The following is a 53,635-nucleotide window of genomic DNA, read 5'->3' on the forward strand; positions in this document are numbered from 1 at the left end:
GGCGCAAGCGGGCGCGAACGTCGTCATTGCCGGACGAAGCCCCATCAAGGGCGCGGCGGCCGTGGCCGAGATCGAGCGACGCGTCGCGCACGCGTCGGTGTCGTTCGAGTTGATGGACCTGGCCAGCCTCGGATCCGTACAGCGATGCGCTGAGCGGTTGAAGCAGTCGCTCGATGCCGTCGACCTGTTGATCAACAACGCCGCGGTGATGACCCCGCCGCATCGGCGCATCACCGCCGACGGCTTCGAACTGCAGTTCGGGACAAACCACCTGGGCCACTTCGCGTTGACGGCTCACCTGCTGCCCCTGCTCATGAACAGCGGAAAAGCACGGGTGGTCAGCCTGTCGAGTGTCGCGGCTCGGGATGCCCGCATCCACTTCGACGACCTTCAGTTCCAGAGCGGGTACCAGCCGATGGCCGCCTATGGCCAATCCAAACTGGCGTGCCTGATGTTTGCCCTGGAGATGCAGCGATTGAGTGACGAACTGGGTTGGGGCATCAAAGGCATCGCCGCCCACCCTGGCATTTCACGCACCGAGCTTCTGGTCAATGGTGCCGGTCGCTGGAGCGCTGCGGGCGTGGTGCGCCGCTTCGCCTGGTTCCTGTTTCAACCGGCGGCGCAAGGCGCGCTGCCCACGCTGTACGCGGCCACGGCAGCCGAGGCGCGCGGTGGTGGCTACTACGGGCCCGACCGACTCTCGGAGACGCGCGGCCACCCCGCACCCGCCAGAACCCCGCACGCCGCGCTGGATGTAGCGGCTTGCCGACGCCTCTGGTCCGAGTCGGAATGGATGACGGGGGTCTGCTTTCCCAGCTTGAAGGCGCAGCCCTCAGGCACGGCACGAAGCTGGCTCGCCGAGGCCCTGGAAGACCGCCTCACCGTTCCCGGTCCCCTCGACTTCCTTAGCCCCCCGTGAGCCGGGTCCCGCAAAAGTCCCGCAACAAAGAAAAACGGGCCAGCCCTTGTGGAGCTGACCCGTTGTTCTAGAACGATGTTCTGGCGCGGCTGGCAGGATTCGAACCCACGACCCCTTGGTTCGTAGCCAAGTACTCTATCCAACTGAGCTACAGCCGCGAAGCCTCGCAGTATAGCAGGCTTTTTTGGTAGGCCGTGTTGGGCTTGAACCAACGACCAAAGGATTATGAGTCCTCTGCTCTGACCAACTGAGCTAACGGCCCGAGCGCGCGATTGTAGGCGGGCCCCTTCGCGGCCATCTACTTCGTGTGGCTTAGAGCGTTGCTCACCAGCTTGGCCGTCACGTCCACGATCTGGATCATGCGGTCATAGGGCATGCGCTGCGGCCCGATCACACCCAGCGTGCCGACCACCTGCCCGTCCACTTCGTACGGCGCCGTCACGACCGACAGGTCCTCGAACGGCACCACCTGGCTCTCACCACCGATGTAGATGCGCACGCCGTCGGCCTGGTTCGAGACATCGAGCAGGCGCATGAGCTGGGTCTTCTGCTCGAACAGATCGAACAGCCGGCGCAGGTTGCCGAGGTCGCTGCTGAACTCGCTCACCGACAACAGGTTGCGCTCCCCCGCGACCACCACCTCGTCCTGCGGGGCCGGTTGCGCGCCGATGTCCACGGCCTGCTTCATCAGGTCGGCGATCTCGCCGCGCAGCGCGTCCAGTTCGTTGGTCAGGCGCTCGCGCACGGCCTCGATGGTGAGGCCGGCGTAGTGCGTGTTGAGGAAGTTGGCCGCTTCCACGAGTTGCGACTGCGAGAAGTTGGCCTGGGTCTGGACGATGCGGTTCTGCACCTCGCCATCGGGCGAGACGATGATCACCAGCACGCGGCGCTCGGACAGGCTCAGGAACTCGATGTGCCGAAACACCGAGCTGCGGCGCGGCGCCATGACGACGCCCACGAATTGCGACAGGCTGGAGAGCAGGTGCGCGGCCTGGCTGATCACGCGCTGCGGCGATTCCACCCCCGGCGCGCCGAACTCGGCGACACGGGGCATCTCTTCCCGGCGCACGGTGAGCATGGTGTCGACGAAGAGCCGGTAGCCCCGCGCGGTGGGGATGCGGCCGGCCGAGGTGTGCGGACTGGCGATCAGGCCCAGCTCCTCCAGGTCGCTCATCACGTTGCGGATGGTCGCGGGCGACAGGTCCAGGCCGGCGGCCCGGGCCAGCGTGCGTGAGCCCACCGGTTGCCCGTCGGCGATGTAGCGCTCCACCAGCGCCTTGAGCAGCAACTTCGCGCGATCGTCCATCATCGGATCATTCTAAGGAAAGCCCTGGCAAGCCGTCTCCACCCTGGCCGCAGCCCGCGTGGACCGCAACACCGTGTGATGTAATTTGCGAATGAATGCCCCGCTGGATCCCCGCGCCACGACACCCGCCGCGAAACGCCCTCTGCGCTTCGCCCACGTGGCCATTGTGGGCAAGTACCAGGCGCCGGGCGCCAGGCACGTGGTCGACGAGATCGCCCAGTTCCTGCACGCACAAGGCTGCGAGGTGTCGCTGGAGGAGCAGACCGCGCAGAACACCGGTCTGACCGACTACCCCTCGCTCGACGTTCCCGGCATCGGCCGCCACGCCCAACTGGCGCTGGTCATTGGTGGCGACGGGACCCTGCTGGGCATCGGCCGGCAGATGGCGCGCCAGGGCGTGCCGCTGGTGGGCATCAACCAGGGGCGGCTGGGCTTCATCACCGACATCGCCTTTGACGATTACCGCGAAGCCCTGTGCCCCATCCTGCGCGGCGAGTACCAGGAAGAAGCCCGCGCTCTGATGGCCGCCAGCGTCTGGCGCGATGGGCAGTGCGTGTACGAAGCCACGGCGCTCAACGACGTGGTCGTCAACCGCGGCGCGGTGGCCAGCATGATCGAGCTGCGCGTGGAGGTGGACGGCCGCTTCGTGGCCAACCAGCGCGCCGACGGCCTGATCATCGCGACTCCCACCGGCTCCACCGCCTACGCGCTGTCGGCCGGCGGGCCGCTGCTGCACCCCAGCATCGGTGGCTGGGTGATGGTGCCGATCGCGCCGCACACGCTGTCCAACCGCCCGGTGGTGCTGCCCGCGCACTGCGAGATCGCCCTGGAGCTCGTCAACGGCCGTGACGCCAGCGCGAACTTCGACATGCAGACCTTCACGAGCCTGTTGCACGGCGACCGTATCGTCGTGCGGCGCTCGGAACACGCGCTGCGGCTGTTGCACCCGGTGGGCTGGAACTACTTCGACACACTGCGCCGCAAGCTGCACTGGAACGAGGGCGCCTGAGCCCTCAACACCCGCACGTCCACACCCGCCATGAGCCTTCGACGCATCGTCCTGCGCGACTTCGTCATCGTCACCTCGCTGGACCTGGAGCTGGCCGGCGGCTTCGGCGTGCTCACGGGCGAAACCGGCGCCGGCAAGTCCATCCTGATCGACGCGCTGCAACTGGCGCTGGGCGCGCGCGGCGATGCGGGCGTGGTGCGCGAGGGCGCGCCGCGCTGCGAGATCGCCGCCGAGTTCGATCGGCCCGAGGCGCTGCGCCCCTGGCTCGACGAGCAGGGCTTCGCCGACGACGAGGCGCTGCTGCTGCGCCGCACGATCGACACCGAGGGTCGCAGCCGCGCCTGGATCAATGGCAGCGCGGCCACGCTCACGCAGTTGCGCGCCGCGGCCGATGCGCTGGTCGACATCCATGGCCAGCATGCCTGGCAAAGCCTCACGCGGCCGGAGGCGGTGCGCGACCTGCTCGACGCCTACGCGGGCGTGGACACCACCGCCCTGGGTTCCGCATGGTCCGCCTGGCGGCAAGCCGCCGCCACCTTGCGCGAAGCGCGCGAGCGCCAGGACGCCGCGCGCCAGGACAGCGAGCGCCTGGCCTGGCAGATCGCCGAGGTCGACAAGCTCGGCCCGCGAGCGGGCGAATGGGACGAGCTCAACACCCGCCACGGCCGCCTGGCCAACGCCCAGGCCCTGATCGACGCCGCCGGGACCGCCGTACAGGCCCTGGACGAGCAGGACGACAGCGCGGCCAGCCTGCTCAGCCGCGCGGTGGCCGCGCTGCAAGCGCAGGTGCACGTGGAGCCGGCCTTCGCGCAGACCATCGAAACGCTGGACAGCGCGCTGGCCCAGGTGCAGGACGCCGTGCACGAGCTGCACCAGCACCAGCGCCACGTGGAGATCGACCCCTCGGCCCTGGCCGCGCTGGACGAACGGCTGGCGCAGTGGCTGTCCCTCTCTCGCCGCTACCGCACCACGCCCGAGGAACTGCCCGCGCTGCACGCGCAGTGGGTCCGCGATCTCCAGCAGATCAACGACACGCTCGACCTCGCCGCGCTCGAACAGCGCGAGGCTGGCGCCCGCGCGGCCTTCGATCAGGCCGCGCGCGCCGTCAGCCGCCAGCGCCAGAAGGCGGCGCCGCGCCTGGGCCAGGCCGTGACCGAGGCCATGCAGACCCTGGGCATGCAGGGCGGTCGCTTCGAGGTGGCCCTGCCCCCGCTGGCCGAGCCCCAGTCGCACGGGCTGGAGCAGGTGGAGTTCCGCGTCGCCGGCCACGCCGGCAGCACGCCCAGGCCGGTGGCCAAGGTCGCCTCGGGCGGCGAACTCTCCCGCATCGCCCTGGCCATCTCGGTGGTCACCAGCCGCCTGGGCCAGGCGCCCACGCTGATCTTCGACGAGGTGGACGCGGGCATCGGTGGCGCTGTGGCGCACACGGTGGGCCAGATGTTGCGCCAGCTCGGCCAGGACCGCCAGGTGCTGGCGGTGACGCACCTGGCCCAGGTGGCGGCTTGCGCCGACCACCACCTGCTGGTGGCCAAGCAGCGCCAGGGCCAGCAGACTTACAGCACCGTTCAGGCCATCGACACCGAGTCGCGTGTGCGCGAACTGGCCCGCATGCTCGGTGGCAACGAACGCTCCGAAATCTCGCTCGCGCACGCGCGCGAACTCCTGTCGGCCTGATGGACAACGCCCCCGCCTCCACCGAGCTCGTCGTCATCACGGGCATGTCCGGCTCGGGCAAGTCGGTGGCGCTCAACGCATTGGAAGACCTGGGCTTCTATTGCGTGGACAACCTGCCGCCCGAGCTGCTCGAAGCCTTCATCGACCTGGACCGCCACGACCGCCTGCGCAAGGTTGCCATCGCCATGGACGTGCGCAGCGCCAAATCGCTGCCCGGCCTGCCACGCCGCCTGGCCGCGCTGCGCTCGCGCGACGTGCAACTCACCACGCTCTTCCTCGACTCCACCACCGACACCCTGGTGCGGCGCTTTTCCGAAACGCGCCGGCTGCACCCGCTCTCACTGGAGGAAACCGACGACCAGCGCCGCGCGCTGACCGACGCCATCGAGTACGAGCGCGAGCTGCTGGCCGAGCTGCGCGAGCAGGCCCTGGTGCTGGACACCAGCCTCACGCGCGCCGCCCAGTTGCGCAGCCAGGTCAAGGAGCTCGTGGGCGCGACGCGCACGCCCATGACCCTGGTGTTCGAGTCCTTCGCGTTCAAGCGCGGCATCCCCATGGACGCCGACTTCGTGTTCGACGTGCGCATGCTGCCCAACCCGCACTACGAGCCACTGCTCAAGCCGCTGACCGGACGCGACGCACTGGTGGCGCGTTTCCTGGAAGCCAGCCCCGATGTGCTGGCCATGGAAGAGCAGATCCGCGGCTTCCTTCAGCACTGGCTGCCCCACATGGAGCGCGACCACCGCAGCTACGTGACGGTGGCCATCGGATGCACCGGCGGCCAGCACCGGTCCGTGTTCCTGGTGGAACGCCTGGCCGCGTTTTTCGGCGGAGAGTGGGTGGCGCGGGTGCGTCACCGCGAAGCCGACTACTGGTCGAGAAGCTGAGCCGCCCAGTCGCCGGACAACAGACTTCGCACGGGCGCCGGCAGGCCCACCGACGGCAGTGCCGACAGGCTCACCCACTCGCCGGCCCAGTCCGGCGGCACGCTGTCCACCGCCACCCAATGCGGCAACAACTGCAACTCGCGGTGCGTGAGCGCATGGGACACGGCCTCGGTGGCGGTCCAGCGCGACGGCCAGTCGGCGGGCGACACGACCTGCATCGCCTCCTCACTCGTGAACACCGCAGGCGCGTGCAGCCCCGCCCAGATGCCCGGCGCGGGTCTGCGCTGCAGCCACACCTGATCGCCGCGCACGGCGAACAGCAGCCACCAGCGCTCGAAGCGCCGCTGCGCGCGGCGGGCCTTCACCGGGTAGCGCGCGATGTCCTGACGCTGCAGGGCCACGCAGAGGTCGCTGGCGGGACAGGCCTCGCAGCGCGGCCGCGTGCGTGTGCACACGGTGGCGCCGAGGTCCATCAGGCCCTGCGTATAGGCACGCATGTCGTCGTGCCCGAGGTCTGCCGGCAGAAGGCGCTGCGCCAGATCCCACAGCACGCGCTGGCTCGACGCCTGACCCACGTCACCGTCGAAGGCCAGCAGCCGTGCCAGCACGCGCTTGACGTTGCCGTCGACGATGGACACGCGCTCGCCGAAGCAGAACGCGGCGATGGCCGCTGCCGTGGACGCGCCGATGCCGGGAAGGGTTTCGAGCGCTTTTGCGCTGGCGGGAAAGCGCCCGCCATGGTCGGCCATCACTGTCTGCGCGCAGCGGTGCAGGTTGCGCGCGCGGCTGTAGTAGCCCAGCCCGCTCCACAGGGCCATCACCTCGTCGATGGGTGCCGCCGCCAGCGCAGCCACGTCGGGGAAGCGCTCAAGGAAGCGGGTGTAGTACGCCAGCACGGTCGACACCTGCGTTTGCTGCAGCATGATCTCGGACAGCCAGACGCGGTAGGGGTCGCGGGTTCCCTGCCACGGCAGGCCGTGCCGTCCCGCGTGGCGTTGCCAATCGATGAGGCGCGGCGCGAAATCCGCGGGCACGGCCGTCAATGGACCACCCTCCGTGCTGCGCACTGCGGGGCTGAGCGCCTTGGGAGCGGCCCGGCGGCGCTCATGCCGCCATGGCTTCGGCGTGTTCTTCGTCCGGCGCCGCGAGCAGGTGGGCGGTGAGTTCCTCGAACTTGAGCTCAAGCTGGTTGAGCGCGGCCTGCTGCACCTGCAGTTCGCGAATGCGCTCGTCGAGCCCGCTGGCGGCCTGCTGGATGCGCGAAACCGCCTCGATGCGGCGCGTGAAGTTGCGGCGCCGCTCACGCAGTTGCGCGTCGAGCTGGGCCGCGGCCGACTTGTTCCAGAGTTCGACTTCGTTCACCGCGGTTTCGTAGGCCACGCGCAGGCGGCTCATGAGCGCGCGCGCCAGACGCTCAGCGAACTCGGGCTGCGCCAGGCGCAGGGCATTGCCCAGGCTCAGGTACTGCAGGTGGCTTTTTTCGATCAGGTCGAGGTCCTTGCGATAGAGCGCGAGCTGCGGCGACGACGGCGCCTGCAGCGAAAAGCCATATTCGGCGTTGAGGTTCTTGAAGCTGCCCTCGAGCATGGACTGGATCTCGTTGGCCATCTCATCGGCCCGGGTCAGGTCCTCGCGCAGCCGATTGAAGGTGCTGTCGTAGGCGCGGCGCACGCCGAGCTTGATGCCGGGGCTCTTGAGCTGGCGCGCCAGCGTGGAAACCTCCGCCTTCAGGTGCGAAGGACTCAGCAGCGCGAACAGGTCCTTGAGCAGGCGCAGGTGCACCGAGCGCACCGCCTGGATCTTGGCGCCGCTGGCGTCGAAGTCGGCCTGCTCCTGCTCGATGCGCAGGCGCATCTGCTTGATCACGCCCGCGTTCTTGCCGCGCAGGCCGTCGAGCTCCTGGATCTGCTCGACCAGGTCGCGCAGGCGCGAGTGCACCATGCGGCCGGCTTCGCCACGCAGGGCTTCGACCCCCGCGGCGACGGCCGCGCCCAGGATGCGTCGGCGCTGGCCCAGCAAGCCTTCGCTCAATGCGCGCTCCAGATCGAGCAATTGGCTGGCCTTGAGCAGTTCGTCGTCGCGGTTGACCTTGGCGAGCAGGCCCTTCTGGGCCGACACCGCCAACACCTGCGACTGCGGCACGCCCAGGATCTCGGCCGAATCGGCGCGCTGCGCGGCGATCTGCAACTGCACCTGCTCGGGGGAGCTCAGCGCATCCCACATGGTGTCGATCTTGTTGAGCACCACGAGGCGCGAGGCCTGCCCGTCGCCCAGCGTGGCCAGGTGCTGGCGCCAGATGCCAAGGTCGGACTTGGTCACGCCGGTGTCGGCCGCCAGGATGAACACCACCGCGTGCGCCTGGGGCAGCAGGCTCACGGTGAGCTCGGGTTCGGCGCCAATGGCGTTGAGGCCGGGGGTATCGAGAATGACCAGACCCTGTTTGAGCAAAGGGTGCGCCATGTTGATGAGCGCGTGGCGCCAGCGCGGCACCTCGATCAGGCCATCGGGGCCGGGCAGCGGGTTGTCCTCGGGCACCTCGTCGTGCCAGAAACCCAGGGCGCGCGCCTCATCCACGGGCACATGACGCACCTCGGACACCTTCTGGATGGCCATGGCAAGCTGCTTCGGGTCGTTCACGTCGAGGTCGACGCGCTCCCACTTGGCGGGCGCGTTGCGCCAGTCGAGCAGTGACTGAGGCTGCAGGCGCGTCTCGATGGGCAGCAGGCGCAGGCAGGGCGGCAGGTCCGCGTCATAGGCCAGCTCGGTGGGACACATGGTGGTGCGCCCGGCACTGGCGGGCATGATGCGCCGGCCGTAGCCCGCGAAGAACACCGCGTTGATGAGTTCGGATTTGCCGCGCGAGAACTCGGCCACGAAGGCGACCGTGATCTTGTCGTTCTTGATCTGGGCGTGGAGTTGGTCGAGCCGTTCGCGGATGCCCGGCTCCATCAGATCATGGTCGGCCAGCCATTCGGACAGGAGCTTCAGGCGCAGCGCGAACTGCTTGCGCCAGGCGCCGTGTTGATCGAAGGCTTGAATGAAATTCATGCGGCAGTGTCTTTCGGGCGATCGACCAATATAGCACCCGTCCCCCAGAGAGGCCGCCCATCGCGGACGCATGGTCAGCGGGCCTGGCAGAGCGGACAGAAGTAGGTCGAACGTTGCCCCTGCCGGATGGAGCGGATCGCCGTGGCGCACTGGCGACAAGGCTGGCCGGCACGGTCGTAGACCATGGCGTCGAGCTGGAAATAGCCGCTCTGCCCTTCGGCACTGACGAAGTCGCGCAGGGTGCTCCCGCCCAGCGCCAGCGCCCGCTGCAGGACCTCCACGATGGCCCCGTGCAGCCGCGCGGCGCGCGGGCCGCTGATGCGGTCGGCCCGCGTGGTGGGGCGAATGCCGGCGCGAAACAGCGCTTCGCTGGCGTAAATGTTGCCCACGCCGACCACGATGTCGCCGGCCAGCAGCACCTGCTTGATGGGCGCACGCCGCTGGCGCAGGGCCTGGTGGAAGCGCACCGGATCGAAGCCCGCCTCCAGTGGTTCCACGCCGAGACCACCCAGCAGTTGCGTGGCGCGCGGGTGCTCGAGCGACGGCACATGCACCACCGCGCCGAAGCGGCGCGGGTCGTGCAGGCGCAAGCGCCCCTGGCTGGTGTCGAGTTCGAAGTGGTCGTGCGGGCCGGGGGGCGGCAGCTCCGGCGCGAACTGCAGGCTGCCCGACATGCCCAGGTGCAACAACAGCCAGCCGGCGTCCAGTTCCATCAGCAGGTACTTGCCCCGGCGACCGACCGCGCGCACTTGCTGGCCCACCAGCGCGTCGGGCTCGACACCCAGCGGCCAGCGCAGTGGCTTGCCCAGCGCCACGCCGCGCACCGTGCTCCCGGCGATGCGGTCGGCAAAGCTGCGTCGGGTGACTTCGACTTCGGGCAGTTCGGGCACGGTGATCGGGGCGGAAATGGGGCGCGGGGAACACGCGCGGGGTCTTTGGATCAAGACACAAAGGCCTCGAACCCTTCAATTATCATGACCCGATGAAACCCCTGCCGCTGCATTCACGTCTTCGTCGCTCGCTGGTGGCGCTGGCCTGCGCCGGCGTGCTGGCCAGCCCGGGGGCGCAGGCGCAGAGCCCGCTGAAGCCCTCGGCCACCCGCTCTGCGCTGGATGCCGCGCTGTTCTACCAACTGCTGCTGGGCGAACTCAACGTGCGCGGCGGCGACCCTGGCGCGGGCTACTCGCTCATCCTCGAGGCGGCCCAGCGAGAAAAGAACCCCGAGCTCTTCCGGCGGGCCGTCGAGGTCGCACTGCAGTCTCGCCAGGTCGATGCCGCGCTGGCCGCCGCCACGACCTGGGCACGCGACATCCCCGGCGACGCCGACGCCAACCGCTTCACGCTGCTCACGCTGCTGTCGCTGGGGCGCGTGAACGAAACCGCGCCCGCCCTGCGCGCCGTGCTTCAGGCCACCCCGGCCGAAGAACGCAATGGCGCCATCGCCGCCATTCCGCAGATGTATGCGCGCGCCACGGACAAGGCGCAGGTGCTGTCCACCGCGCGTGACGCCCTGGGCCCGTTCCTGAATCAGCCCGCCCACGCCGGCGCGGCCTGGGCCACCATCGGCCGGCTCGAACTCGACCTCGATCGTCCCGTGGCCGCCAGCGACGCCGCGCGGCGCGGCCATGCGGCGGACCCGGTATCACCATATCCCGCCTTGCTCGCGCTGGAACTGCTCGAGCGCGGCCAGGCCGACACGGAGCTGGTGGTGCGACAGCACATCGACGCCGCGCGGGCGAAAGACCGGCAGAACACGGCCATCGCCACCGCCTACGCGCGCGTGCTGTTCGACCTGGGCCGCCTGCGCGATGCGCGAGTGCAACTCGAACGCCTCACCACCCAGGCGCCGCAACAGCCCGAGCCGTGGCTCCTGCTGGGCATGTTGCAGGTGCGGGACAACGCGCTGCCTGCCGCCAACGTTTCGCTGGACACCTACCTGCAGCTCGCTCGGGACGCAAAGGATGAGCGTGAGCGCCGCAGCCTCACGCAGGCCTATCTGCTCAAGGCCGAGATCGCGGAGAAGCAGCAGGACTTCGTCGCCGCCAATGCCTGGCTCGACCGCATCGACAACCCCGAGGAACTCATGGCCGCGCAGTTGCGTCGCGCCTCGGTTCTGGCGCGCCAGGGCCGCCTCGACGACGCCCGTGCCCTGCTGCGCAGCCAGCCCGAGCGCCGTCCCGACGATGCTCGACTCAAGCTGATCAGCGAAGCCCAACTGCTGCGCGAATTCAAGGCCTGGCGCGAGGCCTACCAGGTCTACGGCGAAGCGGTTCAGCGCTTCCCCGAGGACCCGGACCTGCTCTACGAGCAGGCCATGATGGGCGACCGCGCGGGCATGCCCGCCGAAATGGAGCGCCTGCTTCGCGAACTCATCGCCGCCAAGCCCGATCACCACCACGCCTACAACGCACTCGGCTATTCGCTGGCCGACCGCAACGAGCGCCTGCCCGAGGCCAAGCAACTCATCGAGAAGGCCGTATCCATGGCCCCCGACGACGCCTACATCCAGGACAGCCTCGGCTGGGTCGAATTCCGGCTCGGCAACACCGAGCGTGCCCTCGACATCCTGCGCCAGGCCTACGGCAAGCGCCCCGACCCGGAGATCGCCGCCCACCTGGGTGAAGTGCTCTGGGCCAAGGGCGAACGCGATGAGGCACGCCGTGTCTGGCGCGAAGGGCTCGCGCTCGCCAGCGACAACGAGACGCTGAGAAGCACGCTCAAGCGCCTCAACGTCGAGCTGTGAACCCGCCCTCCCGCCTGACCCGGCGCACGTTCGCCATCGCCCTGGCCGCCGGTCTGGGCGGCTGTGCCACGCCACGACCCCGTCTGCCTGGCGAGGCCGCCTGGTCTGGCCGGCTCGCTCTGCGCGTGGACAGTGCGCCGCCACAGGCCTTCTCGGCCCTCTTCGACCTGCGCGGCAGCGCGGCCCGGGGCGAACTCCAACTCAGTTCCGCACTGGGACAGACCCTGGCCACGGTGCGCTGGTCGGCGCAGGGGGCCGAGCTGCAACGCGGCAACGAGACCACGCGCCGCGACAGCCTTGACGCCCTCACCGCCGAACTCAGCGGCGCGCCCTTGCCGGTGCTGGCCATGTTCGACTGGCTCCAGGGCCGGGACGCCCAGGCGGGCGGCTGGCGCGTCGATCTGTCCGCGCACGCCGACGGCCGCCTGGTGGCGCGGCGCGAGCAACCGCTGCCCGCGGCCGAGTTGCGACTCGTGTTCGAACAGCCATGAACAGCCTGTACGAGGTTCCCGCGCCGGCCAAGGTCAACCTGTTCCTGCACATCGTCGGCCGCCGCGACGATGGTTACCACGACCTGCAATCCGTGTTCATGCTCATCGACTGGTGCGACCACCTGCACTTCGAGCGCCTGGACAGCGGCACCATCGAACGCGTGGACACCACGCCCGCCGACCTGCCCGAGGACGACCTCTGCGTGCGCGCCGCGCGGGCGCTCCGTCAGGCCACTGGCTGCACGCATGGCGTGCGCATCACACTCGACAAGCGCCTGCCCGCCCAAGCCGGGCTGGGCGGGGGCTCGTCCGACGCTGCGACCACGCTGCTCGCGCTCAACCGCCTGTGGGACCTGAACCTGCGGCGCGACGCGCTCGCCCGCATCGGGCTCACCCTCGGCGCCGACGTGCCCTTCTTCATCGGCGGACGCCACGCCTGGGTCGAGGGCATCGGCGAACGCCTGACCCCCATCGAACTGCCGCGCGGCCACCTGGTGCTGGTCAAGCCACCCGGCGGCGCGTCGACCCCACAGATCTTCGCGAGCCAGGCGCTCAAACGCGACACGAAAACTGCTACAATCCAAGGCTTTGCTGCAAACGGCACCCTCGAATCGCTGATGGCCTTCGGCCACAACGATCTGGAGCCGGTGGCACGGGCCCTGTGCCCCGAGGTCGGTGACGCGATTCACTGGCTGGCAGACCAAGGTCTGGCGGGGCGCATGACCGGTTCAGGTACCGCGGTGTTCGCACCGTGCGCCGCCAACCAGGTTCTGAGCCCGGCGCCAGCGTCTTGGCAGGTGCGTGTCTGCAGCAATATGGATGCCCATCCATTGCTCGATTGGTGCGACGGCTGACAGCCGCCACGCCAGACGGCGCAAGGGTTGTGCAACCTGCGACAATTCGGTGGTTCGTGACATCGTCACGGACCTCCAGCGTAGGGGAGTCGCCAAGTTGGTTAAGGCACCGGATTTTGATTCCGGCATGCGAGGGTTCGAGTCCTTCCTCCCCTGCCACCGTTTTTCTGACATCACTCACACTGGCCATCGTTGATGGCCGTTGTTTTTTGATCGCGGCCCCGCCGGTGGCCGCCAGACCGCTGGGAATGCCATGCAAGTTCAGCCCCCGGATTACATGATCTTCACCGGCAACGCGAACCCCGTGCTGGCATCCGAGATCGCCCAGCACCTGGGCACACAGCTCGGCGCGGCCACCGTGGGCCGCTTCTCCGATGGCGAGGTCACCGTCGAGATCACCCAGAACGTGCGCGCCCGCCACGTGTTCGTGGTGCAGTCCACCTGCGCGCCCGCGAACGAGAACCTGATGGAGCTGCTGATCATGGTCGACGCGCTCAAGCGCGCCTCGGCCGAGCGCATCACCGCCGTCATCCCCTACTACGGCTACGCCCGTCAGGACCGCCGCCCGCGCTCCAGCCGCGTGCCGATCAGCGCCAAGGTCGTGGCCAACATGCTGCAAACCGTGGGCGTGCAGCGCGTGCTCACCATGGACCTGCACGCCGACCAGATCCAGGGCTTCTTCGACATCCCGGTCGACAACCTCTACGCCTCGCCGGTGCTGCTGGGCGACCTGCGCACCAAGAACTACGAAGACCTGCTGGTGGTCTCGCCCGATGTGGGCGGCGTGGTGCGCGCACGCGCATTGGCCAAGCAGCTCAACTGCGACATGGCCATCATCGACAAGCGCCGTCCCAAGGCCAACGTGTCCGAGGTGATGCACGTGATCGGCGACGTCGAAGGCCGCAACTGCGTGATCATGGACGACATGATCGACACCGCCGGCACGCTGGTGAAAGCGGCCGAGGTGCTCAAGGAGCGTGGCGCCAAGAAGGTGTACGCCTACTGCACGCACCCCATCTTCTCCGGCCCCGCCATCGAACGCATCGCCAAGGGCAGCGCGCTCGACGAGGTGGTCGTCACCAACACCATTCCCCTGTCGCAGTCCGCCCAGGCCTGCGGCAAGATCCGGCAAGTTTCCGTGGCCCCGCTGATCGCCGAGTCGATCGCGCGCATTGCCTCGGGCGAGTCGGTCATCAGTTTGTTCGCCGATCAGGACAACCTGTTCTGATCAGCGATCAATAGCCGGTCGCCGCCAGGCGGCCTTCATCAACCGAGGCGTTCTGGTCGCGGAACCCCTCAACTGGAGTCAGTCATGCAATTTGTCGCTTTCGAGCGCGCCAAGCAGGGCACGGGTGCGAGCCGCCGCCTGCGCATCACCGGTCGCGCGCCCGGTATCGTTTTTGGTGGCACCACCGCCCCCACCGCGATCGAACTCGATCACAACGCGCTGTGGCACGCCCTCAAGAAGGAAGCGTTCCACGCCTCCATCCTCGACATGGAACTCAACGGCAAGGTCGAGAAGGTTCTGCTGCGCGATGTGCAGTACCACCCCTTCAAGCCCTTCGTGCTGCACGTCGATTTCCAGCGCGTGGACGAGAAGACCCGTCTGCGCAAGAAGGTGCCGCTGCACTTCACGGGCGCTGAAGAATCGCCGGCCGTCAAGCTCGACAAGTGCCTGGTCAACCACGTGATCAACGACATCGAGATCGAGTGCCTGGCCACCCAGCTGCCCGAGCACATCACCGTGGACCTGAGCCAGGTCACCAAGGGCGCCACCGTGCACGCCGGCGACATCAAGCTGCCCAAGGGCGTGAAGATCGTCACCCACGGCCGCAAGGACATCACGGTCGCGACCGTGGTGGAGCCGGTCGAGGAAGTCGTGGCCGCTCCGGTGGCTGCGGCGCCCGCCGACGACAAGAAAAAAGGCAAGGGCAAAAAGTAACCCCCTGCCCCGCCATGAACAAGGCCCGCCCCGCGCGGGCCTTTTCTTTTGGGACAATCCCTTCCCATGATCAAGCTCATCGCCGGTCTGGGCAACCCGGGCCCCGAGTACGAACAGACGCGACACAACGCTGGCTTCTGGTGGGTCGATGAGGCCGCGCGCCTGCTCAAGGTCTCGCTGCAGATGGAGCGCTCGCACTTCGGCCTGGTGGCGCGCGCCAACGTCGGCGGGCAGTCGGTCTGGCTGCTCGAGCCCCAGACCTTCATGAACCTGTCGGGCAAGTCGGTGGGCTCGCTGGCTCGCTTCTACAAGATCGCGCCCGAGGAGGTGCTGGTGGTGCACGACGAGCTGGACCTGCCGCCGGGCGAGGCCAAGCTCAAGAAGGGCGGCGGCCACGCGGGCCACAACGGCCTGCGCGACATCCATGCGCAGATCGGCGCCGACTACTGGCGCCTGCGCCTCGGCATCGGCCACCCAGGGAACAAGAACGAGGTGGCGAACTGGGTGCTCAAGAAGCCCTCGCCCGACGACCGCATCGCCATCGAACAGGCCGTGGACCGCAGCCTGAGGGCCCTGCCCCACCTGATCGCGGGCGAGGTGGACAAGGCCACCGCACTGATCCACACCAGCAAACCGCCCCGGCCGAAGCCACCGCGTCCCGCCGCCGTCCCCACTCAGGCGGCCGGCGCCTCGCCCGAGGCCGACGACAAGCCCTGACCGGCCTTCTGCAGGCGCTGGTACTTCTGCCACAGCGTCTCTTTCGATTCGACGTGTGCCGGGTCCACCGGAATGCAGGACACCGGGCAGACCTGCACGCACTGTGGTTCCTCGAAGTGCCCCACGCATTCGGTGCAGCGCCCGGGGTCGATCTCGTAGATCTCCTCGCCCATGGAGATCGCCTCGTTCGGGCACTCGGGCTCGCAGACGTCGCAGTTGATGCACTCGTCGGTGATCATCAGCGCCATGGCGATCCCCTCAGGCCTGCAGGGGCGGCGGCGGCTCGAGCCGCACCGCCACCGACGGGTGCACCATGGCCGACACGTCGCCGCCGAGCCTGGCGATCTCGCGCACCAGGGTGCTGCTGATGCATTGCAGGTCGGCCTGCGGCAGCAGGAACACGGTTTCCACGCCCGGCTGCAGCTTGCGGTTCATGGCCGCCATCTGCGCTTCGTAGTCGAAATCGGTGATGTTGCGGATGCCACGCACCACGGCCTGCGCGCCGTGCTCGCGGCAGAAGTCCATGATCAGCCCGTCGAATGGCAAGGCGCGCACTCGGCCTGACAGGCGACCTGCCGCCTCTGCCACCATCGCCAGGCGCTCGTTCAGCGTGAACTGCGTCTTCTTGTGGTGGGCCACGGCCACGGCCACGATGACCTCGTCGAACAGGCCGGCGGCGCGGCGCATCACATCCTCGTGGCCGAGTGTGATGGGATCGAAGGTGCCGCTGTAAACGGCGGTGCGGGCGGTGGTCTCGGGCATGGGACGATTATCCCGTGGCGCCGGGCAGGGACGGGCGCAGCAGGTGAAAGGCCACGGCACCGGCGCGGCCGTGCCGGTGCAGGGCCAGGCCCAGGGCGCCGAGCTCGGCCTCGGCCCAGGGGCGCGGGGCTTCCAGGTAGACGAAGCCCTCGGCCGCGACGGCCGCTCGCGCGGCTCGCAGCGCCGGCTCGAACAGGCCCACGGCATCAAAGGGCGGGTCGAGAAAGACCACGTCCAGGCCCTGCCCCGCGGCCGCGCGCAGGGCCGCCAGACCGTCGCCGCGCTGAACCCGCACCGCCTCGGCCTTCAGGCGCGCGCGGATGGCCTGCAGCTGCGCCACCAGCGAGGGTTCCTGCTCCACCATCAGCACCTCGCGCGCGCCACGCGAGGCGGCTTCGAAGCCAAGCGCCCCCGTGCCCGCAAAGGCGTCGAAGCAGCGCCAACCGGTGAGGTCCTGCCCCAGCCAGTTGAACAGCGTTTCGCGCACGCGCGAGGGCGTGGGCCGCAGCCCGGGCCGATCGGCCACGGGCAGCTTGCTGCGTTTCCACTGACCGCCGAGCAGGCGGACTTCTTGCGGCGGAGCGCCGGCAGACTTCTTCATGCCAGCGAGCTTAACCGCGCCATGTTCAGGGCTTTGCGCCAACGATCACGGTGGCCATGCGATCGGGTTTCACCACGCGCTGCATCGCACGGCGCACCTCGTCCGCCGTCAACGCGCGCACCCGCTGCGTCCAGGTGTCCAGGTAGTCCAGCGGCAAGCCGTTCCAGGCGATGTTGACCACGTTGTCGAGCAGCTTGCGGTTGCTGTCGAAGCGCAGAGCGAAGCCGTTGATGAGGTAGTCCTTGGCGGCCTGCAGCTCGGCCTCGGTCGGGCCGCCGGCGATATAGGCCGCCAGCGTCTCGCGCACCACGCGCACGGCCTCGTCGGCCTGGTCCGGCCGCGTGTTGAGACCGATCTGGAACGCCCCCGCGTGGCGCCCCGGCGAAAAGTAGCTGTAGACGCCATAGGTGAGCCCCCGCTTCTCGCGTACCTCGATCGTCAGGCGCGAAGTGAAACCGCTGCCACCGAGGATGTGGTTGCCCACGAAGAGCGGGAAGAAGTCCGGGTCGTCCCGTTTGAAGCCGGGTTGGCCCATCAGCACCTGCGCTTGCGCGGCGGGCATCGGCAGGCGTTGCTCGGTGGGCGCGGCCAATGGCTGCACCTCGGGCACGATCGGCAGCTCGGCGCAGCCATTCGGCGCGATGGCGCGAACCAGTGCGTCGACGATGCGCTCGGCGCCCGCTCGGTCCATCGCGCCCACCATCACCACCTGCGCGCGGCAGGCGCTGACGTGGCGGCGGTAGAACGCGCGCATGTCGTCCACGCGGATCGCCGCGAGCGTCTCCGGGGTGGCGAAACGCCCATAAGGGTGCTCGCCGTACACGGCGCGCCCGAAGGCATGGCCGGCCACCGTCGGCGGGCGGTTGAGCGCTTCGCGCAGCGCGGCCGTGGCGCGCTCGCGGTCGCGCTGCCACACGGCCTCGGGCCAGGTCGGCCGGGCCAGTTGCTGCGCGGCGAGGGCCACGGCGCGCGAGAGGATGGCCGGATCGGTGAGGCTGCGCAACTGCACCGAGAAGCGGTCGCTGCCCGCGCTCGCGCCGAACTCGGCGCCCAGGTCCACCCAGGCCGCGGCCAGGGCGTTCTCGTCGCGCGCGGGCTGGCCCTCGTAGGCGCCCACGCCGCCGTCCAGCAGGCCCGCCGCCGCGTTGGCCAGCCCTGCCTGCGCGGCCGGCTCGCGCCGGCTGCCGCCGTCGAAGTCCATCTGCACGTCGACCATGGGAATGGTCGGGCTGTTCACCAGGTACACCCGCGTGCCGCTGGGGTGCACCCAATGCTCGATGGGAATGGCGGCCGAGGCAAGGCCCGCCACCAGCGCGAGGCCCATGGCCGCCGACGCGCGCTTCACTGCTGTCCAATGCCTCATCGCGCGCCCTCCTTCTCATGTGCCTCGGGCACCAGCACACCGGTGTTGAGCGTGCGATCGATGAAGTAGCGCCGCGCCACCGCGCGCACCTGCTCGGCCGTGACGGCCTGCAGCCCGGCCATCAGGCGCTCACCGGCGTCCGTGGGCAAGCCATTGAGCCAGTACGTGCCTTGCTCTTGCGCCTGGTTGAACACCGAGTCGAGCTTGTAGACCTCGGATGCGGTCCATTGCGTCTTCACGCGCTGCAGCTCATCGGCACTCACACCTTCGCGGGCGATGCGCTCGATCTCGGCCTTGAGCGCGCCAATGGCCGTTTCGGCCGTGACCCCGCGCGCCGGCACGGCCGAGGCGGTGAACACCTGCGGCCCCCGGCCCATCAGCCCATAGCCCGAACTCGCGCTGTCAGCGATGCGCTTTCCGCCCAGGCCCTGCCCCTGCACCAACGCGCGCTCCAGGCGCGCGCCGCTGTAGCCATCGAGCACGCCCGAGAGCACCGCAAGCGCCAACGCGTCGCGGTTGGCTTCGTCGTCGCCACCGGTGTAGCGGGGTGCGTGCCAGGCCAGCACCACCAGGCCCTGATCCGCCACGGCGCGGTACTCCAGTCGGCGCGGACCGTGCTGCGGCGGCTCCGTGCGCGGCTTGCGCGCCGGCACGGCGCGCGCGGGGATGCGGCCGTAGGTGCGCTCGGCGATCTCGCGAACCCGCTGCGGGTCCACGTCGCCGGCCACCACCACGGCGGCGTTCGCCGGCACGTACCAGCGCTGGTGAAAGTCGCGCACGTCCTGTGGGGTCATGGCATCGATGTCGCTCATCCAGCCGATGATGGGCCGCCGGTACGGGCTGGCCTGCCACACCATGGCATTGAAGGCTTCGAACAGGCGCGCGCGCGGCGACTCCTCGGTGCGCTGGCGCCGCTCCTCCTTGATGACCTCGATCTCGCGCGTGAACTCGATGTCGGGCCACTGGTTGTTGGCGAAGCGATCGGCATTGAGCGCCATCACTTCTTCCAGCCGCTCGGCTGGCACCTGTTCGTGGTAAGCGGTGGCGTCGCGGCTGGTGAAGGCGTTCTGGCGGCCGCCCAGCGCGGCCACGCGCTCCGAGAACTCGCCGGGTTTGAGCGTGGCGCTGCCCTTGAACATCATGTGTTCCAGCGCGTGCGCCACGCCGGAAGTGCCATCGACCTCGTCGATCGAGCCGACGCGCACCCACAGCATGTGCACCGCCGTGGGCGCGCGGTGGTCGGGCCGCACGATCAGCGACATGCCGTTGGCGAGGGTGAAAGACTGGGCCGCCGGGGCGGTGGGCGTTGGTGAGGCGGCGTGCGCGAGGGACGCGGCCAGCACCAGCGCGAGAAGCGTCGAAAGGCGTTTCATAGAATCCCAAGGATTCCAGAGATTCTCAAATGTTCTCGTTCTTCCGAAAAAAAAACCCCGCGCCAGCCCCTGAGGCACCGGTGCCCACGCCCGATGCGCCTCCCGCCATCGGGCCGGGCCCGGCCCCCGCCACGGCGCACCCTGAGGCGAGCGCCTCGCCACCCGCGCCCGCCCAGCCGCCCGTCCCCGCGGCCGTGCCAGACGCCCCTCGCCAGGGTTGGCTCAACCGCCTCAAGAGCGGCCTGCGCCGCACCGGCAGCGGCATCGCCACGGTGTTCACCGGCACGCGCATCGACGAGGACCTGTACGAGGAACTCGAGGCCGCCCTGCTGATGGCCGACAGCGGCGTGGCGGCCACGCAGCACCTGCTCAGCGACCTGCGCCGCCGCGTGAAGGAAGCGAAGGCCACCGAGCCCGCCGCCGTGAAGGCCCTGCTGGCCGAGGCCATCGCCGACCTGCTGAAACCCTTGCAGAAGCCGCTGGTCATCGGCGAGCACAAGCCCACCGTCATCATGGTCGCCGGCGTGAACGGCGCGGGCAAAACCACCTCCATCGGCAAACTCACGCGCCACCTGGCCGACGAGGGCGCCAGCGTGCTGCTGGCCGCGGCCGACACCTTCCGCGCGGCCGCGCGCGAACAGCTCGCCGTCTGGGCCGACCGCAACACCGTGGACATCGTGACGCAGGAAGGCGGCGACCCGGCCGCCGTGTGCTTCGACGCCGTGAGCGCCGGCAAGGCGCGCGGCAAGGACGTGGTGCTGGTCGACACCGCGGGCCGCCTGCCCACGCAACTGCATCTGATGGACGAACTGCGCAAGATCAGGCGCGTGGTGAACAAGGCGGACCCCACGGGTCCGCACGAGGTGCTGCTGGTCATCGACGGCAACACCGGACAGAACGCGCTCGCGCAAGTCAGGGCCTTCGACGAGGCCTTGCAGCTCACGGGTCTCATCATCACCAAGCTCGACGGCACGGCCAAGGGTGGCGTGCTCTGCGCCATCGCGCGCGAGCGGCCCGTGCCGGTGTACTTCATCGGCGTGGGCGAAAAGCTCGAGGACCTCGAGACCTTCGACGCGCGAGAGTACGCGCAGGCCCTGCTCAGTTAGCCTCGCTGGCGTCCTGTTCGCTGTAGTGGCGCCAGCGGCCCATGGCCTGGCGCATGGTGAGCACCTGCCGCTCGAAGGTCGGGCAGGCCTGGCACATCGCCATGTGCAAGCGCAGGGCCCAGCGTTCCAGGCGCGGCAGCTCGCGGTCCTCGCGCGCGATGATCAGCGCGGTGACTTCCTTGCAGGTGCGGCGCAACGGGTAGATGGGCTTCATGCGGCGTCTCGGCGGGCGAACCAGTTGAGCTCCAGGCATTCGCGCAAGCGCAAGCGGGCCCGGTGCAATTGGACGTAGAGGTTGGTCGGTGTCAGCGACAGCTCCTTACAGATCTCCTCGCTGCCCATCTCCAGCCACTCACGCATCAGGAACAGGCGCCCTTGCGCGGGCGGCAGCTTCTCGGTGCAGGCCTCCAGGATGCTCATGAACTGGCGATTGTCCAGGTCCTGCTCGGGGTTGCCCCAGTCGGCCGGCCGCTCGGCGAAGTGGCCGTCGGCCTTGAAGGGCAGGTAGTCCAGGGGGTCGGCCTCGTCGTCCTCGCCGCTGCCCAGCGTCACCTCACGCCCGTGCTGGCGCAGCGCGTCGACGATCTTGTGCTTGAGGATGCCCACGAGCCAGGTACGCAATTGCGCGCGACGCTCGAAGGCCTGCGGCCGGGCGATCGCGGCGAGCACGGTCTCTGACACCGCGTCCTCGGCCCAGGACTCGTTGCGCAACTGCAGGCGCGCGAACTTCATGAGGTAGGCCCGCGACTCGGCGACTTCCTGCTCGAACGTTGGAGACGGCATGGCGCGGGAGTGTAGTGAATGGCGAAGTCGGCACGGCGACAGGCGGTGTAAGAACCCGCACGCTGCCACGACACAAGCCCACCAGACCGCTTGCACCGGGCCATCGCGCGGTGGGCCCTGGGTTTGAGGAGCCAATCCCATGAACCAACGCCAATTCCTCGCCGCCGCCGCCGGCTCGCTGATGTCGCTCGCCCTGCTGTCCACGCCCGCGCTGGCGCAGAACAGCGGCAAGGAGAAGTGCTACGGCATCGCCAAGGCCGGCCAGAACGATTGCGCCAACCTCGCGGGCACGCATTCCTGCGCGGGCCAGGCCAAGATGGACATGGACAAGGGCGACTGGAAGTACGTGCCGGCGGGCACCTGCAAGCAGATGGGCGGCCTGTCGGCCGACGAGGCCAAGAAGGCCACGATGAAGAGCTGATCGCCAGCCCTGCACGCGCCATGCCAGTCCCCACGACACACGACGCCGACGCGCCCGAGGTGGGCATTGGCTGGCGCACGCCGCACCAGCGTGCGCTGCTCGAGCAGCGGCCCGCGCTCGATTTCATCGAGGTGCATGCGGAGAACTTCTTCGCGCCCAACACGGCCACGCGCGCGCCTCTGCTCAAGGCCCGCGAGTCCCATGGCCTGAGCCTGCACGGCGTGGGTCTGTCGCTGGGCTCCGCCGAAGGCATCGACCCGTGGCACCTGGACCGCCTGGCCACGCTGGTCGCCGACACCGAACCCCGCTTCGTCAGCGAGCACGCGAGCTTCGCGCGCGGCACCTGGCAAGCGCGTGCCGCGCACGCGGCCGACCTGCTGCCCCTGCCCTTCACCCGCGAGGCGCTGGACGCGCTGTGCGCGAACGTGCAGCGCGTGCAGGAGCGCCTGCGCCGGACCATCGCGGTCGAGAACCTCTCGGCCTACCTCGCCTGGCCCGAGGCCGACATGGCCGAGGCCGATTTCCTCGTGACGCTGAGCCGGCGCACGGGCTGCCAGTTGCTGGTGGACGTCAACAACCTCGTCGTCAACGCGCTCAACGACCAGCGCGCCGGCCGCATCGACGCCCCCCTGCCCGCCGTGCGGCGCTGGCTCGACGCCATCCCGCCCGACTGCGTGAGCGAACTGCACCTGGCGGGCCACCACGACCGCGGCGACCTCGTGATCGACGACCACGGCAGCCGCGTGCACGACACCGTCTGGCAGGCGTACCGCCACGCCATCGCGCGTTTCGGCGCCGTGCCCACGCTGATCGAATGGGACACCGACATCCCTGCGCTGGACGTGCTGCTGGACGAGGCCGCCACGGCGCGGCACCTGGGCCGCGACGCACGGCGCGCGCGGGCATTGGAGCCGGCCGCATGATCACCTCGCTCGCGCAGCGGCAGCACGAACTGCTCGACGCCCTGCTTCAGGCGCGTCCGCCCGGACCCGACGCGCCCTGGCACGGCCCGGGACTCGGCGCCTACCGCGCCAACGCGCACGCGCACGCCGAGCGCGCGCTGCTCGACGCCTACCCCGTGGTCGCGGCGCTGCTCGGCGAAGCGGCCTTCCAGGCGCTCGCCCGCGCCCTGTGGCACCACCACCCGCCCGAACGCGGTGACCTGTCCGAATGGGGCGCCGCGCTGGCCGGCTTCGTCGCCGCGCAGAGCGAGCTGGATGGCCTGCCCTACCTCAGCGACGTGGCGCGGCTCGAATGGACCCTGCACCTGGCCTCACGCGCGGCCGACGCCGCTCCCGATGCCGCGAGCTTTGCCTGGCTGGAACGCGAGCCCCCCGAACGCCTGCGCCTGCGCCTGGCCCCCGGCACGGCGATCGTGCGCAGCCCCTGGCCCGTGCTCAGCGTGCTCGACGCCCACCTGCATGGCGATCCCGACTTCGCCACCGTGGCCCGGCGCCTGAGCGATGGCGTCGCCGAAAGCGTTCGCGTGTGGCGCCAGGGCCCAAGCCTGCGGCTCACGCCGATCGACGACACGCTGGCCTGCTTCGAGGCCGCGCTGCTGAACGGCCACACCCTCGGCCAGGCCCTGGACGACACGCCGATCGATGCGCTCTCCTGGCTCGGCGAGGCCGTGCGCAGCGGCCTGTGCACGGGCGTGGCGCCGCCCCCCGATGCGATCGACAACGAAGGAGAAGCCCCATGTCCACCCACCCCCTGATCCACCGCATCGCCACATGGTGGCAGCCGATCGACCGCCTGCTCGACGCCGCCCAGCCCCTGGGTGCGCTGCTCGCGCGGCTCTACATGGCGCAGGTCTTCTTCCTCTCGGGCCTCACCAAGATCCGCGACTGGGACACCACCCTGCTGCTGTTCACCGAGGAATACCACGTGCCCCTGCTGCCGCCCGCCCTGGCCGCCGTCATGGGCACGGTGGGCGAGCTGGCTCTGCCCGTGCTGCTGGTGCTGGGCCTGGCCGGGCGCTTCTCGGCGCTGGGCCTGTCGGTGGTCAACGTGGTGGCGGTGCTGAGCCTGAGCGAGATCGCCCCGGCGGCCTTTCAGCAACACCTCACCTGGGGCGCGCTGCTGGCCGCGCTGGCCTTGTTCGGGCCGGGGCGCTGGTCGCTGGACCATTGGCTGGGCGGTCGCCAGCGTTCCTGAGGCAGCGCGCGCGGGGCCGTACCATCGCGGCCCATGCGCAGCGGCATCACCCGACTTGTCCTCATCGGCGCAGGCCCGGCCCACCGAGAGGTGCTGGCCCGCCTGACGCGGCACCACCCCGCCGACCTGCAGGTCACCCTGCTGGCACCGCCCACCGCGCCCGTGCACGAACCCCTGGTGCCGGCCGTGGTGGCGGGCCGGTACACGGCCGATTCCTGCCGCGTCGGCCTGTCGGGCCTGCTCACGCTGGCCCAGGCGCGCTGGCTCGGCGGGCGGTGCATCGGCGTCGACATCGAGGGCCGCCTCGTGCGCGCCGCGCCGGCCGATGGCGGTGCGGCGATCGAGCTGCCCTTCGATCTGCTCTCGCTCGACACCGCCGCCACCACCGACCGCGAGGCGCTCGCGCACCGCCTGCCCGGCGCGCGCGATCTGGCGCTGCCGCGCTACCCCACCGAGGCCTTCCTGGGCCTGTGGCCACGCGTGGTGTCGCTGGCGCGCGAGCGGCCGCTGTCGGTTGCCGTCATCGGCGCGGGCGCGGCCGCCATCGAACTGGTCTTCGCCGCGGCGCAGCGCCTGCGCGCCGAGGGCCGGGCGGGCACCATCCTCACCCTGCTCACCGACGGCGGCGCGCTGGCGGGCGACCTGCCCCCCGCCGTGGCCTCGCGCGTGCGCCGCGAGCTCAAGCGCCAGCGCATCCACGTGCTCAACGAACCCTGCACGGGCCTCACGGTGGATGGCGTGCGCCTGGCCAACGGCGCGCTGCTGCGCTGTGACGTGCCCCTGGTGGCCGGGGCCGCCGAGGCGCCGGTGTGGCTGCGCGACACGCCGCTCGCGCTGGCCGAGGGTGGGCAGGTGCTCGTCAACCGATTCCAGCAAAGCCAGAGCCACCCGAATGTGTTCGCCGCCGGCCACGCCGCGCGCCGCGACGACCACCCCTACCCCGAGGCCGCCACGGCCTCGGTGCGCGCCGGTGCCGCGCTCGCGCACAACCTGCTGGCCGCCTTCGAAGGCCGGCCGCTCAAGGCGCATTGGCCGGCCCAGCGCGTGTTCACCCGGCTGTCCTGCGGCACCGACCGGGCCATCGCCGCCTGGGGCCCGCTGCGCGCCCAGGGGGGCTGGGTGGCGCACTGGAAGGACCGCGACGCGCGCCGCGAGGTTGCGGCGCCGGCACCACAAGGTGGGGACGCGAGGCCCCCGGCGTAGGGCGCTTGCCGCGGACGGCCCCTAGACTTGGGGGCTACACCCTACTGGTATCGACCGACCATGCGCCAGCGCCCCGTCCCCTTTTCCCGCTCCGCCGTCGCCCTGATGGCCGCCCTGGCCGCCAGCGCCGCGATGGCGCAGCCCGCACACGGCCCCGGGGCGCACAAGCACGCGGCGCCGACGCCGGCCACCGGCGCGGCGGGCGCGCCCGAACCCGCGCGCCCCCTGCACCCCTGGCAGGCCGCGCCGCCGCGCCTGTCGGCCGAGGCCTACTTCACCAACCTCAAGGACGGCGACCGCATCGAGACGCCCTACGTGCTGAAGTTCGGCCTGTCGGGTGGCTGGGGTCTGGCGCCCATCGCGCAGCCCGGCCAGGGCAAGAGCGGACACCACCACCTGCTGGTCAACCGCGACCTGCCGCTCAATTTCAAGCAGGCCCTGCCCTTCAACGATCAGTACATCCACTTCGGCAAGGGCCAGATGGAGACGGTGCTCACGCTGGAGCCCGGCGAGTACACGCTGCGCATGCTGCTGGCCGACCAGCAGCACCTGCCGCACTTTGTCTTCAACAAGGCCACGCGGATCACCGTCACCCGCAAGAACGCCACCGACCCCGCCACGCTGCAGAAGAAGGGCCTTGCGATCGATCTGGTGCAAAGCGACAGCCAGCGCCCGCCCTTCCTGGTGCGCTTCCACGCCTCGCTGCTGAACGTGGCGCAGATGGCCCAGAAGATCCCGGAGACCGGCCACTTCAAGCTGACGGTGACGCCCGTGGCGGGCGGCGCCCCGGCGGTCATGGACTTCCGCGACGGGCAGACCGAGACCTGGCTGGCGCCGCCCGCGGGCACCTACAACCTCAGGCTGGAGATGCTCGACAACCTCGACCCCGGCAAATCGCTGGCCGAGGCCGCGACGGCGCGCGTCGAGGTGCGCTGAGGCTGGCGTTCAGCAGCCGAGCCGATCGGCCAGGTCGATCAGGTCGCGCGCGTGGTGCGTGTTCGCCGGGTCGGGCGACACGTCCTTGAGGTGCGCGGCGCCGAACTCCATCGGGCGCTCGATATAGGCCGTTGCCAGGCCGCAGTCGCGCGCGGCGGCCAGATCGTCCTGGTGCGCGGCCACCATCATCACCTCGGCGGGCGACACGTCGAACAGCCGTGCCGCGCCGAGATAGACGCGCGGGTCGGGCTTGTAGGCGTGGAACACCTCGGCGGAGAGCACACAGTCCCAGGGCAGACCGCCGCGCTTGGCCATGTTGGTGAGCAGGCCGATGTTGCCGTTGGACAGCGAGCAGATGGTGAAGCGCGTCTTGAGCCGCGCGAGCCCGGCCACGCTGTCGGGCCAGGGGTTGAGCCGGTGCCACACGCGGTTGAGGTGGGCGCGCTCGGCCTCGTCCAGGTGCCCGAGGCCGAAGCGCGGCAGGATCTCGTCCAGGATGCCCCGGTGCAACTCGTCCAGGCGCGTCCAGCCGCGCTCGCCACTGCGCACGCGCTGCATGGCGGGCTGGTAGCCCTCGCGCCAGGCGAGTGCGAAGGCGTCGGCGTCCACCTGCGGGTACGCGGCCTGCACCTCGCGCACGATGCTGCCGTGCCAGTCGACGACGGTGCCGAAGATGTCGAAGACGAGGATGGAAATCGGGGGCATGCGGGTCTCCTTCTTGGTTGGACGGGTCTTTGCTCAGCTCACGCCACGCCGTACGCGCGCAGCAGTTCCCCCCAGGCCTCGAGCTTGCGCTCGAACGACCAGCTCGCGTTCGCCGGGCTCGTCGATGGCAGGCGGTGCACCGGCAGGCCGAAGGCGCCCGTGAGCCGCGCGTGGCGAAAGCTCTCGCCGCCGTTGTGCGCGATCGCACGCAGGTCGGGGCACGCGCGGCGCAGGCGCGCGAAATCATTGAGCTCGGCCTCGCGGATGGCGGTGTCCAGGCTGCCTTCGCGCTCGCAGCTGGCGTACACGTCCCAGATCCCCAGGCCATGGGCCCGCACCGCCGCCACGCGCTCGTCGTAGCCGGCCTGCACCAGCGGCTCGTTCCACAGGGTGCCCAGGATCTTCCAGAACGCGTTCTGCGGGTGCCCGTAGTACTGCTGCGCGCGCAGCGAGGCCACACCGGGGAAGCTGCCCAGCACCAGCAGCCGCGTGTTCGGATCGGCAATGGGCGGCAGGCCGGTGAGCCGCGTCATGCCAGGGCCGTCAGGCGCGGCAGCACGCGCCGCGCGTTGTCGCTCGTGGCGCGCGCGAGTTCGTCCGCCACCATGCCGCGCAAGCCGGCGATCACCGCACCGATGCGCGGCAGCTCGCGCGGGTGGTTCACGCCCTGGGGGCGGCCGGCCGCGCGCTCGGCCGCCGTGGCGTAGAGCCACTGCGGCGGGATGTCGGGCGCGTCGGTCTCCAGCACCAGGGCATCCAGTGGCAGCTCGCTCGCCAGTCGGCGGATCTGCCGCGCGGTGTCGAAGGTGGACGCGCCGCCGAAGCCCAGCGCGAAGCCGCGCTCGACGAAGGCCCTGGCCTGCTCCAGGCTGCCGTTGAAGGCGTGGCCGATGCCGCCGTCCACCGGCAGCTCGCGCAGGCCCTTGAGCAGGGCGTCGGCGCTGCGCCGCACGTGCAGGATCACCGGCAGGCCGTGGCGGCGCGCCAGGCGCAGCTGCGCCCGGTAGAAGCGCGTCTGGCGCTCGCGCATCTCGGGCCCGGTGAGTTCGGGCAAGAAGAAATCGAGCCCGATCTCGCCCACGGCCACCAGGCGCGGGTCGTCGCGGTGGGCGTGCAGGGCCTCGTCCAGCGCGTCCAGGTCGGCGTCGTCCGCGGCGGGCACGCACATCGGGTGGATGCCCAGTGCGTAGGCGTCGTCGAGCCGGTGCGCGAGCTGGCGCACCGTGTCCCAGTTGGCGCGCGCCACGGCGGGGATCACGCAGCGCGCGACGCCGCGCTCGCGCGCCTGCGCGCGCCAGGCCGCGACCTCATCGGTCGCGAACTCGCTCGCGTCGAGGTGGGCGTGCGTGTCGATCCACAGGGCTGACATCGTGGCGTGCGTCGCTTGCGCGTATAAGCTCGGACAGGCATTGTGACCGCATCACCCCAGTCGCCAAGGAGGACCGCCATGACACCCCGCTGGATCGCCACCCTCGCCCTGCCCCTGCTCGCCGGCCTGAGTGCCTGCGCCATGCCACCCGGACCCGGCGGGGCGCCCTCGCTGGTGGGCACCGAGTGGCGGCTGGACGACCTGGGCGGCGCGGGCGTGCTCGACCGCGTGCCCGCCACGCTGGCCTTTCCCGAAGCGGGCCGCGTGACCGGCAATGGCTCGTGCAACCGCTTCTTCGGCAGCTACACGCTGGTAGAGGACCGCATCGCCTTCGGCCAGATGGGCATGACGCGCATGGCCTGCGCGGGTGCCGTGGGCGAACAGGAGAACCGCTACATGGCCGCGCTGCAAAAGGCGCAGCGCGTGCAAGTGCAGGGTTCGACGCTCACGTTGAGCGTGGAAGGCATGGACAAGCCCTTGCGGTTCGCGCGCACGAAGCCGTGACACCCCCGCCGCGCCTCGCGCGAACCCCTCGTGGGGGCGCACCTGCGGCCCGGCAAAGCCGGTTCCGCGGTGCCCTTGACCGGGTCACGCCAATCGGCCGGCGTTCAGGCGCAGCACGCGGCCGCAGCGTGCGGCCAGGCCCTCATCGTGCGTCACCACCACGAAGGCCGTGCCCTGGTCGCGCGCCAGGTCCATCATGAGTTCGAACACGCCGTCGGCGGTGGTGCGGTCCAGGTTGCCCGTGGGCTCGTCGGCCAGCACGCAGGCCGGCTGCGTGACCAGCGCCCGCGCGATGGCCACGCGCTGACGCTCGCCGCCGGACAATTCCGCCGGCCGATGCGCCAGGCGCTCGCTCAGGCCCACGCGCGCGAGGATCGCGCCGGCGCGCTCGGCCGCCTCGGCGCGCGGCTGGCGGCGGATCCACAGCGGCATGGCCACGTTGTCGCGCGCGCTGAACTCGGGCAGCAGGTGGTGGAACTGGTAGACGAACCCCAGGTGCTGGTTGCGCAGCTCGCCCTGGCGCGCGGCGCCCAGGGCCGACAGTTGCTGGCCCTTGAGCGCCACCGTGCCGCTGCTGGGCGCGTCCAGCCCACCCAGCAGGTGCAGCAGCGTGCTCTTGCCGGAGCCGGAGGCGCCGACGATGGCCACCGTCTCGCCCGCGCGCACCTCCAGGTCGACGCCCTGCAGCACGCTCACATCCAGGCGGCCTTCGCGGAAGCGCTTGGTGAGGCCACGGGCGCAAAGAACAGTATCGGTCATGGTTGTTTCGCCGCNNGCGGCGGGGACCAGGGGTTGATCGTGAGTGTTGACATGGGTGCTTACCAATGGGTTTCGCCGCCGGGCCGCCCCAAGGCGAAACGCGCCCCCTCGGGGGGCAGCGACCCGCGCAGCGGCGGAGCGTGGGGGCATTATTCATATCGCAGGGCCTCCGCCGGGTTCACGCGGCTGGCGCGCCAGCTCGGGTACAGCGTGGCCAGAAAGGCCAGCACCAGGGAGATCACCGCCACCGGCACGATGTCGCCCTGCTGCGGGTCACTGGGCATGCGGCTGATGAGGTAGATGTCCTGCGGCAGGAAGCTCGCGCCCAGCAGGCGTTCCAGCGCGGGCACGAGCGTGTCGATGTTGAAGGCCACGCCCAGGCCCAGCAGCAGGCCCAGGCCGGTGCCGATGACGCCCACCGCCGCCCCCTGCACCACGAAGATGCCCATGATGCTGCGCGGGCTCGCGCCCAGGGTGCGCAGGATGGCGATGTCGGCGCGCTTGTCGGTCACCGTCATCACCAGCGTGGACACCAGGTTGAACGCGGCCACCGCCACGATCAGCGTGAGGATGATGAACATCATGCGTTTCTCGAGCTGCACGGCCGCGAACCAGGTGCGGTTCTGGCGCGTCCAGTCGCGCACCAGCAGGCCCGGCGGCAGCTCGGCCGCCATCTTCACGGCCACCTCGCGCGCGGCGTGCAGGTCGCGGATCTTCACGCGCACGCCGGTGGGGCCTTCCACGCGGAAGATTCGCGCGGCGTCGTCCTGGTGCAGCATGGCCAGGGCCGAGTCGTACTCGTAGTGGCCCGAATCAAAGGTGCCCACCACCGTCATGCTGCGCACGCGCGGCACCACGCCGGCCGGCGTGACCTGTCCGCTCGGCGCAATCAGCGTGACCGTGTCGCCCGCGATCACGCCCAGGCCGCGCGCCAGCTCACCGCCCAGCACGATGCCGAACTCGCCGGCCTTCAGGCGCGGCAGCACGGTGTCGGACAGATCGGCCGCGAGATCGGTCACCTTGGGCTCCAGCGCCGGGTCGATGCCGCGCACCAGCACGCCCTTCATGTCCTCGCCGCGCGCGATGAGCGCCTGCGCGCCCACGAAGGGCGCGGCGCCCAGCACCTCGGGGCGCGCCTCGATGGTGGACAGCACCTGGGGCAGGTCGGGAATGGCCTGGCCGCCGGCGTCGAACACCTCGATGTGCGAGAGCACACCGAGCATGCGGTCGCGCACCTCCTTCTGGAAGCCGTTCATGACGGACAACACGATGATCAGCGCGGCCACGCCCAGCGCGATGCCCAGCATGGACACGCCGGAGATGAAGGAGATGAAGCCGTTGCGCCGCGTCGCGCGGCCGGCGCGCGTGTAGCGCCAGCCCAGCAGGAGTTCGTAGGGGGTTTGCATGGGTGATCGGCGGGCATTGTGGCATCCCCGACAATCGCGGCATGCCCGACGAGCCCTTGGTCCTGGATCCCGCGCACCACTGGCTGGTTCCTTTTGCCGCCCCTCTCGAAGGGGAGGATCCCCCCGCCCTGCCCGCGCTCGACGCCCTGCTCGCGCTGCTGCGCGAGGTCGCGCGCGACGCCGACGATGGCCTGAGCCTGAGCCCGCCGCACGAGCGCGCGCTGGCCCGCGCCCAGGGCCTGCCGCTGCGCGACGGAGCCCTGCCCTGGGCCGCGCTGGCCAGCGACACGCCCCACACGCCACAGGCCTGGGTGCACCCCGTGCACCTGCAGGTGGGCACGGGGCAGGTGACGCTGCAGACCGCCGAACAGGCTGGCGGACTCGACGAAGCCGAATCGCGCGCCCTGTTTGACGCCCTGGCCCCACTGTGCACGGAGGATGGCATCGAACTGCGCTTCGACGGCCCCACGCGCTGGCTGGCGCGCGGCGAGCGCCTCGGCGCCCTGGCCTGCGCCAGCCTGGATCGCGTGAGCGGCCGATCGCTGGCCACCTGGCTGCCGCAGGGCGAACAGGCGCGCTGGCTGCAGCGCCTGCAAAGCGAGGCGCAGATGCTCTTCTATACCCACCGCGTGAACGACGTGCGCGAGGCCGCGCGCCGCCTGCCCATCAATGGCGTGTGGTTCAGCGCACCCGGCGCGGTGGACGGTGGCACGCGCTTGCGCCCCGCGCCCACGGTCAGCGACCGCCTGCGCGCAGCCGCCCTCGCTGGCGACGCCGAGGGCTGGCGCCGCGCCTTCTCCGCGCTCGACCAGTCCCTCTTCACACCCCTGCTGGAACGCGCGCGGCGCGGCCAGCCCCTGGCACTCACCCTCTGCGGCGAACGCGCGGCCCTCACGCTCGTGGCCGAGCGCCCCGGCCTCGCGCAACGCTTCACTCGTGCACTCGGCCTGCGTTCGCGCGCCCGCGCACAAGACCTGCTAAAGACCCTATGAAAATCATCACCCGCGACGTTCCGCCGCGCGCCGCCTGGGCGCTCGAACAGGCCGGCCTGCACCCTCTGTTGGCCCGCCTGTTCGCCGCGCGCGGCGTCACCACCTCCGACGAACTGGACGACGCGCTCGGGCGCCTGCTGCCGCCCGACACCCTGAACGGCGCGCGCGAGGCCGCGCGGCAACTGGCGGACGCCATGACCGCGAAGCAGCGCATCTGCATCGTGGCCGACTACGACTGCGACGGCGCCACCGCCTGCGCCGTGGGCGTGCGCGGCCTCAAGCTGCTCGGCGCGCCGCTCGGCTTCGACAGCGTGGGCTACCTCGTGCCCGACCGCGTGGTCGACGGCTACGGCCTCACACCCGCCATCGCGCGGCGCGTCAAAGACAGCGGCGCCGACGTGCTGGTCACCGTGGACAACGGCATCGCCAGCGTCGAGGGCGTGCGCACCGCGCGCGAACTGGGCTTGCGCGTCGTCGTCACCGACCACCACCTGCCCGGCCCGCAACTGCCCGCCGACTGCGTGATCGTCAACCCCAACCAGCCCGGCTGCGCTTTCGAAAGCAAGTGCATCGCCGGCGTGGGCGTGATGTTCTACGCGCTGCTGGCGCTGCGCGCGGAGTTGCGCGAGCGCGGTGTGTTCGATGCGAAGAACCAGCCCCGCATCGACGCGCTGCTGCCGCTGGTGGCCCTGGGCACGGTGGCCGATGTGGTGAAGCTCGATGGCAACAACCGCCGCCTGGTCGCTCAGGGTTTGAAGCGCGTGCGCGCTGGCGCCCTGCCAGCCGGCATGGCCGCCCTGTTCGCCGCCGCAGGCCGACGCGTCGAGACCGCCAGCGGCTTCGACTTCGGCTTCGCCCTGGGCCCGCGCCTGAACGCGGCGGGCCGCCTGGCCGACATGACCTTGGGCATCGAATGCCTGCTCACCGACGACCCCGCGCGCGCCGACGAACTCGCGCGCACGCTCGACGGCATCAACCGCGAGCGCAAGCTCATCGAGGGCGAGATGCGCGAGCAGGCCCTGGAGATGGCCGAGGCCCTGTTCGACGAGGGCGAAGAGCCGCCCCCGGCGATGGTGCTGTTCGACCCGGATTTCCATGAGGGCGTGGTGGGCATCGTGGCCTCGCGCCTGAAGGACAAGCTGCACCGGCCCACTTTCGTCTTCGCCGCCAGCGCGGCGGCGGGCAAGGAGCACGAACTCAAGGGCTCGGGCCGCTCCATCCCCGGCTTTCACCTGCGCGACGCACTCGACCTCGTGGCCAAGCGCCACCCCGGCGTGCTGCTGCGCTTCGGTGGCCACGCCATGGCAGCGGGTTGCACCATCGACGAGGAGCACCTGGACACCTTCGAGCAGGCCCTGCAGCAGGTGGCGCACGAGTGGCTGGATGCGGCCACGCTGCAGCGCCGCCTGGAGGCCGATGGCGCGCTGGACCGGCAGTACCGGCGGCCCGATCTGGTGGACGTGCTGCAGTCGCACGTGTGGGGCCAGGGCTTTGCGCCGCCGGTGTTCTGCGAGGAGGTCCGGGTGGTAAGCCAGCGCATCGTGGGCGAGAAGCACCTGGCGCTGAAACTGCAGCACCAGGGGGATGCGGTGGACGGCATCTGGTTCGGGCACACCGAGCCGCTGCCGGAGCGGGTGAAGATCGCGTTCCGGTTGGACGCGGATGAGTGGCAGGGGCAGCGGCGAGTGCGGTTTCTGGTCGAGGCGGCGGAGATCTGAGTTCTTGCTTACCTGCGGGCTTCAGGCCTGCACCTCGCGGTCGCTCGGGGCCACTGGGTGCACTGCTCCGCGACTGTCCCCCGGACCGGGCTGCGCCCGGTCCTCCTCCTTTATGTCGCTACGCAGTGCACCCAGCGTCCCCGAGCAACAGGCACCTTGGCGCGCCCACAGACCGAGTGCCAACGAGGTCGTCGGTGATCGGGTGTCCGGCGCAGCGACATAAAGGAGGAGGAGCGGAGCGCGTCAGCGATCCGCTCCGGGGGACAGTCGCGGAGCCGGACACCCGGTCGCCGACGACCGGAGCAGCCGGAGCAAACCCCGCGAAAGAAATCAAATCAGCCCATCAGCGCTTCACGCACCGCCGCCAGTTGCCGACGAGAAACAGCCAGCCGCTCCTCCACCCCATCAAGCCGCACCGTCCAGCCCTCACCCTCGACCGGATCGCTGTGCTTCTCAACCGCCCGCACCGCCCGCCGCGACACCAGCGCATTGCGGTGCACCCGCACGAACAGGTGCGAGTAGCGCGACTCCAGGTCGCTCAGCGCGCCGTCGTAGATGTGTTCCTTCTCCGCCGTGCGCACCGTGATGTACTTCAGCTCGGCCTTGAGGTAGATGATGTCCGACAGCGCCACGCGCTCACTGCGCCCGCGCTCCTGGATGATCAGCGCCTCCGGCGGGCCCGAGTCGCCGCCGCCCTCCTTGCCCGCGCGCACCTTCACCACCTTCTGCAGCGCCTGCTGCAGCCGCTCGCGGCGCACCGGCTTGGTCAGGTAGTCCACTGCCTCCACCTCGAACGCGCTCACCGCGTGCTCCGGGTAGGCCGTCACGAACACGATCGAGGGCGGCGCGGCCATCTGACGCAGGGTGTTGGCCAGGGTGATGCCATCCACCCCGGGCATGTGCACATCCAGCAGCACCAGCTCGCAGTGGGTGCGCTGGATCATGTCCATCGCCTGCACCGCATTGCCGGCCTCGCCCACCACGTCGGTGCGCGGTTCGGTGCATTCGCCCAGGAGGGTGCGCATGCGCGACCGCGCCAGGGCTTCATCGTCGACGATCAGAACCTTCAGTGCCATGTTTGTGCTCCGTGATCGGTCTTTGCCATGCCGCGCTTATACCGGGATTTCGAGACGCACCTGAAACACGCCGTTGACCAGCGCACTCTGGAAGCGCCCCTGCACATCATGCAACAAGGTCAGCCGCTGCCGCACGTTGTCCAGTGCCAGGCCGTTGCCGCGCTTGCCGCTGCCCGCCGGCACGGTGTTGGTGACCTTGATCACCACCACCCCGCCCCGGCGCTGCGTGCTGATGCGCACCGTGGCGCCGATGGGGCTGGGCTCCACACCATGTTTCACCGCATTCTCCACCAGGGGCTGCAGGATCAGGGGTGGCAGCCGGGCCTTGGAGGCCGCCTCGTCGATCGCCCACTCCACCTGCAGGCGGTCGCCGAAGCGCACCTGCTCGATGGCCAGGTAGTGCTCGGCCAGCTCGAGCTCCTGCCACAGGGGCACCGCCTCCTTGGGGTCGGCCAGCGCGTGGCGAAACAGTTCGCTCAGGTCTTCCAGCAGGCTTTCGGCCTTGGCCGGTTCCTCGCGCACCAGCGCAATGGCGCTGTTGAGCGTATTGAACAGGAAGTGCGGGCGAATGCGCGCCTGCAATTCGGCCAGCCGGGCCGTGGTGCCCGCGGGCATGCGAGCCTTGGCGCGCCACACCAGCCCGGCCACCAGCACCGCCGCCACCAGGGCACCGGCCGCGGCCGAGGCGAACCACAGGTTGTGCGTGAGGATGCCCAACCACACCACCAGCCCGCAGCCATAGAGGCCCGCCACGGCCCCGAGCGCGACGGCCACCGTCCATTGCCAGTGCGTCTCCATGCGCCCGAGCTGGCGCTTGAGCGCGCAGATGGCCAGCAGCCAGGCCAGCACGGCGGGCAGGGCCGCGCCGGTGTAGATCGCCAGCGAGGTGCCCCAGGTGGCGACACTGCTGGCCGTGAACAACGCCGCCACGGCAACAATGGCCTGCACGAACAGCACCGCGCGCAGCACCACACCGACCTGGCAGGTGTCGAACACCTGCACGCGGGCCCGCACGTACTCGGGCATTTCCGTGAGCGGACGCGCCCCCGCTGCGTGGGGCAACTCCTGGAAGGTCGATAAAATCCGCGAATCTTTCATGGGAAGCGATACCGTTTTCCGTTCGGTCGGCCGCCCAGGCCCGCGCTTGGTTGCCCAGGCGCTCTCACACTCCCCCGTACAGCCGCTGACAACACCATGTCATCCAACCAACTCGACAAGAAATCCGAAGCCTGGTCCGCCCTATTCTCGGAGCCGATGAGCGAGTTGGTCAAGCGATACACCGCGAGTGTTTTCTTCGACAAACGACTGTGGCAGGCCGACATCCAGGGCAGTCTCGCACACGCCGAGATGCTCGCGGCGCAAGGCATCATCGGCCCGTCGGACCATGCGGACATCCAGCGGGGCATGTCGCAGATCGCCAGCGAGATCGAGCGGGGCGAGTTCGAGTGGAAGCTCGACCTGGAAGACGTGCACCTCAACATCGAGGCGCGCCTGACCCAACTGGTGGGCGACGCCGGCAAGCGCCTGCACACCGGGCGCAGCCGCAACGACCAGGTGGCCACCGATGTGCGCCTGTGGCTGCGCGGCGAGATCGACCTCATCGACGGTCTGCTGGGCGAGTTGCAGCGCGCGCTGGTGGAGGTGGCCGAAAAGAACGTCGACGTGATCCTCCCCGGCTTCACGCACCTGCAGGTGGCACAACCCGTGAGCTTTGCCCACCACCTGCTGGCCTACGTGGAGATGTTCGCGCGCGACGCCGAGCGCTTCGCCGACGTGCGCCGCCGCACCAACCGCCTGCCGCTGGGCAGCGCCGCACTGGCCGGCACCACGTACCCGCTGGACCGCGAGCGCGTGGCGAAGACCTTGGGCATGGTGGACGACAAGGGCGCCCCCGCGGTGTGCCAGAACAGCCTGGACGGCGTCAGCGACCGCGACTTCGCGATCGAATTCACCGCCGCGGCATCGCTGTGCATGGTGCACATCAGCCGCTTCAGCGAAGAACTGATCCTGTGGATGAGCCAGAACTTCGGCTTCGTGAAGATCGCCGACCGCTTCACCACCGGCTCGTCCATCATGCCGCAGAAGAAGAACCCGGACGTGCCCGAACTCGCGCGCGGCAAGACCGGACGCGTGGTGGGCCACCTCATGGGCCTCATCACGCTCATGAAGGGCCAGCCCCTGGCCTACAACAAGGACAACCAGGAAGACAAGGAACCGCTGTTCGACACCGTGGACACGCTCACCGACACGCTGCGCATCTTCGCGGAGATGGTGGGCGGACAGCTGAACCCGGCCACGGGCAAGAAGGAAGGCGGCCTCACCGTGAATGCCCAGGCCATGGAGGCCGCAGCCAACAAGGGTTACGCCACCGCCACCGACCTGGCCGACTACCTGGTGAAGAAGGGCCTGCCCTTCCGCGATGCGCACGAGACGGTGGCGCACGCGGTGAAGGCCGCCACCTCCCACAACTGCGACCTCTCCGAACTGCCGCTCACCGTGCTGCAGGGCTTTCACGCCAGCATCGGCAAGGACGTGTACGAGGTGCTGAGCCTGCGCGGCTCGCTCTCGGCCCGCAACACGCTGGGCGGCACGGCGCCGGCGCAGGTGCGCGAGCAGATCGCCCGCCACCGCGCCCGCCTGGGCTGAGGCCCGCAGCCGGCTCGGCCTGCGCATGCATGAGCCCATCGACCTCGGCACGCTGCGGGTGGTGATCGCCGCGGCCGACCTGGGCTCCATCAGCGCGGCCAGTGAACGGCTGCACCTGGCGGTGGCCGCGGCCAGTTCGCGCATCAGCGCGCTGGAGGACTCGCTGGGCTTTCGCATCTTCGAACGTTCCTCGCGCGGCGTGCAGCTCACGCCCGCGGGCCAGATGCTGGTGCAGCGCAGCCGCGCCCTGTTGACGGATGCCGACCGCCTGGCACAGCACCTCAAGGGCTACAGCCAGGGGATGCAGGGCCAGGTGCGCGTGCTGGCCAACACCTCGGCCCTGCTGGAGGTGCTGCCACAGCGCCTGCAGCGCTTCCTCTCCAGCCACCCGCTCATCCGGGTGGACATCGAGGAGCGCGGCAGCCCGGAGATCCCGCTCGCGCTGATCGAAGGCCGCGCCGATTTTGGCGTGGTCGACCTGCCCGTACCGCCCGCGGGCCTGGCCTTCACGCCGTTCTTCAGCGACACGCTGGTGCTGCTCGCGCCCGCGTCGCACCGCCTCGCGGGGCGCAGGAAGCTGCGCCTGGCCGACGCGCTGGACGAGCCCTTCATCACCCTGAGCGACGGCACCGCCTTGTCCAACCGCCTGCTCGCCTCGGCCACCGACGCAGGCCGCCCCTTGAACGTGCGCATGCGCATGCGCGGCTTCGACGCCGTCTGCCGCATGGTGGCGGCCGGCCTGGGCGTGGGTGTGCTGCCGCTGGAGGCCGTTGCGCCGCAACTGGCGCACCTGCCGCTGGCCGCGGTGCCATTGAGCGACGCCTGGGCGCGGCGCACGCACAGCATCGCCACGCGCACCGACGCGCCGCTGGCACCTGCCGCGGCCACGCTGGTGCGGGCGCTGACTCGCTGAAGCCCTCCCCGGCTTTCGCCAAACGCGAAAGCGGCCTTCCGCGCAGGCCATTGCCGCGCGCCGCGAGCCGTTCCTACACTGCCCGCGAACCCAACGAACACGCCGCCGCACGCGGCGCAGGAGACAAGATGAAGATCGCCCGCGTCTGGGCCACGCCGCTGAACCTGCCCGTCACCGTGCAGGCCGCCCGTGGCAGCAAGACCACCAGCCTGTCCGTCTGCCTCGTGTCGATCGAGACCGACAACGGCCTGATCGGCACCGGCATGACCGCCATCACCGAAGAAGAGGTGATCGGCAGCATCGTCAACGACATCGCGGCTCACCACCTGGTGGGCCTGGACCCGATGCGCCACGAGCAGATCTGGGAGCGCCTGTACTGGCTGCTCACGCCACGCGGGCAGTCGGGCTATGCCAGCCACGCCATCGCGGCCATCGACCTCGCGCTGTGGGACATCAAGGGCCAGGCCCTGGGCGAGCCCTGCTGGCGTCTGCTGGGCGGTGCGCGGGACGAGGTGCCGGTGTACGCCACCTTCGGTTTCGCCTTTTTCGAGCGCGACGAGCTGGCCAGTGCCGCGAAGGACTGGGTGTCGCGCGGCTTCACGCGCCTGAAGATGACCGTGGGCCACCACGCCCTGGCCCGCCGCGACGAGCCGCGCCCGCTGGACGCGGTGATCGCCGAGGACGTGCAGCGCATCCGCGCCGTGCGCGAGGCCGTGGGCCCGGACGTGCAGATCTACATCGACGCCAACTGCAGCCTGGACTACTTCCACGCGCTGAAGCTGGCGAAACAGGTGGAGGCGTACGACATCAGCTTCTTCGAGGAGCCGGTGACGCACAACGACATCCCCAACCTGCAGAAGCTGCGCGCCAAGACCGGCATCCCCCTGGCCGCCGGCCAGAACGAAGGCCTGGCCACGCGTTTTCGCGACCTGCTGGTGGCTCAGGCCGTGGACGTGGTGCAGCCCAACGCCTGCATCAGCGGCGGCTTCACGCAGTGCGGGCGCATCGCGGGCATGGCGGCGGCGTTCAACACGCGCTTCGCCAACGGCGGGGCCTGGCCGCACCACAACATGCACCTGCACGCGGGCCTGGCCAATGGCTCGCTGGTCGAATACCACTCGGTCGCGGTGCAGTGCTGCGAACTGGTCTTCGACGGCCTGCCCAAACCCGAGCGCGGCGTGCTGCGCCTGCCGCAGGCGCCGGGCCTGGGCTTCAAACCCAACCCCGAGCGGCTGGCCGAGCTGGCGCGCCGCCCAGGCTCGCGCGGTGCCGGCAAGGCCTGAGCGGATTCCCCACGACAACGACAGGAGACAAGACATGCAAGATGCGACGGGTTCGACCTCTTCCAACCGCCGCGCGCTGATCGCCGCGCTGCTGGCCGCCTTCGCCACCACCGGCGTGGCCACCCCCGCCGCGGCGCAGGACTGGCCCGCACGCCCCATCCGCCTGGTGGTGGGCTACTCCGCCGGCGGCGGCGTGGACGCCATGGCGCGCCTGGTGGCGCCGCGCCTGGCCGAGAAGCTGGGCCAGCAGGTGGTGGTGGACAACCGCACCGGCGCGGCCGGGCTGATCGCGGGCGACACGGTGGCGCGGGCCGCGCCCGACGGCTACACGCTGATGCTGGGCGACAGCTCGCTGCTGATCGCCCAGTACCTGAAGCCGCAGATGAGCTTCGACCCGATCAAGTCTTTCACGCCGGTCGCCGGGCTGTTCACGCTGCCGCTGGTCATCGTGACGGGCAACGACTTCCCCGCGAAGACGCCGGCCGAGTTCGTGGCGCTGCTGAAGAAGAACCCCGGCCGCTATTCCTACGCCACCTCGGGCGTGGGCACGGTGCACCACCTGGGCTTCGAGATGCTCAAGGGCCAGACCGGCGCCTACGTGGTCCACATCCCCTACCGGGGCGCGGCGCAGATCGTGCCCGACGTGATGAGCGGCCAGGTGCCGATCGGCGTGGTGAGCGCGGCCTCCGCCATCGCCCAGGCGCGCGCGGGCAAGCTGCGCGCGCTGGCGGTGATGAACCCGGTGAAGCTGCAGGGTGGCGAGGACATCGCGCCGCTGTCGGACGCGCTGCCGGGCTTCTCGGCCGTGCCGCGCCTCTACATCCTGGCCCCGGCGGGCACGCCCGCGCCCATCGTGGAGCGGCTCAGCGATTCGCTGCGCCAGGTGATGGCCGCGCCCGACATCGCGCAGGTGGCGGCCCAGCAGGGCGCCGTGCCGGCCTACATGCCGGCGGGCCCGCTGGCGGCGGACGTGGTGCGCGAGTCCAACGAGTGGGGCAAGGTGATCCGCGAGCAGAAGATCTCGGGGCAGTGACACCGGCCGAGCCCGGGCCTCAGCGGCAGGGCGGGGGCTCGGGCAGCTCCTGGCAGCGCTGGAAGGCCTCGGGCTTGAGGCCGCCGCCCACCACCCGGTACGCGTCGAAGCAGGCCTGGCTGGCCGCGTAGCGGTGCCAGGCCACCTCGCAGGCCGGCGTGCCCGGCGGCAGCGGCGCGGCTGCCGGCACGGCGCTGGCGCGGTAGCGCTCGGGGATGTCCACCGCCTGCGTGTAGTGGGTGTAGCCGTCGCGGTCGACCCAGCGCCAGATCTCGGCTGCTGCGGCGCACAAGGGCGCCAGCGTGGCGGCCAGCACCAGGGCGGAGCGTGTGAATCGGCGCATGGACATCGGATCGCGCAGTATCCGTCCGGTTCCCCCGCCCGCGCCACTCTGAAAATGTTTCAAACCGCGCCGGCGCGCTTTCACGCGCGGCGGACGGGCCGGCTCGCTACCATCGCGGCCAGCCCGGATCGACACACACACAACGAGGAGACCTGTCCATGACCGTGATCACCAACATCGAAGACCTGCGCGTGCTGGCGCAAAAGCGCGTGCCGCGCATGTTCTACGAGTACGCCGACTCCGGCTCCTGGACCGAGGGCTCCTACCGCGCCAACGAAGCGGACTTCCAGAAGATCAAGCTGCGCCAGCGCGTGGCGGTGAACATGGAGAACCGCAGCACGCGCACCACGCTGGTCGGGGTGGACGCGGCCATGCCGCTGGCCATCGCGCCCACTGGCCTCACCGGCATGCAGCACGCCGATGGCGAGATCCTCGCGGCGCGCGCGGCCCGCAAGTTCGGCATCCCCTTCACGCTGTCCACCATGAGCATCTGCTCCATCGAGGACGTGGCGCAGCACGCGGGCGAAGCCTTCTGGTTCCAGCTCTACGTCATGAAGGACCGCGCCTTCATCGAGCGCCTGATCGACCGCGCCAAGGCCGCGAACTGCGGCGCCCTGGTGCTCACGCTGGACCTGCAGATCATCGGCCAGCGCCACAAGGACCTGAAGAACGGCCTGACCGCCCCGCCGCGCCTGACGCTGCCGAACATCCTGAACATCGCCAGCAAGCCGCGCTGGGCGCTGGGCATGCTGGGCACCAAGCGCCGCCAGTTCGGCAACATCGTGGGCCACGTGCAGGGCGTGAAGGACATGGCCAACCTGGGCGCCTGGACCTCGCAGCAGTTCGATCCCTCGCTCAACTGGGGCGACGTGGAGTGGATCAAGAAGCGCTGGGGCGGCAAGCTCATCCTCAAGGGCATCCAGGACGTGGAGGACGCGCGCCTGGCCGTGCAGACCGGCGCCGACGCGCTGATCGTGAGCAACCACGGCGGGCGCCAGCTCGACGGTGCCCAGAGCAGCATCGAGGCGCTGCCTGCGATCGTGTCCGAGGTGGGCTCGCAAATCGAGGTGCACATGGACGGCGGCGTGCGCAGCGGGCAGGACGTGCTCAAGGCCCGCGCCCTGGGCGCACGCGGCTGCTACATCGGCCGCGCCATGCTGTACGGCCTGGGCGCCATGGGCGAGGAAGGCGTCAGCAAGGCGCTGGAGATCATCCACAAGGAACTCGACCTGACCATGGCCTTCTGCGGCCACACGCAGATCGAGAACGTGGACAAGTCCATCCTGCTGCCGGGCACCTATCCGACGGCTTGAGGCCCCCACGCCTGTCATGCATCGCGGTCTCAGCCCAACGCCGCGAACCATGATCTCCAGCCAGTTCATCAGCCGCATCACCCTGCGGCGCGACCAGGTCGAGTCCTTCGACCGCTACCCGTTCAACCTGCCGGCGGTTCGCACGCTGGAGCCGCTCGAGCCGCACCCCAAGGTGAGCTTCTTCATAGGGGAGAACGGTTCTGGCAAGTCCACACTGCTGGAGGCCATCGCGGTGGCGATGGGCTTCAACCCCGAAGGCGGCTCGAAGAACTTCCACTTCGGTACGCGCGCCTCGCACTCGGTGCTGCACGAGTACCTGCGCATTGCCAAGGGCGTGAAGCGCCCGCGCGATGGCTACTTTCTGCGCGCCGAGAGCTTCTTCAACGTGGCCACGGAGATCGAGCGGCTGGACGCGGAACCCACGATCGGCGCACGCGTCGGCCCGGCCTACGGAGAACGCGCGCTGCATGAGCAGTCGCACGGCGAGTCCTTCCTGGCGCTGCTGATGGAGCGCTTTCGCGGCGGCGGCCTGTACCTGCTGGACGAACCCGAGGCCGCGCTCTCACCGCAGCGCCAACTCGCCGCGCTCGCGCGCCTGCACGAGCTGGTGCGGGACGGTTCGCAGTTCATCATCGCCACGCACTCGCCCATCCTCATGGCGTACCCGGACGCCTGGATCTTCCAGTTCTCGCGCGGCGGCATCGAGCGCGTGGCCTATGAGGACACCGAGCACTACCAGGTGATGCGCAGCTTCATGGCCGACCCGCAGCGCATGCTGCACCAGTTGCTGGCGGGTTGATGCCCCGCCTCAGCGCAACTCGTACACGAAGGTGCTGACCACGCGCAGCCGCTTCTCGCGTGAGCTGCCGTCGTCGTAGTCGCTGCCGGCGGCACCGCTGATCTGGATCACGCCCTGGTTGGCGCTTTTCAGTGCGCCCAATTGCGCGCCGGCCTCGGCGGCGAACTTCTCGGCCTGCTCGCGCGCGTTGCGCGTGGCCTCGGCCAGCAGCGGGGCCTTCACGTCGTTGAAGCCGCGCAACTGGAACTGCGGGCCGCCCGAGCCCGGGCCTTCGCCGCCCAATTGAACACCGGCCTGGATCAGCGGGTCCACCGCCAGCGCCGCGGCCTGCACCTCGGCCACGCGCGGCGACTTCACGATCACCTGCCCCGTGCCGTTGAAGCGCAGCGGCTGGTTGCCCGACCCGTACTCGCGCGCGAACAGGTCCTGCACGCCCAGCGGCCGCACCTCGATCTCCTCGTCCTTGAAGCCGCGCTGCTTGAGGAAACCCACCACCGCGTCGCGGTCGCCCGCGAGCGCCTTCTGCACCGCGTCGAAGGCGTTGCCGCCGCGGCGAAACCCCAGGGTCCAGACGGCGAAATCGCTCTCCACGTTTTTTTCGGCCAGGCCCTTGACGGTGACGCTGCGGTCGGCGAGGCGAAAGCGCTCCAGCCCATGGCTGACGGCCAGGCCGGCGACGGCGACACCGGCACCGACCAGCGCGGCCGCGAGCAATCGGGTGAGGGGGTGGGTCATGAGAGCCTCCTGCGTGATGACGACATACCCGGGCATGGTAAGCGGGCTACGATTCGCGCGTGAACGCCCAGCGCCGCATCGCCCACCTCGACATGGACGCCTTTTTCGCGTCCGTCGAACTGCTGCGCTACCCCCAGCTCAAGGGCCTGCCCATGGTCATCGGCGGCGGGCGCCGACGCGAGGTGGCCATGTTCGAGCGCCTGCGCGAGGCCTTCCCGGACACCGACTGGGGCCCGCAGACGCTGGACCGCATCCCGGTGGACTTCTTCCCGCGCCTGAGCGAGTACGTGGGCCGCGGGGTGGCCACCACCGCCACCTACGCGGCGCGCCAGTTCGGCGTGGGCTCGGCCATGGGGCTCATGAAGGCCGCCAGACTGTGCCCGCAGGCCATCCTGCTGCCGGTGGACTTCGACGAGGTCAAGCGCCTGTCGCGCACCTTCAAGCGGGTGATCATGGAGATCGCGCCAGTGATGCAGGACCGCGGCGTGGACGAGGTCTACATCGACTTCACCGAGGTCCCCGGTGGCCAGCGCGAGGGCGGGCGCGTGCTCGCGCGCTTGATCCAGAAAAGCATCTTCGACGCCACGGGCCTCACCTGCTCCATCGGGGTGGCGCCCAACAAGCTGCTGGCCAAGATGGCCAGCGAGTTCAACAAGCCCAACGGCATCAGCATCGTGATGCCCGAGGACCTGCAGCGCCTGATCTGGCCCCTGCCCTGCCGCAAGGTCAACGGCGTCGGGCCCAAGTCCGATGCGAAGCTGCAGTCTCACGGCATCCACACCATCGGCGACCTGGCCGCGCACGAACCCGAGTGGCTGGTGGCGAACTTCGGCAAGAGCTACGGCGCCTGGCTGCACGAGGTGGCCTGGGGCCGGGACGACCGCCCCGTGGTGACCGAGAGCGAGCCCGTGGGCATGAGCCGCGAGACCACCTTCGAGCGCGACCTGCACGCCGTGCACGACCGCGCGGAGCTGGGCGCCATCCTCACCGAGCTGTGCGAGCAGGTGGCCAACGACCTGCAGCGCAAGGGCTACCTGGCGCACACCATCGGCATCAAGCTCACCTACGTGGGCTTCACCAAGGTCACGCGCGACCTGACGCTGGACGAACCCACGGCCGACGCCGCCACCATCCGCCGCGCGGCGGGCCAGTGCCTGAAGCGCGTGGACCTGACGCGGCGCTTCCGGCTGCTGGGCGTGCGCTCGTCCAAGCTCGTCAAAACGGGCGCAGACGAGGCCGGCGCGAGCGACCCGAACGACCGCCCTCCCAGGTCACGAGACAAGGCGCATCGCGATGAGCACACCGACCGGCTGTTCCCTGAACTGGACTGAGGGGAGTGCACGGCCGTCCGGTGAACCGGGCTGAGGGGCCCTCAGAACTGGTGCCGGATGCCGACTTGCGTGCCCGACGATGCGCAGCACGGCACGGGGTTGTTGAACCCCAGCGCCGCGTGCGCCCCGTTGCGCACCCGGGTGTGGTGCGCGTACAGCGAGGTGCGGTGGGACAGGGTGTGGCTGCCCTGCAGGGTAAAGAGGGTGGCGTCGTCGTGGCGCGCGCCGAGGCCGCCCACGTCGCGCGCCCTGGCCACGCCCACGGATACCGTGTTCGCGCCGAAGCGGCGGGCGCCCGCCAGGCCATAGACCTTCATCTTGCCGCGGCCCTTGTCCTCGACATCGACATAGGCCGTGAGCTTGATCGCATCGAAGGCGTATGAACCGGCCAGCAGGACGGCATGTACGCGCTGATCGCCCGCCAGCGCGCCGTCCGCGTCGGCCACGCGCTGCAGGCCCAGGCCCAGCGTGAGCGCACCGCTCGTGTACAGCGCGTGGGCGCTGGCCTGCCGCTGCAAGCCCGGGCTGGCGTCGGTGCGCGCGCGCTCGGCGCCCAGGCTGTGCTGCCACTGAAAGCTCAGACCGTTGAAGGAGGGTGACAGATAGGTCATGGCGTTGTCGGCGCGCTTGAACTCGCCATTGCCGATGACGGGCACCACGCTGAGCACGTCGTAGGGCTTGGTGCCCACGATGTTGGCGATGTCGTCCATGGCCGTGTACTGGCGGCCCAGGCGCACGGTGCCCCAGGCGCCGCCCAGGCCGACGAAGGACTGGCGGCCGAAGGCGCGCCCGCCCTGGTTGAAGCCGCCTGCGTCCAGGTCGATGCCGCCTTCGATCAGGAACTGCGCGTTCAGGCCCCCGCCCAGGTCTTCGACGCCTCGCATGCCCAGGCGTGAATCGGACTGCTGGCCCGAGGCCAGGCGGGTGGTGGTGGCGGCGCCCCGGACGCGCTCGAGGGCCGCATCGGCCACGCCATAGAGCATGACGTAGCTTTGCGCCTGGACGGCGCCGACGGTGGACAGACAGGCCAGGGTCAGAAGGTGTTTTTTCATGGGGAATCAAAGAATGAATGGTGGGTTGATCACGTCCTCGGGCGCGCCACCGTATGCGCGTCCCGGGAATGGATGACTCGGCCATTCGTCCATCGCCGATGGAGGCCCGCTCTGCGGGTATTGGTGTCCGTCTTCTGCCGCGACGGCAGTAGCGCCGGGGGCTCGCACGCCACAGCCGGGCACCCGGCCGCACCCGTCAAACCGGGGACAGACGCCCGCGGCCCGCCCGACCAGAATGCCCGGCATCCCCCGCCCCGAGACAAGGCCCACCCCCATGAACCATCCGACCTGCTTTTCCCTGAGCTGGACCGACCCGGAGGTGGCGCACCTCGCGCTGAACCGGCCCGAAGCGCTCAACACCATGGGGCCCGCCTTCTGGCGCGAGCTGGATGCGCTGCTGCAGGAGATCAACGCCGAGGGCCGCGCCCGCGCCCTGGTCATCAGCAGCACCGGCAAGCACTTCAGCGCCGGCATGGCGCTGGAGACCTTCGGTGGCGCCATCACCATGGACGACCAGAGCCCGGAGGGCCGCGCCGCCATCTTCGACCTGCTGTCGCAGATGCAGGCCACCTTCACGCGGCTGGAAACGCTGCGCATGCCGGTGGTCTTTGCCATCCAGGGTGGCTGCGTGGGCGGCGCGGTCGATCTGGTCACCGCCGGATGCATCCGCTACGCCAGCGCCGACGCCTTCTTCTGCATCCAGGAGATCAACATCGGCATGGCGGCCGACGTGGGCACGCTGCAGCGCCTGCCCAAGCTCATCCCCTTGGGCGTGGTGAAGGAGCTGGCCTACACCGGGCGGCGCCTGCCGGCCGCGCGCGCCCAGGCGCTGGGCCTGGTGAACGAGGTGTTCGACAGCCACGCCGCCACCGTGGAGGCCGCGCTGCAGTGCGCGCGCGAGATCGCCGCCAAGCCACCGGTGGCCATCTGGGGCAGCAAGCAGGCCCTGAACTACGCGCGCGACCACTCGGTGGACGACAGCCTGCGCCAGATGGGCTGGCTGCAGGGCGCGATCTGGAGCAACGCCCACGTGCGCGAAGCCATCGTGTCGGCCAAGGAGCGGCGCGCGGGCCGGTTCACGCCCCTGACGCCGCTGAAGTCCTTCCTCGACGCCGAGTGAACGTCCCACCCCACCCGACATGCTGACCCTGCTGAACCCGCGCCACGCCGAACACATCGGCCGTCACGAGATGTTCCGCGGCCGCCTGGTGGACAGCCACGAGAGCCCCGCGCGCGTGGAGCACGTGCTCGCGGAACTGCGCCGCCGCCCGCTGGGCGAGTTGCGTGAACCGGCCGTGGGCGACAACGAGCTGATGTCCGCGCTGCGGGCCGTGCACGAGCCGCGCTACCTCGACTTCCTGGCCAGCGCCTGGGACGACTGGGTGGCGCTGGACCCGGCCAACGCCGGCATCGACGCCCTGCCCTCGGTCTGGCCGCTGCCCAACCGGCACGGCTTCCGCCAGGACGGCTGGCCGCAGAACATCGCCGCGCGCCTGGGCCAGTTCGCCTTCGACTCGGGCACGCCGCTCACCGCCGGCAGCTGGGTGGCCGCGCGCGCCGGTGCCGCCTGCGCCCTGGGCGCCGCGCGGGCGGTGCTCGGCGGCGAGCGATGCGCCTTCGCGCTCACGCGCCCGCCGGGCCACCACGCGGGGCCGGGCTTCTACGGCGGCTACTGCTTCCTCAACAACGCGGCCATCGCGGCGCAGGCCTTGCGCGACGGCGGCCCCGCGCGCGTCGCCATGCTCGACGTGGACTACCACCACGGCAACGGCACCCAGACCATCTTCTACGAACGCGCCGATGTGCTCACGCTCTCGCTCCACGGCGACCCGCGCACCGAGTACCCCTTCTTCCTGGGCCACGCCGACGAGCGCGGCGCCGGCGCCGGGGAAGGCTTCAACCGCAATTGGCCCCTGCCGCGCGGCACGGCCCTGGCGCCCTGGCGCAGCGCGCTCGACGAGGCCCTGCAGGCGGTGTCGGACGTCGGCGCCACCGCCCTGGTCGTGCCCCTGGGCCTGGACACCTTCGAAGGCGACCCGATCTCGGGTTTCCAGCTGCGCTCGGCCGACTACGCGGGCATCGGCGCGGCGCTGGCCTCGCTGAAGCTGCCCACGGTCTTCACCTTCGAGGGCGGCTACGCGGTGGCCGAGGTCGGCACCAACGCCGTGAACCTGCTCGAAGGCTTCGAGCGCGCGGCCTGAGCGCGGCCGCGCGAGAAAAAGCACCCTGCGACGATCCACCGTTCGCAGGGCAAAAGGGGTGGGCACCGATCAAGCGGCGCCCGGGTGGCCCTGCGAGCGCCTTCGATCAGCCCGCCTTGTAGAAGATGTAGTCCGCGCGGTACTGCACGATCTGCTTCGCGCCCACGTTGCCGGCGCCGCAGGCCGTGGCCGGTGCCACCCCGCCGACGGTGGCCACGCGCTGGATGTAGGTCACGCCCTGCATGGCGCCCATGCCCATGGCCGGGTTGGCCTTGACGAGCTGCAGCGGGATGTTGCCGCTGCCGCCGGGGGCCACCGCCAGTTGGGTGCCGGTGATCTTCGAGCCGTCCATGGCTTCCCAGGTGGCGGGCGGGCCGTAGTACTTGCCCACCTGTTTGCCCCCGCGGTCCATGAGCCGGGCGTCCGGGCCGGCGAAGACCCATTCGAACTGGCCTGCCATGCCTTGCCTGGCGCGGCATTCATAGGTGATGTCGCCCGCGCCGACGGTCTCCAGCGCCACGCGGTGCCCCGCGGGCACCTTCACGGCATCGGGCAGGCTGGCCTGCGAGTACATGCCCATCGGCTTGGCGCCCATCGAGGAAGCGCAGGCCGTCATCGCGAGAACGGCCGAAACGGCCAGGGTGGTCTTGAGGATCATGGAAATGCTCCGGTCAAAGGTTGAAGGACGGAAAAGCCGGGTGGGTGCATGGCCCACCCGTGTAGGAATGGGTGTCAGGCACCGAAGGACAGCGCGTTCGCCGGCAAGGGGCGGCCCAGCGCGGCGGTGAGCACGGTGAAATGCATGGCCTCGTCGGCCGCCAGGCGAGAAGCCACCTGCGCCAGCTCGCGGTCGCCCAGCGCGGGAATCACGCTGATGTAGGCATTGGTCGCGCCCAGCTCCAGGCGCGTGGCCAGCGACAGCACGTCGGCCTGGTTCTTGAGCGTGTCGGCCTTGAGGTCCTTGGCGTACTCGTCGGGCTTCTTCTCCGCCACGGGTTGGCCACCGAGCTTGCGGATGGTGGCGGCCAGGGCGTCGCGGTGCGACTTGTGGTGGCCCTGGAACTGCACCGCCACGTCCAGCACGGGCTTCTTCAGCAGGCCGCTGCCGGCGCCGAGCTGGTAGGCGTTGATGGCCTCGTGCTCGAGACCGAGCGCGATGTTGAGGATGTCGACGTCCTTGGCGACGTCGCCTTTCATGCCCTGGGCCAGCGCGGGCCGCCCCGCCAGCAGCGCGAGGCCGACGGCCGACAGGGTGGCGCCGGAGCGCAGAAAGGCGCGGCGTTGATCGTGGGAGGTGCTCATGGTCTTGTCTCTCGTGAGGGTTGTTGGGGAGGAGGAGAGCGACGGCCGTCGAAGCGGATACGCGTGCCACCCCGGCGGCGGATTCAAGGAACCCGACTGTTTTGCTCGGTTGTGCGGATCCGCACGGTGGCGCTGAATCCACAGGGCGCAGGCCGGCGTAGTGATGAAAGACAAGACCCCCCACAATGCGCGGCATGAGCGCCGACCGGCCGCCCGAAGGCGCTCGCATCGCAGCGCATTGCGCGGAGGACTCATTGCCCGCTGACCCAGACCACCTCCTCATGGACCTCATCGACCGCATCGCCCGGCGCGACGAAGCCGCGCTGAAGGCGCTCTACGACCTGACCGCGCGCAAGCTGTACGGGCTGTCGCTGCGCGTGGTCGGATCGGCCGAGCGGGCCGAGGACGTGCTGCAGGAGAGTTACCTGCAGGTGTGGCGCAACGCGGGCGAGTACCGCGCCTCGCTCTCCCCGCCCATGGCCTGGCTGGGCCTCATCGTGCGCAGCCGCTCGCTGGACAACCTGCGCCGCCGCGCGGCCGAGCGTGAGCACCTCACGCAAGACCTCGACGACACCCTGTCCGACACGCTGGAAGGCGACGCGCCGAACCCCATGGACACCAGCCTGGCCAGCCAGCAGGCCTGGGCCCTGCACCAGTGCCTGGGCCAGCTCGACAACCGGCAACGCGAAGTCATCAGCCTGGCCTACCTGCGCGACCTGAGCCACGGTGAACTGGCCGAGCGCCTGACGCTGCCCCTGGGCACGGTGAAGACCTGGATACGCCGCGGCCTGGACAAACTGCGCGACTGCATGGCGCGGTTCGCCTGAGGCCACGACCATGCAACCGCAACGCCACCCTGAACTGCTGCAGCGACTGGCTGCCGCGTACGCGCTTGGCACCTTGCGCGGCGGCGCGCGCCGGCGGTTCGAAACCATTGCGCGTGAGCAGCCCGTGGTGCGCGCGGCAGCCATCGAATGGCAGACGCGCGTGGCCAGCCTGAACGAACTGCAGACCAGCGCCGAGCCGGGGCCTCAGGTGTGGACGCGCATCCAGAACCTGGTGCGCGCCGAGGGGGAACGGGCGGCCATCGAACAGCAGCGCGAACGCGCGCAGGCGGCGCCACCGCGCGGCTGGTGGCACAGCCTGGCGCTGTGGCGTGGCGCGGGTCTGGCCGGCCTGTGCGCGGTGGTGGCGGCGCTGGTGCTGCTGCCCGGCCTGCGGGGCGAACTCGATCAGCGTCGCGCCGAAGTGGCCGAGCTGCAACGCCAGTTGCTGGCCACGCCCGAGGTGCGCTACGTGGCCGTGCTCAACGACGATCAGGCCCGGCCGGCGGTGCTGGTCACCTACGACGCGAAGCACAACCGGCTGAGCCTGCAGCGCGTCGGCGGCTACCAGGAGGCGGCCGACCGATCGCTGCAGTTGTGGGCCCTGCCCCCGGGCGCGGCGCCGCGTTCGCTGGGCGTGCTCACGCCCGAGCGGCTGCTGCAACTGGCCGCCAGCGAAAACGCGGTGCGCGAGGTGCCGGCGCTGGCGATCAGCCTGGAGCCGTTGGGCGGTGTGCCCAGCGAGCGCGGGCCGACGGGGCCGGTGCTGTTCCACGGGCCGCTGATCCAGAAGCAGATCTGAAGCGGCCAAAGAAAAAGCCGGCGCGGGCGCCGGCTTTCTTCAGGGAGCGGTCAGGGCTCAGTAGCGCGGACCGTTGCTGCGGTAGCCACCGCCGCCGCCCTCTTTCGGGCGCGACACGTTGACGACGATCTGGCGGCCGTCGACCGACTGGCCGTTGAGGCCGTTGATGGCGGCTTGCGCCTCGGCCTCGGAGCCCATTTCGACGAAGCCGAAGCCCTTGGAGCGGCCGCTGTCGCGGTCGGTCATGACCTTGGCGGAGGCCACGTTGCCGTATTCGGAGAAGTTGTGACGAAGCGCGTCGTCGTTGACGGAGTAGGGCAGGTTGCCCACGTACAGTTTGCTGCTCATGACTGAGCCTTTCAGAGAAGCGGGCTGGCCTGCAATGGCACAAGCGCCGCGAGAGAGGGTGGTTGCCACGTGGAAGTGGGCCACCTGAGAAGACCGCCAACCCGCGAGGGACCGAACGGTCAGTGATCGGCCACGCGAGGGTGGCGAAGGGCGCGATCCTACGTGGAAGGCGCGAAATCACCTAAGCATTTCGGAGATTCCGCCCCCGGACTGACCAACGGTAGGCCCCCGCGCGTGCGGGTTCACTGCCGCGCGGTGCGCACATTGGCCGGCGGCTGTTGCGGGTGGCTGCTGCGCCAGGGGTTGATGTCGAGCCCGCCGCGGCGCGTGTAGCGCGCGTAGACGCTCAGCTTCGCGGGTTTGCAGCGGGTCCACACGTCCATGTAGATGCGCTCCACGCACTGCTCGTGGAATTCGTTGTGGTTACGAAAACTCACCAGGTACTGCAGCAGCCCGCCCTGGTCGATCTGCGGCCCGCTGTAGCTGATCTGCACGCTGCCCCAATCGGGCTGGCCGGTGACGAGGCAGTTGCTCTTGAGCAGGTGGCTTACCAGCGTCTCGTTCACCGGCTGTTCGTCGAAGGCGGCGGTGAGCAGCTCCGGCGCGGGCTGGTAGCGCGTGCATTCCACATCGAGCCGGTCCAGGTTCAGGCCATCGAGTTCGTGGATGGGCTCGGCATCGAAGCGCTCGGGCGCCAGCAGCTTCACGCCCACGCCCGCCTGCATGGGCCCGCCATGCCACACGGCGGCGCTCAGGTCGGCGCGCAGCCGCGCCTGCACCGCCTCGGCGCTGTCGAAGGGCGTGTTGTTGAAGCTGTTGAGGTAGAGCTTGAAGGACTTGCTCTCGACGATGTGCGTGCTCTCGCAGGGCACGGTGATGTGCGCGATCGCCACCTGCGGCTTGCCGCGCGGGTTCAGCCACGACAGCTCGTAGGCGGTCCACAGGTCGCAGCCCACGAAGGGGATGCTGCCGGCGATGCCGATCTCGCGCCGCTTGGCCTCGCGCGGCAAGGGGAAGATCAGCGAAGGGTCGTAGCGGTCGACGTAGGCCGAGGCCTTGCCGAGTTGGGATTGTTCGGGGGTGTTGTGTGTCATGCGAATTCGCGCTCGCGCAGCCACTTGGTGGCGACCCACTTCTCGCCCTCGAGCACCGGCGCGCCACCGTGCAGGGTGCGCGTGGTGGGGTGCGGGCGGTCGTAACTGAAGAAGACGGCCGAGCCCTTCACGGGCGCGACCTCCAGGCCCACGTCGGGGAAGGTGGTGCCGCCACCGCGCGCGGGCTCGTTGAGGTACATCACCAGCGTGGCCACGCGCTGGCCCCCGCGCTTGAGGATGGTGGGCGTGCCGGCTTCCTTGGGATCGAAGTAGTCGTAGTGGGGCTTGTACTCGGCGCCCGGGCGGTAGTGCAGCACCTGCAGGCCCTCGCCGTTTTCCACCGGCCAGCCCACCAGGCGCGCGATGCGCCGTTCCACGGCCGTGACCTCGGGTGTCTGCCCGCGCGTGAAGAACATGCCGCTGCTGGTGCGGTCGGGGTTGAGTTCTTCGCCGCCGGTGGCCGTCTGCACCGTGAGCGAACGCGCCAGCTTGGGCTTGGCCGATTCGATGATGGCGTCGCACTCCTCGGCGCTGAGCAGGTTGCCCAGCACCACCACGCGCGGGTGGTTCATGTGCGTGATGATGTCCACCCAGCGGTCGCCTGCGTCGATGCGGCGCGGCGAGCCCGAGGTGTCGATGACAGGCACCGCCGAGCCCTGGCCCAGCGCGCCCTGCACGGCCTCGCGCACCTCGGGGGCCGCCTGCGAGAGCGCGTCGGGCGACACGGTGGAGAGGTGCTCCAGCAGCGTGCGTTCGAGCGCGCCCTCGGCCACGCTGGCGTCCCAGCCGGCG

General features: G+C 70.2%; 57 protein-coding genes and 3 tRNA genes (1 of these 60 only partly in view). 32 read left to right on the forward strand and 28 right to left on the reverse strand.

The features are described from left to right. Positions 1 to 919, forward strand: a 919-nt coding sequence (locus GTO19_RS05180) for an SDR family oxidoreductase (RefSeq protein WP_291022454.1), incomplete at its 5' end; no start/stop codon positions are given. Between the two features lie 81 nt (positions 920 to 1,000). Here GTO19_RS05180 and GTO19_RS05185 read toward each other — a convergent pair. The 3 genes from GTO19_RS05185 to hrcA all read right to left on the reverse strand — a co-directional run bounded on the left by GTO19_RS05185 (position 1,001) and on the right by hrcA (position 2,228). Further along, a tRNA-Arg gene (locus GTO19_RS05185) sits at positions 1,001 to 1,077 on the reverse strand. A gap of 27 nt (positions 1,078 to 1,104) precedes the next feature. Next, positions 1,105 to 1,181: transfer RNA gene (locus GTO19_RS05190), tRNA-Ile, on the reverse strand. A gap of 36 nt (positions 1,182 to 1,217) precedes the next feature. After that, the gene (hrcA, locus tag GTO19_RS05195; protein WP_291022456.1) at positions 1,218 to 2,228 is read right to left on the reverse strand and encodes a heat-inducible transcriptional repressor HrcA; all 1,011 of its coding nucleotides are present in this window, start codon (positions 2,226 to 2,228) and stop codon (positions 1,218 to 1,220) included. Positions 2,229 to 2,316: 88 nt separating this feature from the next. Between hrcA and GTO19_RS05200 the strand changes: the two genes are divergently transcribed. Genes GTO19_RS05200 through rapZ form a run of 3 tightly spaced genes read left to right on the forward strand, consistent with a single transcriptional unit; the run spans position 2,317 to position 5,795 of the window. Then, positions 2,317 to 3,234, forward strand: coding sequence for an NAD kinase (locus GTO19_RS05200; RefSeq protein WP_291022458.1), 918 nt, complete (start codon positions 2,317 to 2,319; stop codon positions 3,232 to 3,234). A gap of 30 nt (positions 3,235 to 3,264) precedes the next feature. Further along, positions 3,265 to 4,908 (forward strand): DNA repair protein RecN, encoded by a 1,644-nt coding sequence (recN, locus tag GTO19_RS05205; RefSeq protein ID WP_291022460.1) that lies wholly within the window; start codon positions 3,265 to 3,267, stop codon positions 4,906 to 4,908. Continuing rightward, a complete protein-coding gene (gene rapZ, locus GTO19_RS05210) occupies positions 4,908 to 5,795 on the forward strand; it encodes an RNase adapter RapZ (protein WP_291022462.1) in 888 nt (295 codons plus the stop codon). The genes recN and rapZ overlap by 1 nt, the downstream gene beginning before the upstream one ends. On the opposite strand, the gene mutY is transcribed toward rapZ, so the two are convergent. From mutY to mutM, 3 genes are all read right to left on the reverse strand, one after another. Further along, positions 5,777 to 6,838 (reverse strand): A/G-specific adenine glycosylase, encoded by a 1,062-nt coding sequence (gene mutY, locus GTO19_RS05215; protein WP_291022464.1) that lies wholly within the window; start codon positions 6,836 to 6,838, stop codon positions 5,777 to 5,779. The two genes, rapZ and mutY, sit on opposite strands and share 19 nt — an antisense overlap. A gap of 61 nt (positions 6,839 to 6,899) precedes the next feature. Beyond that, positions 6,900 to 8,843, reverse strand: coding sequence for a dynamin family protein (locus GTO19_RS05220; RefSeq protein ID WP_291022466.1), 1,944 nt, complete (start codon positions 8,841 to 8,843; stop codon positions 6,900 to 6,902). 74 nt (positions 8,844 to 8,917) lie between these two features. Then, a complete protein-coding gene (mutM, locus tag GTO19_RS05225) occupies positions 8,918 to 9,733 on the reverse strand; it encodes a bifunctional DNA-formamidopyrimidine glycosylase/DNA-(apurinic or apyrimidinic site) lyase (protein ID WP_291022468.1) in 816 nt (271 codons plus the stop codon). A 92-nt stretch (positions 9,734 to 9,825) separates the two neighbouring features. Here mutM and GTO19_RS05230 point away from each other — a divergent pair, with 92 nt between their 5' ends. From GTO19_RS05230 to pth, 7 genes are all read left to right on the forward strand, one after another. Next, positions 9,826 to 11,586 carry a tetratricopeptide repeat protein gene (locus GTO19_RS05230; protein ID WP_291022470.1) on the forward strand — a complete coding sequence of 587 codons (1,761 nt, stop codon included), beginning with the start codon at positions 9,826 to 9,828 and terminating at the stop codon, positions 11,584 to 11,586. Continuing rightward, on the forward strand, positions 11,583 to 12,077 hold the full coding sequence (locus GTO19_RS05235) for a lipoprotein insertase outer membrane protein LolB (RefSeq protein ID WP_291022472.1): 495 nt from the start codon (positions 11,583 to 11,585) through the stop codon (positions 12,075 to 12,077). The genes GTO19_RS05230 and GTO19_RS05235 overlap by 4 nt, the downstream gene beginning before the upstream one ends. Beyond that, entirely contained in the window at positions 12,074 to 12,931 is an 858-nt protein-coding gene (gene ispE / locus GTO19_RS05240) for a 4-(cytidine 5'-diphospho)-2-C-methyl-D-erythritol kinase (protein ID WP_291022474.1), read from the forward strand. The genes GTO19_RS05235 and ispE overlap by 4 nt, the downstream gene beginning before the upstream one ends. 82 nt (positions 12,932 to 13,013) lie before the next feature. Continuing rightward, positions 13,014 to 13,090: transfer RNA gene (locus tag GTO19_RS05245), tRNA-Gln, on the forward strand. A 94-nt stretch (positions 13,091 to 13,184) separates the two neighbouring features. Further along, on the forward strand, positions 13,185 to 14,159 hold the full coding sequence (locus tag GTO19_RS05250) for a ribose-phosphate pyrophosphokinase (protein ID WP_291022476.1): 975 nt from the start codon (positions 13,185 to 13,187) through the stop codon (positions 14,157 to 14,159). Positions 14,160 to 14,243: 84 nt separating this feature from the next. After that, on the forward strand, positions 14,244 to 14,873 hold the full coding sequence (locus GTO19_RS05255) for a 50S ribosomal protein L25/general stress protein Ctc (protein WP_291022479.1): 630 nt from the start codon (positions 14,244 to 14,246) through the stop codon (positions 14,871 to 14,873). Between the two features lie 66 nt (positions 14,874 to 14,939). Then, positions 14,940 to 15,590, forward strand: a complete 651-nt coding sequence (gene pth / locus GTO19_RS05260; protein ID WP_291022481.1) for an aminoacyl-tRNA hydrolase — start codon at positions 14,940 to 14,942, stop codon at positions 15,588 to 15,590. Here pth and GTO19_RS05265 read toward each other — a convergent pair. Genes GTO19_RS05265 through GTO19_RS05285 form a run of 5 tightly spaced genes read right to left on the reverse strand, consistent with a single transcriptional unit; the run spans position 15,548 to position 19,689 of the window. Beyond that, the gene (locus GTO19_RS05265) at positions 15,548 to 15,838 is read right to left on the reverse strand and encodes a YfhL family 4Fe-4S dicluster ferredoxin (protein WP_291022483.1); all 291 of its coding nucleotides are present in this window, start codon (positions 15,836 to 15,838) and stop codon (positions 15,548 to 15,550) included. The two genes, pth and GTO19_RS05265, sit on opposite strands and share 43 nt — an antisense overlap. 10 nt (positions 15,839 to 15,848) lie before the next feature. After that, complete coding sequence (coaD, locus tag GTO19_RS05270; protein ID WP_291022485.1) at positions 15,849 to 16,352, reverse strand: pantetheine-phosphate adenylyltransferase; 504 nt, start codon at positions 16,350 to 16,352, stop codon at positions 15,849 to 15,851. A 7-nt stretch (positions 16,353 to 16,359) separates the two neighbouring features. After that, the gene (gene rsmD, locus GTO19_RS05275) at positions 16,360 to 16,953 is read right to left on the reverse strand and encodes a 16S rRNA (guanine(966)-N(2))-methyltransferase RsmD (RefSeq protein ID WP_291022487.1); all 594 of its coding nucleotides are present in this window, start codon (positions 16,951 to 16,953) and stop codon (positions 16,360 to 16,362) included. A gap of 25 nt (positions 16,954 to 16,978) precedes the next feature. Beyond that, complete coding sequence (locus tag GTO19_RS05280) at positions 16,979 to 18,316, reverse strand: pitrilysin family protein (protein ID WP_291022489.1); 1,338 nt, start codon at positions 18,314 to 18,316, stop codon at positions 16,979 to 16,981. Continuing rightward, positions 18,313 to 19,689, reverse strand: a complete 1,377-nt coding sequence (locus GTO19_RS05285; RefSeq protein WP_291022491.1) for a pitrilysin family protein — start codon at positions 19,687 to 19,689, stop codon at positions 18,313 to 18,315. Before GTO19_RS05285 ends, GTO19_RS05280 begins: the two co-directional genes overlap by 4 nt. Positions 19,690 to 19,718: 29 nt before the next feature. Between GTO19_RS05285 and ftsY the strand changes: the two genes are divergently transcribed. Next, positions 19,719 to 20,795 carry a signal recognition particle-docking protein FtsY gene (gene ftsY, locus GTO19_RS05290; protein ID WP_291022493.1) on the forward strand — a complete coding sequence of 359 codons (1,077 nt, stop codon included), beginning with the start codon at positions 19,719 to 19,721 and terminating at the stop codon, positions 20,793 to 20,795. Here ftsY and GTO19_RS05295 read toward each other — a convergent pair. Both GTO19_RS05295 and GTO19_RS05300 read right to left on the reverse strand, forming a co-directional pair. Further along, complete coding sequence (locus GTO19_RS05295) at positions 20,788 to 21,009, reverse strand: zf-HC2 domain-containing protein (RefSeq protein WP_291022495.1); 222 nt, start codon at positions 21,007 to 21,009, stop codon at positions 20,788 to 20,790. The genes ftsY and GTO19_RS05295 overlap by 8 nt on opposite strands. Next, a complete protein-coding gene (locus GTO19_RS05300) occupies positions 21,006 to 21,578 on the reverse strand; it encodes a sigma-70 family RNA polymerase sigma factor (RefSeq protein ID WP_291022496.1) in 573 nt (190 codons plus the stop codon). Before GTO19_RS05300 ends, GTO19_RS05295 begins: the two co-directional genes overlap by 4 nt. Positions 21,579 to 21,717: 139 nt before the next feature. On the opposite strand from GTO19_RS05300, the gene GTO19_RS05305 reads away from it, so the two are divergent. From GTO19_RS05305 to GTO19_RS05330, 6 genes are read left to right on the forward strand one after another with little or no spacing between them, the layout of a single operon-like run. Next, positions 21,718 to 21,999, forward strand: coding sequence for a DUF2282 domain-containing protein (locus GTO19_RS05305; RefSeq protein ID WP_291022497.1), 282 nt, complete (start codon positions 21,718 to 21,720; stop codon positions 21,997 to 21,999). 20 nt (positions 22,000 to 22,019) lie between these two features. Continuing rightward, positions 22,020 to 22,922: a DUF692 domain-containing protein gene (locus GTO19_RS05310; protein WP_291022499.1), complete on the forward strand. Its 903-nt coding sequence runs from the start codon at positions 22,020 to 22,022 to the stop codon at positions 22,920 to 22,922. Further along, positions 22,919 to 23,716, forward strand: coding sequence for a DNA-binding domain-containing protein (locus GTO19_RS05315; RefSeq protein ID WP_291022501.1), 798 nt, complete (start codon positions 22,919 to 22,921; stop codon positions 23,714 to 23,716). The genes GTO19_RS05310 and GTO19_RS05315 overlap by 4 nt, the downstream gene beginning before the upstream one ends. Beyond that, positions 23,698 to 24,156: a DoxX family protein gene (locus GTO19_RS05320; protein WP_291022503.1), complete on the forward strand. Its 459-nt coding sequence runs from the start codon at positions 23,698 to 23,700 to the stop codon at positions 24,154 to 24,156. Before GTO19_RS05315 ends, GTO19_RS05320 begins: the two co-directional genes overlap by 19 nt. A gap of 33 nt (positions 24,157 to 24,189) precedes the next feature. Beyond that, positions 24,190 to 25,359, forward strand: coding sequence for an FAD-dependent oxidoreductase (locus GTO19_RS05325; protein WP_291022506.1), 1,170 nt, complete (start codon positions 24,190 to 24,192; stop codon positions 25,357 to 25,359). Between the two features lie 60 nt (positions 25,360 to 25,419). After that, positions 25,420 to 26,295: a DUF4399 domain-containing protein gene (locus GTO19_RS05330; RefSeq protein ID WP_291025851.1), complete on the forward strand. Its 876-nt coding sequence runs from the start codon at positions 25,420 to 25,422 to the stop codon at positions 26,293 to 26,295. Between the two features lie 9 nt (positions 26,296 to 26,304). Here the strand turns inward: GTO19_RS05330 and GTO19_RS05335 are convergent, their stop codons facing one another. The 3 genes from GTO19_RS05335 to GTO19_RS05345 are packed head-to-tail and all read right to left on the reverse strand — an operon-like array spanning position 26,305 to position 28,369. Continuing rightward, positions 26,305 to 27,000: a haloacid dehalogenase type II gene (locus GTO19_RS05335; RefSeq protein ID WP_291022510.1), complete on the reverse strand. Its 696-nt coding sequence runs from the start codon at positions 26,998 to 27,000 to the stop codon at positions 26,305 to 26,307. Between the two features lie 38 nt (positions 27,001 to 27,038). After that, complete coding sequence (locus GTO19_RS05340) at positions 27,039 to 27,533, reverse strand: DNA-deoxyinosine glycosylase (RefSeq protein WP_291022512.1); 495 nt, start codon at positions 27,531 to 27,533, stop codon at positions 27,039 to 27,041. Beyond that, a complete protein-coding gene (locus GTO19_RS05345; RefSeq protein ID WP_291022514.1) occupies positions 27,530 to 28,369 on the reverse strand; it encodes a TatD family hydrolase in 840 nt (279 codons plus the stop codon). The genes GTO19_RS05340 and GTO19_RS05345 overlap by 4 nt, the downstream gene beginning before the upstream one ends. Before the next feature lie 78 nt (positions 28,370 to 28,447). Between GTO19_RS05345 and GTO19_RS05350 the strand changes: the two genes are divergently transcribed. Then, entirely contained in the window at positions 28,448 to 28,873 is a 426-nt protein-coding gene (locus GTO19_RS05350) for an META domain-containing protein (RefSeq protein ID WP_291022515.1), read from the forward strand. A gap of 84 nt (positions 28,874 to 28,957) precedes the next feature. On the opposite strand, the gene lolD is transcribed toward GTO19_RS05350, so the two are convergent. Together lolD and GTO19_RS05360 are read right to left on the reverse strand one after the other, a co-directional pair. After that, a complete protein-coding gene (gene lolD, locus GTO19_RS05355; protein ID WP_291022517.1) occupies positions 28,958 to 29,632 on the reverse strand; it encodes a lipoprotein-releasing ABC transporter ATP-binding protein LolD in 675 nt (224 codons plus the stop codon). A gap of 149 nt (positions 29,633 to 29,781) precedes the next feature. Next, the gene (locus tag GTO19_RS05360) at positions 29,782 to 31,038 is read right to left on the reverse strand and encodes a lipoprotein-releasing ABC transporter permease subunit (protein WP_291022519.1); all 1,257 of its coding nucleotides are present in this window, start codon (positions 31,036 to 31,038) and stop codon (positions 29,782 to 29,784) included. A gap of 41 nt (positions 31,039 to 31,079) precedes the next feature. On the opposite strand from GTO19_RS05360, the gene GTO19_RS05365 reads away from it, so the two are divergent. Both GTO19_RS05365 and recJ read left to right on the forward strand, forming a co-directional pair. Beyond that, a complete protein-coding gene (locus tag GTO19_RS05365; protein WP_291022520.1) occupies positions 31,080 to 32,030 on the forward strand; it encodes a hypothetical protein in 951 nt (316 codons plus the stop codon). Beyond that, on the forward strand, positions 32,027 to 33,748 hold the full coding sequence (gene recJ / locus GTO19_RS05370) for a single-stranded-DNA-specific exonuclease RecJ (RefSeq protein WP_291022522.1): 1,722 nt from the start codon (positions 32,027 to 32,029) through the stop codon (positions 33,746 to 33,748). The genes GTO19_RS05365 and recJ overlap by 4 nt, the downstream gene beginning before the upstream one ends. A gap of 335 nt (positions 33,749 to 34,083) precedes the next feature. Here the strand turns inward: recJ and GTO19_RS05375 are convergent, their stop codons facing one another. Both GTO19_RS05375 and GTO19_RS05380 read right to left on the reverse strand, forming a co-directional pair. Next, on the reverse strand, positions 34,084 to 34,824 hold the full coding sequence (locus tag GTO19_RS05375; protein WP_291022524.1) for a LytTR family DNA-binding domain-containing protein: 741 nt from the start codon (positions 34,822 to 34,824) through the stop codon (positions 34,084 to 34,086). Between the two features lie 36 nt (positions 34,825 to 34,860). Then, positions 34,861 to 35,922: a sensor histidine kinase gene (locus GTO19_RS05380; RefSeq protein ID WP_291022526.1), complete on the reverse strand. Its 1,062-nt coding sequence runs from the start codon at positions 35,920 to 35,922 to the stop codon at positions 34,861 to 34,863. Positions 35,923 to 36,018: 96 nt separating this feature from the next. On the opposite strand from GTO19_RS05380, the gene argH reads away from it, so the two are divergent. From argH to GTO19_RS05400, 4 genes are all read left to right on the forward strand, one after another. Next, positions 36,019 to 37,470, forward strand: coding sequence for an argininosuccinate lyase (argH, locus tag GTO19_RS05385; protein WP_291022528.1), 1,452 nt, complete (start codon positions 36,019 to 36,021; stop codon positions 37,468 to 37,470). A 25-nt stretch (positions 37,471 to 37,495) separates the two neighbouring features. Beyond that, positions 37,496 to 38,383 (forward strand): LysR substrate-binding domain-containing protein, encoded by an 888-nt coding sequence (locus GTO19_RS05390; RefSeq protein WP_291022530.1) that lies wholly within the window; start codon positions 37,496 to 37,498, stop codon positions 38,381 to 38,383. A gap of 128 nt (positions 38,384 to 38,511) precedes the next feature. Beyond that, positions 38,512 to 39,666, forward strand: a complete 1,155-nt coding sequence (locus tag GTO19_RS05395; RefSeq protein ID WP_291022532.1) for a mandelate racemase/muconate lactonizing enzyme family protein — start codon at positions 38,512 to 38,514, stop codon at positions 39,664 to 39,666. Positions 39,667 to 39,700: 34 nt separating this feature from the next. Next, positions 39,701 to 40,699 (forward strand): tripartite tricarboxylate transporter substrate binding protein, encoded by a 999-nt coding sequence (locus GTO19_RS05400; RefSeq protein ID WP_291022535.1) that lies wholly within the window; start codon positions 39,701 to 39,703, stop codon positions 40,697 to 40,699. Between the two features lie 19 nt (positions 40,700 to 40,718). On the opposite strand, the gene GTO19_RS05405 is transcribed toward GTO19_RS05400, so the two are convergent. After that, entirely contained in the window at positions 40,719 to 41,042 is a 324-nt protein-coding gene (locus GTO19_RS05405) for a DUF4124 domain-containing protein (protein WP_291022537.1), read from the reverse strand. A 158-nt stretch (positions 41,043 to 41,200) separates the two neighbouring features. Here GTO19_RS05405 and GTO19_RS05410 point away from each other — a divergent pair, with 158 nt between their 5' ends. Further along, positions 41,201 to 42,355, forward strand: a complete 1,155-nt coding sequence (locus tag GTO19_RS05410; protein WP_291022538.1) for an alpha-hydroxy acid oxidase — start codon at positions 41,201 to 41,203, stop codon at positions 42,353 to 42,355. Positions 42,356 to 42,404: 49 nt separating this feature from the next. Beyond that, positions 42,405 to 43,154, forward strand: coding sequence for an AAA family ATPase (locus GTO19_RS05415; protein WP_291022540.1), 750 nt, complete (start codon positions 42,405 to 42,407; stop codon positions 43,152 to 43,154). Positions 43,155 to 43,163: 9 nt separating this feature from the next. Here GTO19_RS05415 and GTO19_RS05420 read toward each other — a convergent pair whose 3' ends face one another. Further along, a complete protein-coding gene (locus GTO19_RS05420; RefSeq protein ID WP_291022542.1) occupies positions 43,164 to 43,889 on the reverse strand; it encodes an SIMPL domain-containing protein in 726 nt (241 codons plus the stop codon). A gap of 92 nt (positions 43,890 to 43,981) precedes the next feature. On the opposite strand from GTO19_RS05420, the gene GTO19_RS05425 reads away from it, so the two are divergent. Further along, the gene (locus tag GTO19_RS05425; RefSeq protein ID WP_291022656.1) at positions 43,982 to 45,220 is read left to right on the forward strand and encodes a DNA polymerase IV; all 1,239 of its coding nucleotides are present in this window, start codon (positions 43,982 to 43,984) and stop codon (positions 45,218 to 45,220) included. Between the two features lie 41 nt (positions 45,221 to 45,261). Here GTO19_RS05425 and GTO19_RS05430 read toward each other — a convergent pair whose 3' ends face one another. Further along, positions 45,262 to 46,272: a porin gene (locus tag GTO19_RS05430; protein ID WP_291022545.1), complete on the reverse strand. Its 1,011-nt coding sequence runs from the start codon at positions 46,270 to 46,272 to the stop codon at positions 45,262 to 45,264. A gap of 274 nt (positions 46,273 to 46,546) precedes the next feature. On the opposite strand from GTO19_RS05430, the gene GTO19_RS05435 reads away from it, so the two are divergent. After that, complete coding sequence (locus GTO19_RS05435; protein WP_291022547.1) at positions 46,547 to 47,392, forward strand: enoyl-CoA hydratase-related protein; 846 nt, start codon at positions 46,547 to 46,549, stop codon at positions 47,390 to 47,392. 19 nt (positions 47,393 to 47,411) lie between these two features. Continuing rightward, complete coding sequence (locus tag GTO19_RS05440; protein ID WP_291022550.1) at positions 47,412 to 48,473, forward strand: histone deacetylase family protein; 1,062 nt, start codon at positions 47,412 to 47,414, stop codon at positions 48,471 to 48,473. Positions 48,474 to 48,579: 106 nt separating this feature from the next. Here GTO19_RS05440 and GTO19_RS05445 read toward each other — a convergent pair whose 3' ends face one another. Together GTO19_RS05445 and GTO19_RS05450 are read right to left on the reverse strand one after the other, a co-directional pair. Further along, the gene (locus tag GTO19_RS05445; RefSeq protein WP_291022551.1) at positions 48,580 to 49,131 is read right to left on the reverse strand and encodes a DUF3455 domain-containing protein; all 552 of its coding nucleotides are present in this window, start codon (positions 49,129 to 49,131) and stop codon (positions 48,580 to 48,582) included. Positions 49,132 to 49,205: 74 nt separating this feature from the next. Then, positions 49,206 to 49,775 (reverse strand): ferritin-like domain-containing protein, encoded by a 570-nt coding sequence (locus tag GTO19_RS05450; RefSeq protein ID WP_291022554.1) that lies wholly within the window; start codon positions 49,773 to 49,775, stop codon positions 49,206 to 49,208. A gap of 281 nt (positions 49,776 to 50,056) precedes the next feature. Between GTO19_RS05450 and GTO19_RS05455 the strand changes: the two genes are divergently transcribed. Then, a complete protein-coding gene (locus GTO19_RS05455; RefSeq protein ID WP_291022557.1) occupies positions 50,057 to 50,602 on the forward strand; it encodes a sigma-70 family RNA polymerase sigma factor in 546 nt (181 codons plus the stop codon). Positions 50,603 to 50,612: 10 nt separating this feature from the next. Beyond that, on the forward strand, positions 50,613 to 51,401 hold the full coding sequence (locus GTO19_RS05460) for an anti-sigma factor (RefSeq protein WP_291022559.1): 789 nt from the start codon (positions 50,613 to 50,615) through the stop codon (positions 51,399 to 51,401). Positions 51,402 to 51,458: 57 nt separating this feature from the next. Here the strand turns inward: GTO19_RS05460 and GTO19_RS05465 are convergent, their stop codons facing one another. The 3 genes from GTO19_RS05465 to GTO19_RS05475 form a co-directional block, all read right to left on the reverse strand. Further along, the gene (locus tag GTO19_RS05465; RefSeq protein ID WP_363302973.1) at positions 51,459 to 51,833 is read right to left on the reverse strand and encodes an RNA-binding protein; all 375 of its coding nucleotides are present in this window, start codon (positions 51,831 to 51,833) and stop codon (positions 51,459 to 51,461) included. A 158-nt stretch (positions 51,834 to 51,991) separates the two neighbouring features. After that, the gene (queF, locus tag GTO19_RS05470) at positions 51,992 to 52,843 is read right to left on the reverse strand and encodes an NADPH-dependent 7-cyano-7-deazaguanine reductase QueF (protein WP_291022564.1); all 852 of its coding nucleotides are present in this window, start codon (positions 52,841 to 52,843) and stop codon (positions 51,992 to 51,994) included. After that, positions 52,840 to 53,635, reverse strand: the 3' portion of a protein-coding gene (locus tag GTO19_RS05475) for a 2OG-Fe(II) oxygenase (RefSeq protein WP_291022566.1). It continues 95 nt past the right edge of the window; the window shows 796 of its 891 coding nt (coding positions 96–891); its start codon lies off the right edge, out of view; its stop codon occupies positions 52,840 to 52,842. The genes queF and GTO19_RS05475 overlap by 4 nt, the downstream gene beginning before the upstream one ends.

The organism is Hydrogenophaga sp., from assembly GCF_011772445.1.
In the GTDB taxonomy this organism is placed as follows: Bacteria; Pseudomonadota; Gammaproteobacteria; order Burkholderiales; family Burkholderiaceae_C; genus Hydrogenophaga.

Coding starts and splice junctions, on each gene's coding strand:
- rapZ (WP_291022462.1), top strand. CDS start 4,908: ATGGACAACGCCCCCGCCTCCACCGAGCTCGTCGTCATCACGGGCATG.
- GTO19_RS05410 (WP_291022538.1), top strand. CDS start 41,201: ATGACCGTGATCACCAACATCGAAGACCTGCGCGTGCTGGCGCAAAAG.
- GTO19_RS05360 (WP_291022519.1), bottom strand. CDS start 31,038: ATGCAAACCCCCTACGAACTCCTGCTGGGCTGGCGCTACACGCGCGCC.
- GTO19_RS05325 (WP_291022506.1), top strand. CDS start 24,190: ATGCGCAGCGGCATCACCCGACTTGTCCTCATCGGCGCAGGCCCGGCC.
- GTO19_RS05420 (WP_291022542.1), bottom strand. CDS start 43,889: ATGACCCACCCCCTCACCCGATTGCTCGCGGCCGCGCTGGTCGGTGCC.
- GTO19_RS05305 (WP_291022497.1), top strand. CDS start 21,718: ATGAACCAACGCCAATTCCTCGCCGCCGCCGCCGGCTCGCTGATGTCG.
- GTO19_RS05445 (WP_291022551.1), bottom strand. CDS start 49,131: ATGATCCTCAAGACCACCCTGGCCGTTTCGGCCGTTCTCGCGATGACG.
- GTO19_RS05265 (WP_291022483.1), bottom strand. CDS start 15,838: ATGGCGCTGATGATCACCGACGAGTGCATCAACTGCGACGTCTGCGAG.
- GTO19_RS05375 (WP_291022524.1), bottom strand. CDS start 34,824: ATGGCACTGAAGGTTCTGATCGTCGACGATGAAGCCCTGGCGCGGTCG.
- GTO19_RS05390 (WP_291022530.1), top strand. CDS start 37,496: ATGCATGAGCCCATCGACCTCGGCACGCTGCGGGTGGTGATCGCCGCG.
- recN (WP_291022460.1), top strand. CDS start 3,265: ATGAGCCTTCGACGCATCGTCCTGCGCGACTTCGTCATCGTCACCTCG.
- GTO19_RS05350 (WP_291022515.1), top strand. CDS start 28,448: ATGACACCCCGCTGGATCGCCACCCTCGCCCTGCCCCTGCTCGCCGGC.
- GTO19_RS05380 (WP_291022526.1), bottom strand. CDS start 35,922: ATGAAAGATTCGCGGATTTTATCGACCTTCCAGGAGTTGCCCCACGCA.
- GTO19_RS05440 (WP_291022550.1), top strand. CDS start 47,412: ATGCTGACCCTGCTGAACCCGCGCCACGCCGAACACATCGGCCGTCAC.
- GTO19_RS05315 (WP_291022501.1), top strand. CDS start 22,919: ATGATCACCTCGCTCGCGCAGCGGCAGCACGAACTGCTCGACGCCCTG.
- ispE (WP_291022474.1), top strand. CDS start 12,074: ATGAACAGCCTGTACGAGGTTCCCGCGCCGGCCAAGGTCAACCTGTTC.
- GTO19_RS05405 (WP_291022537.1), bottom strand. CDS start 41,042: ATGCGCCGATTCACACGCTCCGCCCTGGTGCTGGCCGCCACGCTGGCG.
- GTO19_RS05295 (WP_291022495.1), bottom strand. CDS start 21,009: ATGAAGCCCATCTACCCGTTGCGCCGCACCTGCAAGGAAGTCACCGCG.
- GTO19_RS05335 (WP_291022510.1), bottom strand. CDS start 27,000: ATGCCCCCGATTTCCATCCTCGTCTTCGACATCTTCGGCACCGTCGTC.
- GTO19_RS05285 (WP_291022491.1), bottom strand. CDS start 19,689: ATGAAACGCCTTTCGACGCTTCTCGCGCTGGTGCTGGCCGCGTCCCTC.
- GTO19_RS05250 (WP_291022476.1), top strand. CDS start 13,185: ATGCAAGTTCAGCCCCCGGATTACATGATCTTCACCGGCAACGCGAAC.
- hrcA (WP_291022456.1), bottom strand. CDS start 2,228: ATGATGGACGATCGCGCGAAGTTGCTGCTCAAGGCGCTGGTGGAGCGC.
- GTO19_RS05340 (WP_291022512.1), bottom strand. CDS start 27,533: ATGACGCGGCTCACCGGCCTGCCGCCCATTGCCGATCCGAACACGCGG.
- GTO19_RS05395 (WP_291022532.1), top strand. CDS start 38,512: ATGAAGATCGCCCGCGTCTGGGCCACGCCGCTGAACCTGCCCGTCACC.
- GTO19_RS05280 (WP_291022489.1), bottom strand. CDS start 18,316: ATGAGGCATTGGACAGCAGTGAAGCGCGCGTCGGCGGCCATGGGCCTC.
- lolD (WP_291022517.1), bottom strand. CDS start 29,632: ATGACCGATACTGTTCTTTGCGCCCGTGGCCTCACCAAGCGCTTCCGC.
- coaD (WP_291022485.1), bottom strand. CDS start 16,352: ATGCCCGAGACCACCGCCCGCACCGCCGTTTACAGCGGCACCTTCGAT.
- GTO19_RS05320 (WP_291022503.1), top strand. CDS start 23,698: ATGTCCACCCACCCCCTGATCCACCGCATCGCCACATGGTGGCAGCCG.
- queF (WP_291022564.1), bottom strand. CDS start 52,843: ATGACACACAACACCCCCGAACAATCCCAACTCGGCAAGGCCTCGGCC.
- GTO19_RS05400 (WP_291022535.1), top strand. CDS start 39,701: ATGCAAGATGCGACGGGTTCGACCTCTTCCAACCGCCGCGCGCTGATC.
- GTO19_RS05430 (WP_291022545.1), bottom strand. CDS start 46,272: ATGAAAAAACACCTTCTGACCCTGGCCTGTCTGTCCACCGTCGGCGCC.
- GTO19_RS05255 (WP_291022479.1), top strand. CDS start 14,244: ATGCAATTTGTCGCTTTCGAGCGCGCCAAGCAGGGCACGGGTGCGAGC.
- pth (WP_291022481.1), top strand. CDS start 14,940: ATGATCAAGCTCATCGCCGGTCTGGGCAACCCGGGCCCCGAGTACGAA.
- GTO19_RS05435 (WP_291022547.1), top strand. CDS start 46,547: ATGAACCATCCGACCTGCTTTTCCCTGAGCTGGACCGACCCGGAGGTG.
- GTO19_RS05300 (WP_291022496.1), bottom strand. CDS start 21,578: ATGCCGTCTCCAACGTTCGAGCAGGAAGTCGCCGAGTCGCGGGCCTAC.
- recJ (WP_291022522.1), top strand. CDS start 32,027: ATGAAAATCATCACCCGCGACGTTCCGCCGCGCGCCGCCTGGGCGCTC.
- GTO19_RS05450 (WP_291022554.1), bottom strand. CDS start 49,775: ATGAGCACCTCCCACGATCAACGCCGCGCCTTTCTGCGCTCCGGCGCC.
- GTO19_RS05455 (WP_291022557.1), top strand. CDS start 50,057: ATGGACCTCATCGACCGCATCGCCCGGCGCGACGAAGCCGCGCTGAAG.
- GTO19_RS05365 (WP_291022520.1), top strand. CDS start 31,080: ATGCCCGACGAGCCCTTGGTCCTGGATCCCGCGCACCACTGGCTGGTT.
- GTO19_RS05220 (WP_291022466.1), bottom strand. CDS start 8,843: ATGAATTTCATTCAAGCCTTCGATCAACACGGCGCCTGGCGCAAGCAG.
- GTO19_RS05200 (WP_291022458.1), top strand. CDS start 2,317: ATGAATGCCCCGCTGGATCCCCGCGCCACGACACCCGCCGCGAAACGC.
- GTO19_RS05425 (WP_291022656.1), top strand. CDS start 43,982: ATGGACGCCTTTTTCGCGTCCGTCGAACTGCTGCGCTACCCCCAGCTC.
- GTO19_RS05415 (WP_291022540.1), top strand. CDS start 42,405: ATGATCTCCAGCCAGTTCATCAGCCGCATCACCCTGCGGCGCGACCAG.
- argH (WP_291022528.1), top strand. CDS start 36,019: ATGTCATCCAACCAACTCGACAAGAAATCCGAAGCCTGGTCCGCCCTA.
- GTO19_RS05460 (WP_291022559.1), top strand. CDS start 50,613: ATGCAACCGCAACGCCACCCTGAACTGCTGCAGCGACTGGCTGCCGCG.
- GTO19_RS05310 (WP_291022499.1), top strand. CDS start 22,020: ATGCCAGTCCCCACGACACACGACGCCGACGCGCCCGAGGTGGGCATT.
- GTO19_RS05230 (WP_291022470.1), top strand. CDS start 9,826: ATGAAACCCCTGCCGCTGCATTCACGTCTTCGTCGCTCGCTGGTGGCG.
- GTO19_RS05330 (WP_291025851.1), top strand. CDS start 25,420: ATGCGCCAGCGCCCCGTCCCCTTTTCCCGCTCCGCCGTCGCCCTGATG.
- GTO19_RS05345 (WP_291022514.1), bottom strand. CDS start 28,369: ATGTCAGCCCTGTGGATCGACACGCACGCCCACCTCGACGCGAGCGAG.
- ftsY (WP_291022493.1), top strand. CDS start 19,719: ATGTTCTCGTTCTTCCGAAAAAAAAACCCCGCGCCAGCCCCTGAGGCA.
- rsmD (WP_291022487.1), bottom strand. CDS start 16,953: ATGAAGAAGTCTGCCGGCGCTCCGCCGCAAGAAGTCCGCCTGCTCGGC.